General features: G+C 47.6%; 52 protein-coding genes (1 of these 52 running past the window's edge). 14 read left to right on the top strand and 38 right to left on the bottom strand.

All coding sequences use genetic code 11. The features are described from left to right. The 7 genes from PMI05_RS12905 to PMI05_RS12875 form a co-directional block, all read right to left on the bottom strand. Positions 1-431, bottom strand: partial view of a ZIP family metal transporter gene (locus PMI05_RS12905; RefSeq protein ID WP_007722004.1) — the 5' portion only. Its footprint begins 301 nt before the window's first position; only the first 431 of its 732 coding nucleotides appear in the window; it begins with the start codon at positions 429-431; its stop codon lies off the left edge, out of view. A 123-nt stretch (positions 432-554) separates the two neighbouring features. Then, positions 555-1,070, bottom strand: coding sequence for a peptide deformylase (def, locus tag PMI05_RS12900; protein WP_007722002.1), 516 nt, complete (start codon positions 1,068-1,070; stop codon positions 555-557). 4 nt (positions 1,071-1,074) lie between these two features. Next, entirely contained in the window at positions 1,075-1,317 is a 243-nt protein-coding gene (locus PMI05_RS12895; protein ID WP_007722000.1) for a helix-turn-helix transcriptional regulator, read from the bottom strand. Positions 1,318-1,430: 113 nt separating this feature from the next. Then, the gene (locus PMI05_RS12890) at positions 1,431-2,033 is read right to left on the bottom strand and encodes a flavin reductase family protein (protein ID WP_007721998.1); all 603 of its coding nucleotides are present in this window, start codon (positions 2,031-2,033) and stop codon (positions 1,431-1,433) included. A gap of 103 nt (positions 2,034-2,136) precedes the next feature. Continuing rightward, positions 2,137-2,922: an ankyrin repeat domain-containing protein gene (locus PMI05_RS12885; protein ID WP_007721995.1), complete on the bottom strand. Its 786-nt coding sequence runs from the start codon at positions 2,920-2,922 to the stop codon at positions 2,137-2,139. Positions 2,923-3,015: 93 nt separating this feature from the next. Beyond that, positions 3,016-5,034 (bottom strand): hypothetical protein, encoded by a 2,019-nt coding sequence (locus tag PMI05_RS12880; RefSeq protein WP_007721993.1) that lies wholly within the window; start codon positions 5,032-5,034, stop codon positions 3,016-3,018. 198 nt (positions 5,035-5,232) lie between these two features. Further along, positions 5,233-6,960, bottom strand: a complete 1,728-nt coding sequence (locus tag PMI05_RS12875) for a methyl-accepting chemotaxis protein (RefSeq protein ID WP_007721991.1) — start codon at positions 6,958-6,960, stop codon at positions 5,233-5,235. Positions 6,961-7,137: 177 nt separating this feature from the next. Here PMI05_RS12875 and solA point away from each other — a divergent pair, with 177 nt between their 5' ends. Beyond that, entirely contained in the window at positions 7,138-8,280 is a 1,143-nt protein-coding gene (gene solA, locus PMI05_RS12870; protein ID WP_007721990.1) for an N-methyl-L-tryptophan oxidase, read from the top strand. A 48-nt stretch (positions 8,281-8,328) separates the two neighbouring features. On the opposite strand, the gene PMI05_RS12865 is transcribed toward solA, so the two are convergent. Next, positions 8,329-9,159, bottom strand: coding sequence for a protein-glutamine gamma-glutamyltransferase (locus PMI05_RS12865; protein ID WP_007721988.1), 831 nt, complete (start codon positions 9,157-9,159; stop codon positions 8,329-8,331). Positions 9,160-9,554: 395 nt separating this feature from the next. On the opposite strand from PMI05_RS12865, the gene PMI05_RS12860 reads away from it, so the two are divergent. Beyond that, the gene (locus PMI05_RS12860) at positions 9,555-9,944 is read left to right on the top strand and encodes a hypothetical protein (RefSeq protein ID WP_039960700.1); all 390 of its coding nucleotides are present in this window, start codon (positions 9,555-9,557) and stop codon (positions 9,942-9,944) included. A gap of 169 nt (positions 9,945-10,113) precedes the next feature. Here PMI05_RS12860 and PMI05_RS12855 read toward each other — a convergent pair whose 3' ends face one another. From PMI05_RS12855 to PMI05_RS12815, 9 genes are all read right to left on the bottom strand, one after another. Next, entirely contained in the window at positions 10,114-11,025 is a 912-nt protein-coding gene (locus PMI05_RS12855; protein ID WP_007721984.1) for a DMT family transporter, read from the bottom strand. 130 nt (positions 11,026-11,155) lie between these two features. Continuing rightward, positions 11,156-11,854 carry an LrgB family protein gene (locus PMI05_RS12850; protein WP_007721981.1) on the bottom strand — a complete coding sequence of 233 codons (699 nt, stop codon included), beginning with the start codon at positions 11,852-11,854 and terminating at the stop codon, positions 11,156-11,158. Then, positions 11,832-12,221 (bottom strand): CidA/LrgA family protein, encoded by a 390-nt coding sequence (locus PMI05_RS12845; RefSeq protein ID WP_007721979.1) that lies wholly within the window; start codon positions 12,219-12,221, stop codon positions 11,832-11,834. Before PMI05_RS12845 ends, PMI05_RS12850 begins: the two co-directional genes overlap by 23 nt. Positions 12,222-12,335: 114 nt before the next feature. Further along, positions 12,336-13,232: a LysR family transcriptional regulator gene (locus tag PMI05_RS12840; RefSeq protein WP_007721976.1), complete on the bottom strand. Its 897-nt coding sequence runs from the start codon at positions 13,230-13,232 to the stop codon at positions 12,336-12,338. A 111-nt stretch (positions 13,233-13,343) separates the two neighbouring features. After that, positions 13,344-14,456: an Ig-like domain-containing protein gene (locus PMI05_RS12835; protein WP_007721964.1), complete on the bottom strand. Its 1,113-nt coding sequence runs from the start codon at positions 14,454-14,456 to the stop codon at positions 13,344-13,346. Positions 14,457-14,543: 87 nt separating this feature from the next. Continuing rightward, positions 14,544-15,734 (bottom strand): ROK family transcriptional regulator, encoded by a 1,191-nt coding sequence (locus tag PMI05_RS12830; RefSeq protein ID WP_007721962.1) that lies wholly within the window; start codon positions 15,732-15,734, stop codon positions 14,544-14,546. 135 nt (positions 15,735-15,869) lie between these two features. Beyond that, entirely contained in the window at positions 15,870-16,787 is a 918-nt protein-coding gene (gene metA / locus PMI05_RS12825) for a homoserine O-succinyltransferase (RefSeq protein ID WP_007721953.1), read from the bottom strand. Between the two features lie 142 nt (positions 16,788-16,929). Continuing rightward, entirely contained in the window at positions 16,930-18,189 is a 1,260-nt protein-coding gene (locus PMI05_RS12820) for a Glu/Leu/Phe/Val dehydrogenase (RefSeq protein WP_007721951.1), read from the bottom strand. A gap of 198 nt (positions 18,190-18,387) precedes the next feature. Beyond that, positions 18,388-19,836: a nicotinate phosphoribosyltransferase gene (locus PMI05_RS12815; protein WP_007721949.1), complete on the bottom strand. Its 1,449-nt coding sequence runs from the start codon at positions 19,834-19,836 to the stop codon at positions 18,388-18,390. A 145-nt stretch (positions 19,837-19,981) separates the two neighbouring features. On the opposite strand from PMI05_RS12815, the gene PMI05_RS12810 reads away from it, so the two are divergent. From PMI05_RS12810 to PMI05_RS12795, 4 genes are all read left to right on the top strand, one after another. Further along, positions 19,982-20,623: an MOSC domain-containing protein gene (locus PMI05_RS12810; RefSeq protein ID WP_039960704.1), complete on the top strand. Its 642-nt coding sequence runs from the start codon at positions 19,982-19,984 to the stop codon at positions 20,621-20,623. A gap of 15 nt (positions 20,624-20,638) precedes the next feature. After that, positions 20,639-21,325, top strand: coding sequence for a 23S rRNA pseudouridine(2604) synthase RluF (rluF, locus tag PMI05_RS12805; protein WP_007721945.1), 687 nt, complete (start codon positions 20,639-20,641; stop codon positions 21,323-21,325). A gap of 188 nt (positions 21,326-21,513) precedes the next feature. Further along, entirely contained in the window at positions 21,514-22,782 is a 1,269-nt protein-coding gene (gene thrC / locus PMI05_RS12800) for a threonine synthase (RefSeq protein ID WP_039960695.1), read from the top strand. Between the two features lie 187 nt (positions 22,783-22,969). Continuing rightward, positions 22,970-23,170: a cold-shock protein gene (locus PMI05_RS12795; protein WP_007721941.1), complete on the top strand. Its 201-nt coding sequence runs from the start codon at positions 22,970-22,972 to the stop codon at positions 23,168-23,170. Between the two features lie 179 nt (positions 23,171-23,349). On the opposite strand, the gene PMI05_RS12790 is transcribed toward PMI05_RS12795, so the two are convergent. Then, complete coding sequence (locus PMI05_RS12790; protein ID WP_007721939.1) at positions 23,350-24,009, bottom strand: Crp/Fnr family transcriptional regulator; 660 nt, start codon at positions 24,007-24,009, stop codon at positions 23,350-23,352. 176 nt (positions 24,010-24,185) lie between these two features. On the opposite strand from PMI05_RS12790, the gene PMI05_RS12785 reads away from it, so the two are divergent. Next, complete coding sequence (locus PMI05_RS12785; protein ID WP_007721937.1) at positions 24,186-24,899, top strand: alpha/beta fold hydrolase; 714 nt, start codon at positions 24,186-24,188, stop codon at positions 24,897-24,899. A gap of 52 nt (positions 24,900-24,951) precedes the next feature. Here the strand turns inward: PMI05_RS12785 and PMI05_RS12780 are convergent, their stop codons facing one another. Further along, positions 24,952-26,379: a PLP-dependent aminotransferase family protein gene (locus tag PMI05_RS12780; protein WP_007721934.1), complete on the bottom strand. Its 1,428-nt coding sequence runs from the start codon at positions 26,377-26,379 to the stop codon at positions 24,952-24,954. Between the two features lie 111 nt (positions 26,380-26,490). Here PMI05_RS12780 and PMI05_RS12775 point away from each other — a divergent pair, with 111 nt between their 5' ends. Further along, positions 26,491-27,417, top strand: a complete 927-nt coding sequence (locus tag PMI05_RS12775; protein ID WP_007721932.1) for a DMT family transporter — start codon at positions 26,491-26,493, stop codon at positions 27,415-27,417. 64 nt (positions 27,418-27,481) lie between these two features. Here the strand turns inward: PMI05_RS12775 and PMI05_RS31365 are convergent, their stop codons facing one another. The 4 genes from PMI05_RS31365 to PMI05_RS12755 form a co-directional block, all read right to left on the bottom strand. Further along, positions 27,482-28,159, bottom strand: a complete 678-nt coding sequence (locus PMI05_RS31365; protein ID WP_007721930.1) for a sigma-70 family RNA polymerase sigma factor — start codon at positions 28,157-28,159, stop codon at positions 27,482-27,484. A gap of 248 nt (positions 28,160-28,407) precedes the next feature. After that, positions 28,408-28,734 carry a DUF1904 family protein gene (locus tag PMI05_RS12765; protein ID WP_007721928.1) on the bottom strand — a complete coding sequence of 109 codons (327 nt, stop codon included), beginning with the start codon at positions 28,732-28,734 and terminating at the stop codon, positions 28,408-28,410. Positions 28,735-28,800: 66 nt separating this feature from the next. Next, positions 28,801-30,858 carry an ABC transporter ATP-binding protein gene (locus PMI05_RS12760; RefSeq protein WP_039960693.1) on the bottom strand — a complete coding sequence of 686 codons (2,058 nt, stop codon included), beginning with the start codon at positions 30,856-30,858 and terminating at the stop codon, positions 28,801-28,803. A 4-nt stretch (positions 30,859-30,862) separates the two neighbouring features. Continuing rightward, positions 30,863-32,614 (bottom strand): ABC transporter ATP-binding protein, encoded by a 1,752-nt coding sequence (locus PMI05_RS12755; RefSeq protein WP_007721924.1) that lies wholly within the window; start codon positions 32,612-32,614, stop codon positions 30,863-30,865. Between the two features lie 399 nt (positions 32,615-33,013). Between PMI05_RS12755 and PMI05_RS12750 the strand changes: the two genes are divergently transcribed. Beyond that, on the top strand, positions 33,014-34,372 hold the full coding sequence (locus PMI05_RS12750) for a TrkH family potassium uptake protein (protein WP_007721922.1): 1,359 nt from the start codon (positions 33,014-33,016) through the stop codon (positions 34,370-34,372). 178 nt (positions 34,373-34,550) lie between these two features. Here the strand turns inward: PMI05_RS12750 and PMI05_RS12745 are convergent, their stop codons facing one another. Beyond that, the gene (locus PMI05_RS12745; RefSeq protein ID WP_007721917.1) at positions 34,551-35,963 is read right to left on the bottom strand and encodes a YfcC family protein; all 1,413 of its coding nucleotides are present in this window, start codon (positions 35,961-35,963) and stop codon (positions 34,551-34,553) included. 30 nt (positions 35,964-35,993) lie between these two features. Beyond that, positions 35,994-37,127, bottom strand: a complete 1,134-nt coding sequence (locus PMI05_RS12740; RefSeq protein ID WP_007721915.1) for a M20 peptidase aminoacylase family protein — start codon at positions 37,125-37,127, stop codon at positions 35,994-35,996. Positions 37,128-37,345: 218 nt separating this feature from the next. Here PMI05_RS12740 and PMI05_RS12735 point away from each other — a divergent pair, with 218 nt between their 5' ends. Next, entirely contained in the window at positions 37,346-39,442 is a 2,097-nt protein-coding gene (locus PMI05_RS12735; protein ID WP_007721913.1) for a sigma-54-dependent Fis family transcriptional regulator, read from the top strand. A 499-nt stretch (positions 39,443-39,941) separates the two neighbouring features. Here PMI05_RS12735 and PMI05_RS12730 read toward each other — a convergent pair whose 3' ends face one another. The 3 genes from PMI05_RS12730 to PMI05_RS12720 all read right to left on the bottom strand — a co-directional run bounded on the left by PMI05_RS12730 (position 39,942) and on the right by PMI05_RS12720 (position 42,490). Next, a complete protein-coding gene (locus tag PMI05_RS12730) occupies positions 39,942-40,436 on the bottom strand; it encodes an N-acetyltransferase (RefSeq protein ID WP_007721911.1) in 495 nt (164 codons plus the stop codon). Between the two features lie 117 nt (positions 40,437-40,553). After that, positions 40,554-41,423 (bottom strand): effector binding domain-containing protein, encoded by an 870-nt coding sequence (locus PMI05_RS12725; RefSeq protein WP_039960702.1) that lies wholly within the window; start codon positions 41,421-41,423, stop codon positions 40,554-40,556. A gap of 83 nt (positions 41,424-41,506) precedes the next feature. Next, complete coding sequence (locus PMI05_RS12720; protein ID WP_007721907.1) at positions 41,507-42,490, bottom strand: LacI family DNA-binding transcriptional regulator; 984 nt, start codon at positions 42,488-42,490, stop codon at positions 41,507-41,509. Between the two features lie 121 nt (positions 42,491-42,611). Here PMI05_RS12720 and PMI05_RS12715 point away from each other — a divergent pair, with 121 nt between their 5' ends. The 3 genes from PMI05_RS12715 (at position 42,612) to PMI05_RS12705 (ending at position 44,800) form a co-directional block, all read left to right on the top strand. Continuing rightward, positions 42,612-43,241 (top strand): YitT family protein, encoded by a 630-nt coding sequence (locus PMI05_RS12715; protein ID WP_007721904.1) that lies wholly within the window; start codon positions 42,612-42,614, stop codon positions 43,239-43,241. A gap of 13 nt (positions 43,242-43,254) precedes the next feature. Next, the gene (locus PMI05_RS12710; RefSeq protein WP_007721902.1) at positions 43,255-43,980 is read left to right on the top strand and encodes a hypothetical protein; all 726 of its coding nucleotides are present in this window, start codon (positions 43,255-43,257) and stop codon (positions 43,978-43,980) included. Between the two features lie 130 nt (positions 43,981-44,110). Further along, complete coding sequence (locus PMI05_RS12705; protein ID WP_007721900.1) at positions 44,111-44,800, top strand: class I SAM-dependent methyltransferase; 690 nt, start codon at positions 44,111-44,113, stop codon at positions 44,798-44,800. On the opposite strand, the gene PMI05_RS12700 is transcribed toward PMI05_RS12705, so the two are convergent. The 8 genes from PMI05_RS12700 to PMI05_RS12665 form a co-directional block, all read right to left on the bottom strand. After that, positions 44,797-45,678 (bottom strand): pirin family protein, encoded by an 882-nt coding sequence (locus tag PMI05_RS12700; RefSeq protein ID WP_007721898.1) that lies wholly within the window; start codon positions 45,676-45,678, stop codon positions 44,797-44,799. The two genes, PMI05_RS12705 and PMI05_RS12700, sit on opposite strands and share 4 nt — an antisense overlap. A gap of 14 nt (positions 45,679-45,692) precedes the next feature. After that, complete coding sequence (locus tag PMI05_RS12695) at positions 45,693-46,262, bottom strand: NAD(P)/FAD-dependent oxidoreductase (RefSeq protein WP_007721896.1); 570 nt, start codon at positions 46,260-46,262, stop codon at positions 45,693-45,695. 316 nt (positions 46,263-46,578) lie between these two features. Then, on the bottom strand, positions 46,579-47,982 hold the full coding sequence (locus PMI05_RS12690; RefSeq protein ID WP_007721894.1) for a M20 family metallopeptidase: 1,404 nt from the start codon (positions 47,980-47,982) through the stop codon (positions 46,579-46,581). Positions 47,983-48,043: 61 nt separating this feature from the next. Beyond that, a complete protein-coding gene (locus tag PMI05_RS12685; RefSeq protein ID WP_007721891.1) occupies positions 48,044-49,303 on the bottom strand; it encodes an amidohydrolase in 1,260 nt (419 codons plus the stop codon). Between the two features lie 745 nt (positions 49,304-50,048). After that, complete coding sequence (locus PMI05_RS12680; protein WP_007721889.1) at positions 50,049-51,353, bottom strand: hypothetical protein; 1,305 nt, start codon at positions 51,351-51,353, stop codon at positions 50,049-50,051. A gap of 95 nt (positions 51,354-51,448) precedes the next feature. After that, on the bottom strand, positions 51,449-52,264 hold the full coding sequence (locus PMI05_RS12675; protein WP_007721887.1) for an SDR family oxidoreductase: 816 nt from the start codon (positions 52,262-52,264) through the stop codon (positions 51,449-51,451). A gap of 33 nt (positions 52,265-52,297) precedes the next feature. After that, positions 52,298-52,753, bottom strand: a complete 456-nt coding sequence (locus PMI05_RS12670) for a MarR family winged helix-turn-helix transcriptional regulator (RefSeq protein WP_007721884.1) — start codon at positions 52,751-52,753, stop codon at positions 52,298-52,300. A 188-nt stretch (positions 52,754-52,941) separates the two neighbouring features. After that, positions 52,942-53,508, bottom strand: coding sequence for a hypothetical protein (locus PMI05_RS12665; protein WP_007721882.1), 567 nt, complete (start codon positions 53,506-53,508; stop codon positions 52,942-52,944). A gap of 223 nt (positions 53,509-53,731) precedes the next feature. On the opposite strand from PMI05_RS12665, the gene PMI05_RS12660 reads away from it, so the two are divergent. After that, positions 53,732-55,363: a peptide ABC transporter substrate-binding protein gene (locus PMI05_RS12660; protein WP_007721881.1), complete on the top strand. Its 1,632-nt coding sequence runs from the start codon at positions 53,732-53,734 to the stop codon at positions 55,361-55,363. Between the two features lie 352 nt (positions 55,364-55,715). On the opposite strand, the gene PMI05_RS12655 is transcribed toward PMI05_RS12660, so the two are convergent. Further along, positions 55,716-57,101 carry an L-cystine transporter gene (locus PMI05_RS12655; RefSeq protein ID WP_007721876.1) on the bottom strand — a complete coding sequence of 462 codons (1,386 nt, stop codon included), beginning with the start codon at positions 57,099-57,101 and terminating at the stop codon, positions 55,716-55,718. Between the two features lie 384 nt (positions 57,102-57,485). Next, a partial coding sequence (locus PMI05_RS31360) for a hypothetical protein (protein ID WP_238543296.1) occupies positions 57,486-57,671 on the bottom strand: 186 nt, incomplete at its 5' end.

Here is a 57,671-nt window from a genome sequence, read left to right as displayed (position 1 = left end):
GGTGCATTTTGCAGACCGATTGCAAAAGAAATCAGGCCACCCAAGCCGGACTGTTCACTCGAATAGCTCACGCCAACGGACAAGCCCTCTGGAATATTGTGCAAGGTAATCGCGGACAAAATCAGCAGCGATTGCGAGTCCATCGAAATATTGATTCTCGTATGCTCCAGATCGATATGCGGGACGATGCTTTCCAACACCGTAAGCATCAATGTCCCGGTAAGCACTCCCAAACAAACGATAATAAATGGCGCGCTATGAAGTGCCTGTGGGATCAGACTGAATGTCGATGCAGCCACCATAATTCCAGCCGTAAACGCCAGCAATATATCCCGCCATCGATGTGATACCGACTTGAAAAAAAGGATAGGCAAGGCGCCCACTCCAGTAGCCATGGCAGAAAGAAAGCTACCTATCAGTAGTTGTTCCATGTGTGTTCCTCCACGTAATAATGCCGCTCTTCAGATGATACCATTTAGGTTCACAGTAAAGATATCCGGAACAAACGGCCTTCTACTATCATATTTCCCGAATGGATACGGTACGCCTTTTTGTTAGGCCTTTTTTGTTAAGCGGATCACACCTAGTAAATCGATTTTTTGTCTTGTTTTTTCATGATACAGCCACTTTTCCTGAACATGATCCACAAATAAAATTCCGTCTAAATGGTCGATTTCATGCTGCATACAAACAGCAAGGAATCCGTCTGCCGTAAGGATCATTTCCTCACCTTGTCTGTTCAACGTCTTTACCATTACATGCTCGGCCCTCTTTACATTGCCATAGTAACCCGGAAAAGATAAGCAAGCTTCCATTCCGATTTGTTCGCCACTCTTTTCTATGATTTCCGGATTAATGAGCTCAATTAATCCATCTCCGCAATCCATGACAATCACTCTGCGAAGAATGCCTACTTGTGGTGCGGCAAGGCCAGCACGGCCGTCCGCGGCATATAAGGTTTCAGCCATCTCATCCAGTAGCTTGAACGTTTTCGCATTCAGCTCATCCACTGGCTTGGCTACTTTGCGCAAGATCGGGTCTCCAAAAGGCAAAATCTGTTTCACTGCCATCTTTTTATGCTCCCTTCACTCTATTAGGCGGTGTATATGCCCACAGATCATTTGGTGTACACTCCAGAGCTGTACAGAGTGCATCAAGTGTCTCGGCTTTCATTTGCTTGGGTTGACTGGTTAGTAAAGCACTGATGGAGGCTGGAGACAGACTGTAATTTGCTTTCTCTTTCAACAGCCTTGCTAAAGCGGCTCCCGTCCAAACTCCTCTTTCTGCCATTACTTTTCGCAACATCCAGACAAGCATCTTTTCACCCCTCAAAAATTTCGGTATTAACTAATTTTATTAGGCAACACCTAATATACCATATTTTTCATACAGAAATACAAAAACGCCAAAAACTTGGCGTTTTTGACGTTCTACGTTTCCGATCGATATGTTTTTCCCAACTGATCACTCAGACCAAAATAATGGCGGAAGTTGTAAATCAGCGGATTCCATGCTTGAGGATTCACGTGATGAGCACTTTGGACAATCTGTTTGTCTGCATGGACGTGACGCACCTCTGTCTCCACAATCGCAAACATGTCAGCATATTCCGGAAAACGGATTGTGCGGACGACTGCTTCGAGTTGAAGCGGGCATTCTCCCACTCGCTTTGGACGAACGCTATCAGAGTCAACAGGAGTCAACCTGGCTGCCTGAAACTTATCCGCTTCAAAACGGAAGCCCAGTTCTTTTTTATAGGCGGGTACGGGATTGCGGCCTGTTAGCGGAGCCAATGATTCTACTTGCTGCCACATGGAAGCATCCGGCAAATTGATGACACACTCCGGCCGCTGACGCAAATTTTCCAATCCATGCGAGCCAAACCCGAGTCCCAGAATGACATAATTCCCTAACGCCCATGACGATGAAATGGGACTGATATTCGTTGTTCCATCTTCATTTTCAGTCGTCAACAGGACGACGGGAGTTCCGTAATACAAAATCTTCGGTTGGATGATTGTATGGCTAGTCATGAACATAGCCTCCTTTGACTAGAATCACTCTTGCTATGACTCATTCTAGTCGAGGATTATTTCCATCGCGCTCGAAGTATGAATGTATGCTTACCTCCGCATATTAGCGTGCACCTGCTTTTTGTAGGATTTGTACTATCTCGTGATAACCTCGTTCTTTTGCACGATACAGAGGTGTTTTTCCTTCGCTATCCGGGATGTTCACATCAGCGCCGTGGTCGATTAACAGTTGGACCATCTCTTGTTGTTTTTTTCCACCATCGTTCAATACGATCGCTTCCATCAATGCTGTCCAGCCTGGATTGTTCACATGGTTGACGTCTACATCGGTCCGGGTAAGAAGTTCCTTTGCTACTTCCACATACCCATGTTCTCCCGCTGGAATCAAAGGTGTTCCTCCAAAGCGGTTGTAAATCTTCGTATCTGGACCTGCATCGATAACCAGCTTCAAGATTTCTAGGTATCCTTCTGCTCCCGCATACAAGAACGGATTATCTTGCCGGTCGTCCTGAATATTGATGTCAGCTCCTGCTTCAATAAGGACCTTTACGGTTTCCACATGGTTACCGTGTGTAGCCGCCATCGCCGCTGTTCTACCACGATCATCCTGTGTGTTTATCTCAGCCCCTTCTGCCAGGCTCGCCTTGACTTCATCGGTTTTGCCCTCAGCTGCTGCGGAGAGCAGTTTTTTGTTCAGTTCTTTTACTTCTTCTTGAGATAGAGTTGGTTTTTTCCCTGGTTGGGACTGTTGCTGCGGTGGCTGTGGTGTTGCTGGTTGTTGCTGCTGCTGCTGTGCGGTCGTTACAGCCGGAGCTGTTGTGGACGGTTCATCCATGCAGCCAGTCAACAGCACTCCGAATGGGATTGCAGTGAGAATGAGTTTGTACATTTGGCACGTTCCTCCTTCATATGTCATTGAGATATAGGCCTAAGCCCGGTTGCGTACCGAGCTTAGATTGCCTGTTAAGGGTTTCGTTCGTGATTATTTTGTCGTGAAGGTAAGTCCTGCCCATTGCCCTACAGGAGTAACGGAATACAGGGTGTTTGGTTCTAATTTGCCGCCGTTCATAATCTCAAAGATTCCCGTAGCGCCTTTGCGTGTTGTTACCTTGTATTGGGCAACAAGCTCTGTCCCATCTGGTGCTGTAAGTGTGATTTGGCGGAAAGCAAACAGTTCATCACGCGGGTCTGTGCTGAGTCTTACCTCCAGCGTAGTTTCGTTTACTTCTTTTACAGAGCGAATCGTAAGCGGATTGATCGCTTTTGCAGTGAACTTGGCATCTTTAATATCGGCCCAATCAGATGTAACGGTGTATTCTACGCCTGGAATCAGTGTCTCCCCTGCTGGCAAACGGAATTTTGGCTCCTGTCGACCATCTGTGGCTTGTGTAAATGGAACGTACGTTGCTACGATTGGCTCGCCACCCTCTGGCGTGATGTACACTTGTGCCATTCTCAGAGATGAAATGATCTCATAGCTCTTTCCACGGTAGCGATTGTTTTCATCCAATACAAAATCCAGACCATTTCGTTTCCCGACATTAGACGCAATCACATTTTCATAGTCCGTTACGCCAGCGCGCAGGCTTGATTCGATCTCAATCGTATCGTACGCTACCTGACGGGCTTCGACCATGTCCAGCCTATCGCTGTTTGTTTCAAAAGTGCCTGCCTCATCTTCTTTGTATGTCAACGTGTAAGTCATGTCGGAAGCCTGAGGAGTCGTTGGAACCAAGTAGGTCGCGGTTGTCCCTGTTTTTAACTGCGGGATATTGCGAATCGTCAAACCGTTATCAAATTGGAAATTTTCCTGTGCTTGCGCAAGCGCCAGATCTTCTGTTACGAGTGGAGCAGAGAAGGTAACTTCCAATGTGATCGGATTGAGCGACTTGATGCTACGTACTTCTGCATTTTCATCTGGTTGGGCATCCGTTGTAACAGACACGTTTCGCGCCGTAGCCCATTCTCCTACTGGTCTCACCTGATAGGTTACATTTGAATCCAGCTCTTCGCCGTTCATGATTTCAAACGTTCCCGTTGCTCCTTTGCGCGTCGTAAATTTGTATTGGGCAACCAGCTCTGTTCCATCTGGAGCTGTCAACGTGATGCGGCGGAGTGGAAAAATCTCTTCACGTGGATCGCGTCGCAGTGTGACATCGAGTGTTGTTTCACTTGTAGCTTCTACAGCCTGGATGGTAAGTGGATCAATTTCTTTCGCCGTAAAGGTAGCGTCTCGGAAGTCAGCCCAGTCAGCGGAAACCGTATAAGTGACACCCGGGTCAAGCTGCTCTCCCTCTGGCAGACGGAATTTCGGTTCTTGACGACCATCCGTATTCTGGGTGAACGGAACATAAGTAGCGATGATCGGCTCACCGTTTCTTGGTGTCAGAGTTACTTGTGTACCGCGCAAGGAAGAGATGATTTGGTACTCCTTTCCTTTGTAACGGTTGTCCTCATCCAGCTCAAAGTCTAGACCGCCTCGATTGCCTGCGTACGCTTCGATTATATTCCCGTAGTCTGTTACGCGGTCACTCAGGCGCGACTCTAGCTCAATCGTATCATTGTCTACTTGACGTGCCTCTCTCATATTGATTTGTTCTGTGTTGGCTGTGAAAGTGCCTACTTCCTCGCCTTTGTAGCTAAAGGTATACGTCGTTCCTTCCTCTTGCGGGGTAGTAGGTACGATGTAGGTAGATTTGAATCCCGTTTTTAGCTGTGGAACATTTCGAATGGCTAGGTCGTTATCAAATTCGAAGTTTTTCTGTGCGTTGTTGAGTGCCACTTCTTCTGAGCTGAGCGGCTCTGCAAAGGTGATCTCTAGTGTAATGGAATTCAGAGACTTGATGCTCGTCACCTCAACAGCTTCGCTTTCGTCCTGCTTCTCATGAGAGGCTGCTCTCGCTACTGTATCCATGTTCAGAACGTTGAAAGGAACCGCTACCCCTGTTCCAAGCATCGACGCGAGTATAAGTAGTGAGAGGTGCTTTTTCGTTTTCTTCATACGATCATCTCCTTGTCTACGATGGGGGATCAACCCTCTGAAACTATCGTAGTCGGTAGAGATAAACTCCTACTAAACTTGTTCTTAATGAACTATTTCGTAAAGATTAACTTTTTCTAAAAAAATGACAGTGGACAGAAGAAAAAACAAAAACGCCAATCACTTTGGCGTTTTTGCGTTCGTTTGTACAGTATATGCCTACACCTTAAATCGGCGAATCATGTGCTGTAGTTCTTCTGCCATATCGGAAAGAGCTGTCGCTGACGAAGCGATTTCCTCCATAGAAGCGAGCTGCTGCTGTGTAGCAGCGGAAACGTTTTGCGTGCCATCAGCAGTCAAGTCGGAAACTTCGCTGACCAGCTCCATCGCTTGTACGACTTGTTCGGAATGGGCTGATACTTCCTGGGCAGATGCAGACACGTCGTGAATCTTATCGGCTACTGTGCTAATCGAGTTCTGAATTTGACCGAAAGTTTCGCCTGCACGATGAACAACGCGAATTCCTTCCTGCACTTCCCGTGTGCCTGTTTCCATCGATTCGACCGCGACTTTTGTATCTGTCTGGATCGTACTGATCAACTGCGCAATTTTTTGGGCGGACTGTGCCGATTGCTCTGCCAGCTTCCGTACTTCATCTGCAACAACCGCGAATCCACGGCCGTGCTCTCCTGCGCGTGCTGCTTCAATCGCTGCATTGAGGGCGAGCAGATTGGTCTGATCTGCAATGCCTGTAATGACCTCGATGATCTCTCCGATTGCTTGAGAATGATTGCCCAGACCGTCTACCACTGCTGCGAGCTCACGCATGGAGGTGTGAATCGTATTCATTTGTTGAACGGCTGCCTGGATCGACTGGTTCCCTTCTCCTGCCATGTTGGCGACTTCGCTCACCATATTGGATGTTTGCTGTGCGTTATTTGCGATTTGACGAATTCCTCGTGACATATCATCAATGGATTTCACGCCATTGTCTACACTCGCTACCTGGCGATCAACGCCTGCTGCCACTTCTTGAACAGTAACAGCAATCTGTTCAGTGGCCCTGCTCGTCTGATCTGCACTGGCCGTCAATTGCTCAGCCGATGCGGCTACCTGCTCGGAAGTTCCGCCTACCTGACGAATGACCGTAGTTAAACTGCTAGTCATCTCATTGAACGAATTCGCCAGATCCAAAATCTCGTCACGACTTTTGACAACCAATGGTTCCACACGTAAATCACCATCAGCCACTTTCTTCATCTCTTCCATCAAACGCACGATCGGTCGACGGATACTTGACGTCAGTACGACAGCTAGCGTCACACACGCAATGATAGAGATAACCAAGATAATATTCAGGTCCCGCTTGACTGACTCATACAGTTCCGCACTTTCCGTGCCAGCGCGCTGTGCTCCCTCACTGTTATACGTCATCATGGCATCCAAATATTTCTTGCGTTCTAAAAACAATTCACTGCTTTTTTTCTTGATGCGATCCAGCTCGGCCATATCTGCATCGGTAGCTGGCCTTCTGATGTCGACCTTTTTGGCGATTTCCACGTATTGCGGACTGAATTCCTCAAATTTTTTCAGCGCCTGCTTCAATCCTTCAAAATTGTTACGGTCCTCTTCACCGAAAATCGTTTTTTCATAGCTGGTCAATAAACCGTCCATATAGGCAAATTGGTCATCGACTTGCTTTGCATACTTGTTCTTGTCATCCAGGTTCTCTGACGTAAGCATGGTTTGCGTAACTCCGTAAACGGTTTCCAGTGTCATATTGATCTTCAAAATATCTTCCAGACCTGGGCGCCAATTCGTATTCATTTCCACCATCTTCTGATTCATCTGGTCCATCTTGACAATGGTCGTGATCCCCATAAACAGCATGATGACTAGGATCAGCGCGTACGCACTACCCAATTTTTTTCCGATCGTCCATTTCATTTCGTAAACACCACTTTTCTTGACGTATGATGATAGCGTAATCTCCTTTTCCCTCCCAACTGATGGAATAAACCTTATTGCGCACAAAAAAATGGATCTTTACACAAAAAATTAAAATCCACAATTCAGAAAACTCCTGTAAGATAGATGAAAATAAAGCGGAATGGAGGACTGATGATGAAAAACTACGACGTCATTATTATTGGAGCAGGATCGATGGGAATGGCAGCAGGCTACTATCTGGCGAAGCAGGGTGTGCGTACACTCATGATCGATGCCTTTGATCCCCCACACACGATGGGCAGCCATCATGGGGATACCCGTATCATTCGCCATGCGTATGGAGAAGGAAAACAGTACGTCCCGCTTGCGTTGCGAGCGCAACAGTTGTGGTCAGAATTAGAACAAGCATCCGGCATGCCGATCTTCGCCAAAACAGGTGTTTTGAACGCTGGACCCTTGAATTGTACTTTCCTGAATGAAATTCGGGAGAGCGCCGAGCAGTACTCCCTGCCGTTGGAAGTACTCAGTGCCGATGAGGTCATGCACCGCTGGCCAGGAATCAATCTGCCTGCTGATTACTACGGTTGCCTGGAGCCTACCTCAGGTGTGCTTTATTCTGAAAATGGCATTCGCGCCTATCGAGAGCTCGCCCTTGCCTCAGGAGCTACGTTGTTGACGAACACGCCAGTCACGCAGTTGGAGCCAGCAGGAAATGGTTTCATCGTGCATACGGAATCTGCCAGCTACCACGGCGATAAAGTCCTACTATCCGCCGGTGCTTGGAATGGCTCTCTCCTTGACTCATTGGGCTTGTCCATCCCGCTCACCCCTACACGCAAAACGGTCGCCTGGTTCGGTGCTGATGAGAGCCAGTACAGTGCGGATGGCTTTCCCGCTTTCATCTTTCGCCTTCATGACTCCATGTTCTACGGATTTCCCAGCTTTGATGGCACTGGTATAAAAATTGGACGCCATGACGGAGGATTAGCCATAGATCCCGACAAACTGGAACGTACCTTTGGCACCTATTTATCAGACGAAGGCGATGTTCGCTCTTTTTTGGAAGCGTATATGCCTGGGGCAGCCGGAGCATTGCGACAAGGCAAGGTATGCATCTACACCATGACACCGGATGAGCATTTCGTCATTGACCGTCATCCTGAACATCCACAGCTTGTATTTGCAGCAGGCTTTTCCGGGCACGGTTTTAAATTCGCCAGTGCGATCGGGGAAGCGACCAGCCAACTGCTGGTAGAGGGAGCATCCTCCCTTGACCTGTCTATGTTTTCTTGGAAGCGATTCCCCTGTCCATCATGATTGAAAAAAGCCTCTCGCCGTATTTATGGCAGGAGGCTTTTGTTCGTTTTACCACTCCCAAGACAAAGAACCGATCTGCGCTGTAATACGACTGCTGGCTTGTATGGGATGGCCGGAAACTCGCATGACAGAACGACCGTTGTCATAGGGAAACAGGTAGGCGAAACCAGGCCGAGTCGCCTGATTGACCCGATAGGCAGACCTCATTGCTCCCTCTCTTCGTTGTTCATTCAAAAAAGCTACCATCTCATTCGCTCGTTTGATCCCCGCACCATGCCCGTAATACAAGCCATTGCCGAGAACTACTGCATTTTCCCCTTGCCACTGCGGTGTCGCGCGATCGTAATCAGGATTGGCAAAATAAATCACATCACCAGGCAAGAAGGTATTTGTCCTTATTGTTTGCAAGTCCAGATCCTGATCGTACCGCCAGTCATATAGCAAGATGTCCGAAAACATTCTCTCAAAATCGGGTAAACGAATGGACTGTAGGACTGCATGATAAATAATAATGACCATCGCCGTAGCGCACTCCGTGGCGTATTTTTGGCCCTCACGAAAAATATTGATAATCCCGCTGGATGGCAGCACTCCCGGCCGCAAGCGGAATCCGCCCTGGTCTGTTCGAATCCAGTATGCTGGATTGGCACGAGATTCTTCAAAAGTAGAAAAGGCTAGGCCGCTTTCGTTCAGTGCCAAGGCAGACCTCACCAGATGATCGCGCATTTTCAGTTCAAATTGCAGGAGCTCAGGAGTCGGATATTCAAATGTTTCATCACTACGTGCCATAATCGCTACTGTTTCACGCTGTACCGGATTTAATCCCCATTCCGCTGCCAACGAGGCGGGATTAGCTGGTCTCCCCGCTATGACGATCATATACAACCTCCCCTTCACACACTGTCCTTCTTATTTGTATGCGAATGCCCATGTCCACGTGATCGACTAAGAAAAAGCATCAGATAAGCACGGAACATAGTGGAGGAGAAGAAAAAGCACAGTTCTCTTCGACTCTGACACGCCAGCAGGGGGGAATCACTGGTCGTCTCCACTACAAAAAGGGGACCGTCGAGCCAAAGCCACCCTACGGGTGGAAGATTCTCAGGGGAGAAGTGTTCGACAAGCGTGGTCTCCTTTTTGTAGTTCCGACTGGGTAGGCGTTGTCAAGGTCTACGAGCCCTGTGCTTTTTCTTCTTACTAGCCTTGTCTCTATTACTATCAATTTTTTCTGATACAATGACTTCATCCTATAAGAAAGGTTGGTATGGGTAGTAATGAAGAATGAAAGTCAACCTTACACGGATTTTGGAGAAATGTACCGAGATATTGATTTCGCAGCAGAAGCTTACTACAACGAGTTTTTTCATGCCTACAAGACGGATGGGCGATTCCCCGAAGTATATACGCTCGAGCAAACGAAAAGAGCTTCTAGTGCCATCCAACTTCTTCAACTCTTGGAATGGGAATGGAATCCCGTTCGTTTACTGGCATTACTATCGACAGTAGGTGCTGCCCTAGGAATCGGACGCCCTATACCTGTTTTGGATTTTTGTACAATGATTGAAGGTGCAGCGCTAATAGGTTCTCCATATTTAGACTACTATACTAAAAAGAAAGACATTCTTATAGCTACGTTGGAGATGTTTGCAAATGAGGAACCATAGAAGTTAAAAAGCACGTTATACCGTTAAACCCCGCCTCGACTCTGATAGAGCTTGTGGCGGGGTTTGGCAATTGCAGAGTGCCTAATTTGCACTCTGGTAAATTTATTTTTTATAAATGCCTATTTACTAAAAAATCCCTCGCCTGTTTGAGCAGACGAGGGATCCCTTTTTAGCCTTGTGCTTGTTTGACTGTATGTGGTGTCAGGGTCGAGACGTGCTTTAAGCGTGAGAACATATAGCAGCCCACAATGACGATTACACTGCCGAGCAATTGGATGAGGGTCATACGCTCCCCGAGTAAAAGAAAGGCGAGAATGGCCGTAAAAATAGGATTGAAATTGAGGAACATACCTGCTGAGGTTGCGCCAACCTTTTGTACACCGATATTCCACAACACCATGCTGACGACAGTTGCCATTACACCAACGTAGAACAGCGACAGCCAGAACGTCCAGTCTGTGTTGCTAATCGTAAATGTGGTGACATTAAAGGGCAGCATCAGCGCAACACCGAAAATTCCCGAGTACAGTGTGGACATCATCGGCGAGACTGTCTTCATCGCCCAACGCGCACATACGGAGTAAATCCCCCACATGGCGACAGCGGCGAGCATCCACAAATCCCCTGTGTTGAAGTGCAACTGGGACAAGTGTGCGAAGTCTCCTTTGGTCATCACCACAAGCACGCCTGTAAACGAGACAAGCATCGCGACAATCTGCAACGGTCGAATTTTATCGCCCATCAGCAAAAAGGAAAAAATCGCGATCGAAACCGGATTCAGCGTGGACAATAGACCGACATTGGTCGCGTCTGTCCGCTCAAGTGCCCAGAACATGAATAAATTAAAAAGTGCTACGCCGGTCACTCCCATTACGATCAAAGGAAGAAGTGCCTCTCGCGTTGGAAAAATCCGCTTTTCGCGTATCCAAACAACCGGCAACAAGCAAACAACAGCAATGAGCCAGCGCAAATTGGTCAGCGTCAAGGAAGACGCGTGCCCGACAAGAAATTTACCGACAACAAAATTTCCTCCCCAAAGGAAGCTGGTACAGAGTAATAGGACGATATACAGCGGTCTCATGATGCCTCCTGCCATGTTGAAAGAGTGTGGAGCTTTTATTTGCCCTCTATCATACACCTTTCGCCAGCATTTGGGCGGTCATGTTGCACTTTCGTGAAATAAAAAAAGGGCTATCTAACAGCCCCTTCCTTCACACAGCCAGCCACGACATGATCACCGGCAACAAGGTAAACGCCCATACCACCGTAATCATCGCTCCGGCGATCACAGCCAAAGTCGCACTGCTTCCTTCTGTTTCCCCACGCTCAAACGCTTTTACCATCCCCAACGCATGTGCGCCCATTCCGTACATCAAGCCGATGGAAACAGGATGACGGAGCCTCATTCTCTTGATGATTTTGGGAGCCAAAAAAACGCCTGCGAAGCTGGTCAGCATGCCGAATACTGCCGTCATCGTAGGCATTCCGCCAATCGCCTCGGTTACGCTCACCGCAATCGGCAGGGTAATCGAGCGAGGAATGACGCTAATCGCCGCTTCTTTTCCCAATCCGACGAGCATCGTCGTGGAGACACCTGCAATGATGGCAATGAGGGAACCCGTAGCAAGACTCGTCAAAATCATCCGGCGATGCGCCATTAACACCGACCAATTTCGGTACAGCGGAATCGCAAACGCCACTGTGACTACGCTCATCAACTCACTAATGAGCGAGGTCGCTTCACTGTATACCTGATAAGGAATGCCTGTGATAAGTAAAAACACAATCAATCCGATCGGCGCCAATAAGGCCGGAGAAAACAGCAGAGACGGTCTTTTCTTGTTAAATCGTTTTGCTGCATAGAAGAAAATGAGTGTCAGGAGCACGCTAGACGTTTTCCACAGGATCATGCTGTTTCACCTCTCCACGATTGAACATGCGCTCAGCAACAACACCTGTCGAAATCATCACTAGTGCACAACCGCTTACGACGACCACAAGCACCAGCAATCCTTTTATACCTAATAACCATGGATACTGCATCATCCCGACCAACGATGGTACGAAAAACAGGATCATTTGCGAGAATAACAGAGTCGCTCCTGCTTCCACCCACTGTAGACGAATCAAGCCAGTATATAGACAAATGAACAAAAGCGCGAGTCCGATCAGACTGCCGGGAACAGGAAGGTGAAAAAACGAGCTCACCCATTTCCCAAGCCAGGTGAAGCCGAACAATAGCAAAACTTGTGCGATGATGGAAAACCATCTTTTCATCGAGACCACCCCAGTTGCTTTACAAAGGTTGTTCAAAAAGTCACCTTTTGAACGAGTTACCTTTATTCTAAGCCGTCTCGATTCCATTCGTACAATACATAAAAATCATCATTTCTATTCCATTTGGTTATGACTGTACATTTTCTCTACAAACGATATGAAAGCCTTTGTCGCATGCGATAAGTACCCTTCTTTTCGATAAATCAAGGCATACTGCCAGTCAATCACCGGGTAGGAAATGTTGACGGTGTGCAATTGTCCGTTATTCAAGCGTCTCACAATGGAGCGTGGAATGAGTGATATTCCCAGTTGGGTAGCCACCATCTCTCCGACAAAATCCCATAAAGAGCTCATGTAAGCGACTTTCGGTTCAAAGCCGGACAGCTTGCACGCTTGGCGCACCACATCATGCATCGCGTACTCTTCCGTAAACAAAATGAAAGCCTCGTCCTTGAGCTGTTCCAAGCTCACCTCATCGACTCCTGCGAGCCAATGCTCCCGATGAACGATTGCGACCAGATCCTCTGCGAGCAAGGGAACCGCCACAAATTTTTCCTGATCCGCTGGAAGAACGGTTAATGCCACATCGATGCTTCCTTGCTCCATTTGAATTTCAAGCAGCTTAGCGCTGAATTCCTTCATCTCGATATCGATGCCTGGATACTGCTTTTTAAACAAGGCGATCACATTCGGCAAGAGAAAAGAACCCACCGTTGGCATCATGCCCAGTTTGACCCGCCCCCGCTCGACATTTCGCAATTCTGCAATCGACGACGACATGCCTTCCATCAGCTGCAACACTTTGGTCGCATAGCTGTAGACCATTTCCCCTGCGTCTGTCAGATCCATTTTCCGCTCCGTCCGATCCAGCAGAACTACCTCTAGCTCTTCTTCCAATGCCTTGATCATTTTGCTGATAGAAGGCTGGGAGACGTGGAGGGATTGTGCGGCCTTCGTAAAGTTTTTATGTTTGACTACTTCCACAAAGTAATGCAGCTGTCGAATATCCATGATGCCCTCCGTCTTCGTCCAATCAAAAGCGTTAGCTACAGATTACCACAGGCGAGAGTATGCGAAAAAGCCAGGTACGCAGTCGCGCCCTGGCTTTTCCTCCAGCGTGAGTTATTTCACCGTTACTTGTATTTTTACGACTTTTCCATTGTACGTAGCCGCAATCGTTGCACGCCCTGCTTTCACAGCCGTGATCTTGCCATCCGCTACAGTCACAACGGAACTGTTCGTGGAGATCCAGTCTGCATCGACTGTGACATCGACCTTTGTTTTGTCGGTATAGATAGCAGATACCTTCAAGTCTTTTGATTCGCCGACTTTGAGAGCGACCTTTTTCGTGTCAAATTCCAGCTTGGAGATGACAGCAGACTCTACAGGGATCGAGATCGTCTTTCCACCGTAAGTTGCTTTGATTCTCGTTTTGCCAGAGCCTACAGTTGTCACGACTCCGTTTTCAACTGTGGCGACTTTTGCATCGTCGGATGTCCACTTGGCTTTGCTTGTTACATCGACTTTTTCTTTGGTAGACAAGGTAGCCAGCAGCGTAACCGACTGGGTAGTGTCTGGACGCAGATACAGCTTTTTCTTATCACTGTCCAGCTTGGAGACGACATCCACCTCTACTGGAATGGATACGCTTTTTCCACCGTACTTCACTTTGAGCTTCGCTGTGCCCGAGCCTACTGCCGTCACCAAACCATTCGTTACCGTTACGATTTCCTTATCATCGCTTTCCCACTCTGCATTGGCAGTTACATCAGTGGTTGACTTGTCAGAGAAGGTTGCTTTTGCGTTTACCTGCTTCGTGCCTCCCACGCTGAGAGCCAGTTTCTTCTGGTCAGCAGTGAGCTTGGAAATCACATCGATCTCAACAGGGACATTCACACTTTTGCCCCCGAAGCTTGCTTTCACTCTTGTTTTACCGGAACTAACAGCGGTTACCAAGCCTTTTTCAACACTTGCGATGTCACTGTCAGAGGAAGTCCACTCTGCTTGCTGTGTGACGTCTTCCGTTGTTTTATCCGTGTATTGCACGCGGACGTTCAATTGCTGCGTCCCCGCTTTTTTCAATTTTACTGTCTTTGTATCAACCACAAGCTTGGAAATCTTCTTCTGCGTACTTGTCGTCGCAGAATTTGCCAATGCCGGTACTTGGCCGACACTGGAAAAGATCAGCCCAACGGTAACAGCCGTAGCGAGCATACCTTTTTGCCAGTTTCTCATGCTCACATCCCTCTCCTCTCTAATTTTCCACCATTTTCTATATCGGCTAAACAACTATACTTGTTGAATACAAAATGGCAAAGAAAGTCATGATTCTTCTGCCCATGTCCCTGCCAAAGGAGCAAAGTGCTGCATCGCCAAAGCTCCTGCTCCCATCACGATTGCCTCCCCCTTCAATTCGGAAGGAATTACCCGAAATTTCCCCTTGAATGGCTCCCAGATCACTTGATCGCTATGCTCCTCGACCAAGTCAATGATTTCGCGATAATTCTCCACCAAATCACCGCTTACAATCACGGTATCTGGATTGTACATGCATACAATATTGTTAATCGTGATTCCGAGGTACAACGCAGTACGAGAGACGATTTCCTTCGCCCAGCGCTCTTCGTTTCTCGCTGCCGTGAACACCTGACGTACATCACTGACATCCTTCACCCGACGCGCTTCTATGATCAAAGAGTTTTCGTCTATGTATGTTTGCAGGCATCCGCGCTTTCCACATTCGCACAGATTCCCATTCGGATCGAGCGTCGTATGCCCCAGCTCTCCTGCGCTATTGGAGCCCCCGCGAAACACTTCGCCATTGATAATCAACGCAGAACCGATCCCCGTGCCAATGCCAATCAAGGCTGTCTTGTTCGAGCCCTTGGCAGATCCGTACAAGTACTCCGAGAGGATTTTCACCTTCAAATCGTTGTCGATAACGGTTTTGATTTTCAACCTTTTTTCAATCAGGCTGGCGAACGCTACGTCCTTCCAGTCCAACGTAGTGGAAAGCTGGACAATCCCTCGCTCATAATTGATCACCCCTGGCATCCCAATGCCGATCCCGACCACTTTTTCTAGCGGAATGCCTGTCTGATTGAGTATCCCTTCGATCTCATTACAAATCAGTTCAGCCGTCTCTTCCGGTGTAGAATCCTGTGTTTTATGATCCATACGGTGCTGTGCAATAATCGCTTCGCTAAAGTCCATGATCCCAAAGCTGATGCGCTTTTTTGCCATATCCACGCCGATTGTATAAATGGCCCCCGGCTCAATGTCGAGCATGATTGCCTTCCTGCCCACACCTGATGAGGTTAGCTCTGTCTCTCGAATCAGTCCTTCTTCACACAGCTCACTGACAAATCTGCCAATCGAGGTGGCGCTCATCCGTGTAATTTTGGCGATTTCTGCACGCGATATCGGTCTCTGCTTTTTGATAATGTCGAGGATCATTTGCTTGTTATGTTGCTTAGTCACGTCCTGATCTTGCTTCATGATTTTTTTCATCATACAAAACTCCCATCTTGCTTGAATTCCCGGTAGTATTCCTGCGCGATTATTCTCACACTACCTGTCGCCATTTATTACGTCAACTGGGCCAAACAAAAACCATCCGAATCACCTCGGATGGTTTCTACGTTGCTATTACTTGTTGTTGTTCAAATCATACGGTGTCTCTTGGTAAACGTAATAGTTTAACCAGTTGGAAAACATCAAATTCGCATGTGCGCGCCAGGTGACGATGGGCTCGCGGCTTGGATCGTCCTTTGGATAGTAATTACGCGGAACAGCAATGTCCAAGCCTTTGTTCACATCTCGCTGATACTCATCTTGCAGGGTGGTCGGATCATACTCGGAATGTCCTGTCACGAAAATTTGTCTGCCATCCCTCGTCGCTACGATGTAAACCCCTGCTTCATCAGACTCGGACAAAATCTCCAGCTCTGACACTTGCTCGATGTCTTCCCTGCGATTTTCGGTATGCCTGGAATGCGGAATGTGGAAGTAGTTATCAAATCCGCGGAACAACTTCACCTTTTGCTTATTGAGTGTATGAGGGAAGATTCCGAACACTTTTTCTGGCAAAGGATGCTTCGGAACGCCGAAGTGATGGTAAAGACCCGCTTGTGCTCCCCAACAAATATGCAAGGTCGAAGTGACGTTCTCCATTTTCCAATCGAGGATTTTAGTCAGCTCCTGCCAATACGTGACGTCTGTGAACTCGAGCTGTTCCACTGGCGCTCCGGTGATGATCATGCCATCAAATCGCTGGTCACAGATCTCCTCAAACGTTTTATAAAACATCGACAAATGTTCTTCCGACGTATTTTTGGAAGTATGACTGGACATGTGCAAAAGCACGATTTCCACCTGTAGCGGCGTATTCCCCAGGAGGCGGAGCAACTGTGTTTCCGTTGTTTCCTTCACTGGCATGAGGTTGAGAATGACGATCCTGAGCGGTCGTATGTCCTGTGTGAAGGCACGGCTATCCTTCATCACAAAAATATTTTCTTTGGCGAGTATTTCCGTTGCAGGCAATTCGTCGGGCAATTTGATTGGCATAAAGATCCCCCTTTCCATCCTTTGAACACAGGTAGAAAAACATTAATCCGACAAATTCGACAAAAATACTAGCCTTCCTGCTAATCACACAGGGAAAAACGAAAAAATCCCCTTGCAAGCAAGTTGCAAGAGGTCTCTTCCCTTAAATCCAGCCGCGCGCTTCCATCGCCTCCGTAATTCGCAAAAGTGAGATCATATAGGCTCCCGTGCGCAAGTCTACCTTGTATTGATCAGAGAGTTCTTTCACGGCGCGATAGGCGTTAATCATTGTCGTTTGCAGCTTTTCGTTTACCTCCTGCTCAGACCAGTAGTAATTCATCAGGTTTTGCACCCACTCGAAATAAGAAACCGTTACTCCACCTGCATTGGCGAGAATATCAGGAATAACGATAATTCCTTTTTCTCGCAAAATAGCGTCAGCATCCGGTGTAGTAGGTCCATTTGCTGCTTCTGCAATCCACTTGGCCTGAATGCTGTGGGCATTCGCTGCTGTGATGACATTTTCCAACGCGGCCGGGATTAGAATATCCACTTCCAGCTCCAACAGCTGTTCATTGGAGATAACCGTACCACCTACATACTCCAAAATGGTGGCATTGTCTTTTAACTGTCCTACCTTTTCGATGTCCAAGCCAGCAGCATCATAAATACCTCCGCGTGAGTCACTGACCGCCACAATTTTGAAGCCCAACTCCGTCAAAAGTCTCGCTGCTATTCTTCCCGCATTACCAAAGCCTTGAATCGCGACGGTTGTTTGTTCCGGCTTGCGTCCAGAATCTTTTAATGCTTCGAGTATGGTAAAGACACATCCGCGGGCAGTCGCTTCATTTCTTCCTTTGGAGCCGCCGACACTCAGCGGTTTTCCCGTGATGACTCCCGGAGAATATGTGCCTTTTAATCGACTATACGTATCCATCATCCAGCCCATGATTTGTGGGGTCGTATACACATCGGGTGCAGGTATATCTGTCTCCGGTCCGACAATATCAGCGATGGCTTCCATGAAGCCGCGACTGACTCGTTCCAGCTCATTTTTGCTGAATTCGTGGGGATCACATATGACGCCACCTTTTCCGCCGCCATAAGGAAGACCAACCACGCCACATTTGAATGACATCCACATGGAGAGCGCCTTGACTTCATCCATTGTCACATCTGGATGAAAGCGAATCCCTCCCTTGGTCGGTCCTACCGCATCATTATGCTGAGATCGGTAGCCTTCAAAGACACGTACGCTGCCATCATCCATCTTGACAGGAAAACTAACTGCCAATACTCGTTTGGGTCGCTTTAAAATTTCTACAGCATCGCTCCGCAATCCCAACAATGCCGCTGCAGCATCAATCTGCTTCTGCACAATTTCGTATGGATTCAGGTTTTCTTTCTCTACAGTATTTAGCATCTCTCTTCCTCCCCAATACTTTTCACATGCGTTTTCTACATCACCTTGGCGCAGAGCTAAAGGATGAATGGGGTAATTATATACGATGCAAGTAAATTCAGACAATTTATTTTCTTTGTTTTCACATTATTGCATTATTTTTGGTAAGCAAATAAAAAACGCCCGATGTATCCTCGCGACACATCAGACGTTTTTCTCCTATTTTTTCAAGTACGCCTTCATCAGCTTTGTTTTCGTCTCCCACATCTCTTCGCTGATGTGCAGACGGTAATGCTCTGGATTCAGCATGCGCAAGTATTCAGGCCAGAACAGCTTGAGTTGCTCACGATGGTAGTTGCGAATCTCTTGGAGGGTCGGCAGTTCATAGACCAGTTCCCCATCCACAAATACTGGAATTAGCAGCGACTCTGCCTGGTAGTTCTCCAAATGCTTGCTCAAATACGTATGGCTCGGATGGAACAAATGGAGAGGTGCTCCCTCTCCGACTGTTGTTTCATGTGGGAAGCACATGTAGTCAGCAATCGCTTTGCCTGTTTCCGTATCAATCAATCGGTACATATCTTTGATGCCCGGCGTTGTGACTTTTTCCGGATTCCCGGAGATTTTGATGGTCGGCTGATATTCTCCGTCCGCGCCTTCACGCGCCACCAGCTTGTATACGCCTCCGAGTGTCGGCTGATCCGCTGCCGTGATGAGCTGCGTTCCTACTCCCCAGCTATTTACGCGTGCTCCTTGTACTTTCAGGTTCATAATCGTGTGCTCATCAAGATCGTTAGAAGCGACAATTTGCACATCGGTCATGCCTGCCTTATCAAGCATTTCGCGCGTCTTGCAGGACAAATACGTCAAGTCGCCACTGTCCAAGCGCACCGCCATTAGCTTTTTGCCTTGTTTCTCCAGACGTTTTCCGACCTTAATTGCATTAGGCACGCCACTTTTGAGCGTATCGTAAGTGTCCACCAGCAAGGTTACCTGTCCTGGTAGAGCTGCTGCGAAGCGCTCAAATGCTTCTTCCTCACTCTCAAAGCTCTGTACCCATGAGTGAGCGTGCGTCCCTTTTGTCGGAATGCCAAACATTTTCCCTGCCAGCATATTCGAGGTCGCGTCGAAGCCAGCCAAATACGCTGCCCGCGTCCCCCACAGCGCAGCATCTGCCTCCTGCGCCCTTCTTGTTCCGAACTCCATAAGAACATCATTGCCCGCCACGTTTTTAATCCGTGAAGCTTTGGTCGCAATCAGCGTCTGATAGTTCATGTAATTCAACAGGGCCGTCTCAACTAGCTGTGCCTCCATGACACGCCCCTCTACACGAATCAGCGGCTCGTTCGGGAAAACCACGGTTCCTTCCTTCACGGAGTAGAGCGAGCCCTTAAAACGAAGCTGGCGCAGCTCTTCCAAAAACTTCGGATCGTAGTTCTCCTCCTGCTCACTCAAATACTTGAGATCGCTTTCTTCAAAACGCAAATTTTTTATATAGGAAACAATTCGTTCCAATCCGGCAGATACGGCGTATCCGTTTCCAAAAGGCAGCTTGCGGAAAAATGCTTCGAAAACGACCTTCTGATTGTGTGTTCCGTTCACCCAATGGGCGTACATCATGTTGATTTGATATTTATCTGTGTGTAGTGCCACACCAAATGATTGCATGTCACTGAGGCCTCCTGTGAATTCCTTTCTATCATCATACCAGAAGCGTTCGCTGGTGCCCATCCGCTGTGGAGGATATTAGGGAATGTGGTATAGTATGGGGATAAAAAGAGAAGCAATCGTACAGGCTGGGAGTGAGCATAAGTTGAACAGAAAAATCGTTACAATTAGTAAAGGTTTGCCTAAAAATAATATGTACAACGGCAAGGAATATCTCTCCGGCATTTGGAAGGAGGAAGCGGACGAGCTCGTTGTCCGTTCCGAGAAAATTGATGATGACGATATCGCAAATCCAGAGTACCACGGCGGCCCAGATCGCGTCGTCTGTGCGTATCCTTTTGAACATTATGCCCATTGGGAGAAGTTATTCGGCCAACCTCTGACCAATGCTGCATTTGGAGAAAATCTCACGCTCGCTGGCATGACCGAAGAACAGGTCTGCATCGGGGATGTGTATCAATTCGGTGATTCCATCCTGCAAGTGACCCAAGGCAGATTTCCTTGTGCGACGATCAACAAGCGCAACAACAATAACCAGTTGCTCAAAGCGGTGGTGGAAATGGGCTATACCGGCTACTTTTTCCGCGTCTTGCAGGAAGGAACGATCAAGCCAGACTCCAAGATTACCCTCATCACTGCACATCCAAAACAAGTAACGGTAGCGTCGATTCACCACTTATACTTCCATGACAAGTCACCATCCCAAGAGACGATACAGCGTATGCTTGAGGTGGAGGAATTGGCGCAACCTTGGCGAAAAAAACTACTGGAGAAACAGCAGCAATAGCGAAAGGAACGTCTCATGCGAATTAATAAGTTCATCAGTGAAACCGGCATTTGCTCACGAAGAGAAGCCGATAAATTAATCGAGGCCAAGCGCGTGAAGATCAATGGCCAACTCGCGGAACTGGGAAGTACGGTTGCGTCAGGAGATGACGTGCGCATCGATGGGCAGCCGCTCGGTGTCAAAAAGAAAGATGTCTACATCGCCTTGAACAAGCCTGTCGGAATTACGTGTACCACTGAACTACACGTCAAAGGCAACATCATCGATTTCGTCAATCACCAGGAGCGGATTTTCCCTATCGGGCGACTGGATAAGGATTCGCAAGGACTCATCCTGTTAACCAATGACGGAGATATCGTAAATAAAATTTTGCGTGCGGAGAACAATCATGACAAGGAGTACATCGTCACTGTAGATAAGCCCATCACAGCGAATTTCTTGCACGGAATGTCAAACGGCGTACGCATTCTCGGAACGACCACAAAGCCTTGCGAAGTAACTAAAGTCAGTGACCGGGTCTTCAATATCGTGCTGACGCAAGGGCTCAATCGACAAATCAGGCGGATGTGCCAAGCTTTTGGTTATCAGGTGCGAAAGCTTGAACGGGTACGCATCATGAACATTGCCCTGGGGAATTTGAAATTGGGGCAATGGCGCAATCTGACGGCCAAAGAATTGACCGATCTGAATAAAAGCTTGTGAAATAGGGACGGGTTGGAGTCTGTATAGTGGCTCCTTCCCGTCTTTCTTATCTGTATGTGAATATTTTATCTTTACTGAAAACTATCATTTACAGGCTCCCCTTCTCCGTTTACCATGTAGAAAATCATACGAGAGAAAAGAGGTGGAGAGATTCTCCCCGCACACTTTTTGGGGTGAATCTTGCGAGGATGAAACTGGTTTGTGTCGATTGCAGCAAGGAAGTGCCTGCCCATTTATTTGACTATCAATGCACGTGCGGTGGCTTGTTTGACATTATTCACGATACGTCAGCCATCGATGCCGAACAGCTGAAGCGCGTCTTTCACGAGCGGCTGTCTGAGCGCATGACACCTTATGCGAGCGGGGTATGGCGCTACAAAGAGCTGATTTTCCCCGAGCTTCCTGAAGAGTACATCACGACCAAGTACGAAGGAAATACAGGACTGTACGCATCTGCACTCATCCAATCGTATGTAGGAAGCAACAGCAAGGTATGGCTAAAGGCACAAAGCGAGAATCCAAGTGGTTCATTCAAAGACAACGGGATGACTGTCGCCGTATCACACGGGCGTTCACTAGGCTATCAACGCTTCACCTGCACATCGACTGGCAATACCTCATCCTCTCTCGCCATGTATGCTGCACTCGCCCATGGCGAATCGTACGTGTTTGTCCCGAACAAAAACATTTCTTTGAATAAAGTCATGCAAACACTCGCCTACGGAGCAAAGGTCATCAGCTTTGATGGCACTTACGATGATGGCATCCGCTTTTACGAGCAATACAGCAAAGAGCTCGGCCTCTACATCTGTAATTCGATCAATCCATTCCGCATTGAAGGGCAGAAGAGTATCGTGTACGAAATTGCCCAGTACCTCAATTGGAACCTCCCCGATTGGGTGGTCATCCCTGGAGGAGCGCTAAGCAATGTGACGGCTCTCGGAAAAGGCTTGCAGGATTTGAAAAATCTCGGCTTTATCGAGAAAGTTCCTCGAGTGGCGCTCGTACAGGCGGAAGGTGCTAGTCCATTCCATCGCATGGTCGCAGACGGACACACCGAGTTGACACCTGAACCCAATCCATATACACGTGCCTCCGCGCTGAACATCGGCAATCCGCCCAGCTGGAAAAAAGCGCTTCGTACATTAGAAGAAACGAACGGCGTTACCTGCTCCGTGACTGATCAAGAGATTCTCGACGCCAAAGCATGGGTGGATAAGAGCGGGATCGGCTGCGAGCCTGCCTCTGCTGCTACGGTTGCCGGATTGCGCAAGCTCATCGCAGGACAAGTGATCGACAAGGACGAAACAGCCGTGTGCATTTTGACAGGAAACATGCTGAAGGACACTGATGCACTGCAAGAGTATCATTTGGGGGAATCGGTGTCAGCGAGCTATCCGAATAAAATTGTCTCGGCACAGCTTACGTTGAAAGAGATTGGCGCCATGCTTTCGTAACAGCTCATCTGTATTTTTTTTTAGTTAATATGCGCGAATAATTTGCTATCCTTTCAATATCCTGTTATGCTAGTAAAGAATTATTTTTGTTCGAACAAACGGATAGCGTAGATAGCAAATTTTCGTCTAGAGATCCTGAGAGCAAGGATAGTAATATATGTGTGTTACACACTAGGAGGCAATAACAATGGAACAAGGTACAGTAAAATGGTTTAACGCAGAAAAAGGTTTTGGTTTTATTGAGCGCGAAGGTAAAGAAGACGTATTCGTACACTTCTCTGCTATCCAAGGCGACGGTTTCAAATCCCTTGACGAAGGTCAAAAAGTTACTTTTGACGTAGAACAAGGCCAACGCGGACCACAAGCTACTAACGTTCAAAAAGTTTAATTAAGCCATACACAAAAAACAGACTCCTGTAAGGGGGTCTTTTTTTGTGTTGTCTGAAACACAAATAAAAAACCCTACTCACGTAAATGGAGTAGGGAATGCTACAGAACAGTAAATGGTAGACTCAGTATAACACAGTACATAGCGCTTCTTAAAATTTTTGTATTTTCAAATACGGATTATTCAACCACAGGTAGTTTGGAACGTTGAATATCCGTAATTTGCCCCCGCGCTACACGCAGCAGCCCTTCTTTTTCCATTTTCTTTAGTGTCCGGCTAATCACTTCACGAGCAGTCCCCAGCTCAATTGCCAACTGATCATGTGTAATGGCGAGCGAATTATTCTCCGCACCTGTATGCTCGATCAAGTATTCGGAAATTCGAACCCGAATGGATTTAAAGTTAATGTCGTCAATCAAGTTCGACATGATAATCAATCGACGCGCAAATGATTGAAAAATATACTGGCGAAAGCCTTGATGCTTCTCGATCCATTTCTTATAAATCTTCGTCGGGACGTTCAAGACCATACTCGGCTTCTCCACGCAAGCCGAAGCTTCATACACCGTTTCTCCCAATATACTAGACGCGATGAGTGGACAGCACTCGCCAGCCGATAGCCTGTACAACGTAACCTCTCTCCCATCGCTGCTCAGTTTGAAAATGCGAACCAGCCCATCCAAGATTAATGGCGCATTCTCCAAAAACTCGCCTTCATCAATGGTAAAGTTGGCTGGAACCATAGTGATGGAGATTCCCTCCTCTTGCCACTCTTCTGGAGTAAGTGCCGCTAGACTTGGAAAACGTGTAAGGACCTCCGCAATCTGCTCCTTTTGCATATGGATGAAGAACCTCCTTGTGAAAAAAATAACTTGGTGACAAAGTCACAGATTACCGATACAGATTTTTATTATTATTGCACTCAAGAAGAACGAACACAAGAACACCTGTTTAATCAGAAATCGCTTCGTTAACACTAACGAACGATCATCATGAAACGAAGGAGATGTTGTAAATGAGTACGTATGTATTGGTTCATGGGGCATGCCAAGGTGAATGGGTATGGGAAAAAGTAAAACCTGAGCTGGAAGCATTGGGACACAAAGTCGCGACATTGGACTTGCCTGGAAGTGGACAAGACATGACACCTCCAGAGCAAGTGACACTGGATCTCTACGTAGAGAAAGTATCTGACCTGATCAAGCAACAAAACGAAAAAGTAATCCTTGTCGGACACAGCATGGGTGGCCTCGTCATTACGCAAACGGCTGAAAAAGTACATGATAAAATTGATAAGCTCGTCTACCTTTGCGCATTCTTGCCGAAAAACGGGGAAAGTCTCATAAGCAAGTCTGAAGGAGAAAAAGGCCCGGAATTCGAATTGAATGAAGCCGACATGACGCTGGCTCCGAAGCTTGAGACTGTGGAAGAAACATTTTTCAATGCAGTTGAGGATGAGGCACTGAGACTGGCGTCGATGAAACGTTGCCGTCCGCAAGCGCTGGCTCCGTTTACACAACCCGTGCAAATTACTGAAGAGAAATTCGGAAGTGTCGATCGCGTCTATATTGAAACAACTTTAGACAACGCAATTCCAATCGACTTCCAACGCAGAATGAACACAGAAACACCTTGCAGCAAAGTCATTACAATGGAAGCCGATCATGCGCCTTTCTTGTCCAAACCAGAAGAACTGGTGAATCACCTCGATCAAGTAAGCAAATCATAAAATAACCAAAAACAAGGCTGTCGACCATCATGTCGGCAGCCTTGCTTCATTCCTATTCCTCTATGTTCAACTGGCGAACCGTACGAACGAGTCTTTGCAATCCATCCCGCAGCTGTTGTTCATTCAAATAAGAATAACTGATGCGTATCCAAGAGCTTAACTCTCGCTGTGGGTCACAGATCGCGCCGGGCACAAACGTAATCGATTGCTCTATGCATTTGCCCAAAAGGCTTTCCATCGGGACGGAATCAGGCAGCTTCACCCATAAATTAAAGCCTCCTGGTGGGCTGGACCACTCCCAGTCGGTCACAGACAGCTCTTCCTCCATGATATCCCGGCGAATGGCCAATGCAATCCGCAGCTTTGCCAAATGCTGCTGCATCCGTTCGGAGAAGAAGTAATGCAAAAAAATCTTTTGATTCAACAGGGGTGCTCCACTGTCGGACAATGATTTCGCTTGAATCAAATACTTCATAATAGATGGACGGCATGCTACAGTCGCAATACTCAACCCCGGCGCGATGTACTTGCTAAAGCTGCGTAGATAGATGACATAGCCCTCCGTGTCGTAAGAAAAAAACGGCAGTGGGGGCTCATCGCCGAAGTAAATATCGCGGCACGGATCATCCTCTACGATCAGGCACTGATACTTCGCAGCCAGCTCCACCAGTCTCTTCCGTTGTTCAGCCGGAACCGCATAGCCAGTCGGATTGTGAAAGGTCGGATTGAGATAAAACAGGCGCGGTTTTTCTTTTTGCATCAGCAGTTCAACCTGCTCCAAATCATATCCATGCGGCGCAATCTCGATGGGAATTATTTTGGCGCCCTGTCTTCTAAATACATCGATGGCAGGACTGTAAGTAGGTCTCTCCAGCAACACGACATCACGCGGCTTTACAAGGACTCTGGCAACCAAATCAATCGCTTCCTGCGAACCAGATGTAATCATCAGCTCATCGGGTGACAGGTGAAAATGATAACGGCTGATATAATAGCTGCACAGTGCTTCCCTCAGCTCCTGATCTCCTTGTGTAGTTGAGTAGGTGCCCAGCACTTTTGGATACAGGTCAAACACTTTTTTCACGTACTCGGAAAAATAAAGATTCGGTAATAAATTTGGTTCGATCAATGCTTTGGAAAATTGATAGGTCGCCTGCACCTGATGAATTTCAGAAAGGTGACTCTTGTGCACATAGGCAGAAACGATTGGATCATCCATCGACTCTACTGGCAGCAAGTTGCTCGGTTGTACATAATACCCCGACTTATCCTTCACATACACGTGGCTGTTTTGTTTCAGCAATTGATACGCCTTAAAAACCGTCAGGCGATGCACATTTAATTCCAACGCCAATGTGCGAACAGAAGGAAGCTTTTCATGTGCCCTCCACTCTTCGCGTCTGATCCGGTCCAGAAGATATTCATACACTTGTTCGAACAGCTTATCAGAATGGCTGTTTGAAAGAGCCTCCCTTTTCATGCAAGCTCCCCCCTTTCCCCCATGATAATGGATTGATTTTAGCATCTGTTCTATTCTATTTCATCTGTTCTATTCCCTTCCCTTTATGATGAGGAAAAGGGAGGAATCATAATGGTACTACTCAACTATGTGGTCATGTGCTTGATATTCGGAACGACTTTTTTGGCAATCAAAGTCGGGATCGATGCGGGAGCACCGCCGTTTTTCTCTGCTGGTATTCGCTTCTTTTTGGCAGGTGTGATTTTGTTTTCATTCATGCTCTGGAAAAAACAGGCGCGTCTCTCGCTGCTACTTCATAAAGAGATGTTTTTTACCGGAATCGGTTTAACGTTTGGAACATTTGCCACCTTGTATTGGGCAGAGCAGCATATAAGTTCAGGAATCGCTGCGATTTTATCAGCAACAGCACCGCTCATGGTCATGCTGCTTCAGACGGGCATTTCACGGCAAAAGCTCTCTGCCATATCGTGGGCTGGTTGTCTTGTTGGATTTGCCGGTGTCGTCTTGCTGATTTTACCCGGTGCGACAACCATCTCATTCAGCTTCCTTTGGCTCGCTGGGTGCATAGCAGTTTTATTCGGGCAAATTTTTTATTCAGCTGGTGCAGTTTACTCCCGAAGCGTCATCCAACGGTTTCAAGACACCTCCCCCATTGCTTTGAATGCGGCACAGATGATGTATGGAGGAGCGATGCTGCTTGTATTATCTCTGTTCACCGAGCAAGTGCATATCGAATCGATGCTAACGGCTAATGCGATCATCTCACTCCTGTACTTAATCGTCGTTGGTTCCATGATGGGGCACACCATTTTCTATTGGCTCGTGGCCAAAACCAACCCTGTGTTTCCATCCACGTGGCTCTATATCTCTCCGTTGATTGCCTTAAGCTTGGGCGTCATCCTGTACAATGAGCCGCTTTATCTCCTGTCGTTAGCAGGGGGAATCACGATTATTGTCGGCATTATCCTGATTAATATGGATGGCTTGAAGAAGTTGATGGGTAAAAAGGTAAATAAACTACGAGACGTAAGCCATTGATGAAAAAGAAGGAGTACCACAAGAAAGCCTGGTGCTCTGTGGTACTCCTCTATTTGGAAAATGGTTATTTCGTATCGTTGATTTGCTCCGCCATTTTCAGCAACTCTTCTTTCGTGCTTACACTTATCTTGGCTCTCAGGCTATAGTTTACCTTTGTCCCATTTTTCACCCATTCCAAAGAGTGAACGGTGTCCCCATTTTCAGGTGCGAAAGTGGAGTACACAGCTTCATTGTCGCCAATCATGACTTTCTCCAAATTCTCCGCAAGTGTACCTCCACTTTTATTCTTGTCACCCAGGATGGAAACTTCTACGAAAGCACTGCCTTTTTGGCTCTTGTACTCAATCTCTGCATTACGAAGCTTGTCTGATAATGGAATGGGTTGTACCACGTATTCTTTTTTCGTACTTTCTTGTTCCTCTTTCATCGCTTTCTCATCATACTTGTCACAAAAGGGCAACACGCGGCTTAATTTCCTGCGCTTTAGCACATTCGCACAATGGTTGTAAGCGATCCGGTACAGCCATGCGGAAAATGACAGCGAGTACGTATACTGGTCAAGATGCTCGTAGCCACGAAACAGGACTTCCTGGACAGCGTCTTCTGTATCTTGACGGTGACCGAGCATGTGATAGCAGTATGTAAAGATCGGTTGTTGGTAATGATCGATAATGATTTCGTATTGTTCAAGAGAACCTGCTTTTATTTCGCTCAGCAGGCGCTCTAATTCTGTTTTTTCCACTGTTTGCCCTCCTCTCACTATGAATAACAACTGGCATCTTTTGTTTGTGACACCTATTTTAGAATTTTTTGGTTTTACGAATAAAATTTCGTTCTAAATAAAAAAGGTGCTCCACCCGTCTCGTACGAAAAACCTCGTACTTACGAAAGGAACACCTTTATTCCATGCTTGATTCATTTAGTTGTCCGTACTCTTGTCGAATGTCTTGATTCTTTCCCGGGAAATCGACAGCACCTGTCGGCTGCTCTTTAGAAATGCTCTCCGTTGGCATAATAGCTTTCTTTTTGATAAGCGACAAATGCCATTTCCACTTCTGGGATGCCAAGAGATAAGACGTGCTTGGTCACGATCTGGGCAAACTGGTCACGAACTTCTTGCCCCCGCTCGAACCATGCTACTTCGATAAAAGGAAACGACTCTACGATCTTCCCGCCAAAAACACCTGTCGTCTGCAAGCATTCGATCGTAAAATTGTCCGTGCCGCATTGGCATAGTGCAGCAAGCTCCACTGCAAGTGGTTCGCTAATCGTGGCTATTTGTTCAGCTTGAATGCCTCGAACGATAAGATGTGGCATGATGATCCCTCCTGATTGTCCATATGCTCTATCTTACCGTTCAGCAGGCAAAAAGAGTAGAAAAAACTAGGTCAAAGCCGCGGCGCTTCCGTGCTTTCCAACTGCTTCTTGCACCCGCGCTTCTTTGTTCCCTTGCTGCATTTGATACATCTGATAGTACCTACCTTGCTTCTCCATTAAGTCTTCATGCTTTCCTCGCTCTACAATTCTACCTCGATCCAGTACGAGAATTTGATCTGCGTTTTTGATCGTAGACAGGCGATGAGCAATGATGAAGGTCGTTCTTCCTTTTTTCAACACCTCAAGTGCATTTTGAATAATGCCCTCTGTTTCCGTGTCGATGCTGGCAGTCGCTTCATCCAGAATGAGGATAGCCGGGTCAAACGCGAGTGCACGCGCAAACGAAATCAATTGACGCTGCCCGAGTGAAAGCGTGCTGCCCTTCTCGATCACAGGTTCATCGAATCCTTTCGAGAGACTGCGGAACAGTTGGTCTGCCCCTACATCGCACAAGGCTTTCTCCACTTTTTCCGGCGAAATCGACGGATCATCCAGACTCACATTGGAACGAATCGTTCCTGTAAACAAAAACGGGTCCTGTAAAACAATAGCCATATGCTGACGAAGCTGCTGTTTGGAAAACGACTGCACATTGCGCCCATCAATCATAATCGCTCCACTGTTTACATCATAGAAGCGGAGTAACAGATTGATAATCGAGCTTTTTCCCGAACCCGTGTGACCAACTAGTGCCACTGTCTCTCCAGGCCATGCTTCGAATGAAATGTTTTTCAGCACGTATTGGTCGTCTTTGTAGGCAAAAGAAACATCGTCAAAGCGAACATTCCCTTGATAGCAAGGCACTTTTGCAGGATCAACGTCAATGCCCTCTTCATCCAGCAGTTCAAACACTCGCGACGCCGCGACGAGAGATTGCTCCAGGTTCGCCAATTGGTTGACGATCTGTGTCATCGGCTGGAACAAGCGATTGAGATAATCGACGAATGCGTAGAGGACACCAAGCGAGAGCAGTGTACCTATCCCGAGGGAAGCACCACCGAAATACCAGATGAACAAAACAAACGCGATATTGCGGATGAACTGAACCAGGTTAAACGAAGCGGTCGCATTGAGCCGTAGCATTTTATTTTGGTAGGTGAACAGCTCTTCGTTCAGTTCGCCAAATTCCCGCATCGTCTCCTTTTCTCTGCGAAACGCCTGAATGATCGGCATCCCTTGGATCGACTCGTTAATCATCCCGTTGATGTCACTGATGCGTGCCCGAATGACATGGTTGAATCCAGAGGCGTACTTGCGGTACAAGTAAATCCACACGACCATGATTGGCAAAATGACCAGACAAACGAGCGCGAGTCGTACATCAAGCAAGAACAGCGCTGCGAAAATACCGATTAAATAAATCCCGCTCGTAATGAAGTTGCCGAGTACATTCGTAAACAGCTCACGGATTGCCTCCGTATCGTTTGTGACACGAGCAACCACCTTCCCGGCAGGGAGATGATCGAAATATTGAATGGGTAATCGTTGAGTATGCGCGAACACATCATTACGCAGTCTCTCGATCACCTGATTCGCTGATTTTTGCCATAAGAACTTTTGTCCATAATGGAAAAGCGAGGCAACTACCAATAATCCGAAATAGAGAGCAGCCAGTGTGAATAAGCCCCTTGTCTCTGGCCGGAAAAATTCGAATATCTCCTGATTGCTTAAGAGAGTGGCCTGGTACTCCTTTCGATCCGTACCTTTGACAATGACGAGCTTCCCATCCTCAATGGAGCGCTGCCCATCATACGAAATCGCCTGATTTAAGAAATAATAGTCGCGCCCCACCTGCAGAACACGAACTTCCCCACCTGTGCTCTCACCTGCTGCCAAGTGATCCTGTCTGGTGTAATACTTCCCTTTGTATAGCACGGAATCCTCACGCTGTGCCGTCTCATACCAAGGGAATTCAATGCCCATGATGTGCGTATCGATCATTTTTTTCGCCAAAAACGGTCCTGTCAGTTCTGCCCCAACCGAGATGGACAGCATCAATACCGCCAAGAGGATCGTCTTTTTAAAAATCGCTGCATAGTGGACTAGCCTTTTCCCCGTCGTCATTCATTCACCCGCTTTCTGTCAGCGTCGCTTCAATCTGCTGTTTCTCGAATTGTTCTTTATACCAACCGCCCAGCTCCAATAGCTGTGCATGTGTACCTTCCTCGACGATTCGTCCTTCGTCTATGACGAGAATCCAATCTGCATGCTGGACGGCCGTTAAGCGATGTGTGGTGATCAGTGTTGTTTTGCCTGCACGCTCCCGGCGAATATTCGTGATCATCTCCGCTTCGGTTTTGCCATCCACCGCTGACATGGCATCATCGAGAATCAAGATTTCCGGATTGACCAAAAGAGCCCGAGCAATCGAGACCCGCTGTTTTTGCCCGCCTGAAAGGGCTACGCCTTTTTCACCAACGAGCGTTTGCAAGCCTTCGGGCAATAGCTGCACATCCCGAGCGAATGCGGCCTGCTTCAACACTTCCTGTAATTCTTCTTCCGTCGCCTCGTTGTTCCCGAACAAGATGTTTTCGCGGACTGTCTTCGAGAACAGAATCTGCTCTTGTGGTACATAGCCGATCCAGCTCTTGATGTTATCCAGACTGATCTGTTCTAGCGCCTCTCCCGAAACACTGATGGCTCCCCGTCCTACCGGAAATTCGCGAAGCAGCTGTCGCACCAGTGTGGATTTCCCGCTTCCCGTACGTCCGACGATTCCTAGCGTCTGACCCCGACCAAGAGCAAAGGAGACATCCACTAGCTGGTCAACCTGTGCAGATGGATAGCGGAATGTCACGGAATCAAAGCGAATGACTTCTGGTACCGCCACATGCACCGGACTGTCGTGATCCTTCACATCGGCTTCGTAAGCCAAGGTTTCATTGACCCGATCCAGCGAGGCACTTCCTCTTTGCATCACATTAATCAATTCGCCAATCGCAAACATCGGCCAAATCAGCATCCCGAGATAGACGTTGAACGAGACTAGTTCTCCTAGGGTCAATTCTCTTTGGAACACGAGGTAGCCACCGTAGATCAAGCCGATCATATAACTGATTCCAACCAATATTTTGACGGTTGGCTCAATCAACGAATCGATTCTCGCCACATCGATATTTTTTTGATACACTTCATGCGTTTTTTGGCGAAAGCGCTCCTGATCCGCCATCTCCTGTACGTAAGCTCGAATCACGCGAACGCCAGAGACGGATTCCAGCACGCGGTCGTTCAGCTCGCCGAACGATGTTTGTGAAGTAGAAAAACGCTCGTGAATTTTTTTCCCATATTGCTTGATGATGTAGGCCATGAACGGTAATGGAAGGATCGCCGCTAAGGTTAGCTTCCAACTGATCAAAAAGCCCATCGTCAGCACAATCGCCCCTGTAAAGGATAGCGAGTCCACCATCGTCAAAATTCCGAAGCCTGTCGTCATCGAGACAGCCTTGAGGTCATTTGTCGCTCGGGCCATCAGATCACCGGTACGATTGCGCTGATAAAACGTTGGCGTCATCTGCAAAAAATGCGTCATGAGCTTCGACCGTAAAGTCCGCTCCGCCAGAAACGCTCCCCCAAACAGCTTCCGAATCCAGATAAAATTGACCCAATAAATCGCGACAGACAATACACCGAAAAACAGCAAAATGGATACCAGCCGCTCGCCAGTCAGCGTCCCTAGGTGAATCTCATCAATAGCCACCCCAATGATTTTTGGAGGGATAATCTCCAGTAAGCCGCCCAGAATCAATAGCAGAATAGCGACCGTATAACGTTTCCAATGCTCCTTGAAAAACCAATCAAGCTTTGCCAAAACCGAGAACATCCGTGTTTCTCCCCTCTCTTTAGCTGGCTGGGTGACCTTTTTTAGGGACAAAAAAGACATATCGCCCGTGAGCAACATGCCTTTTCATCAACAAAAATAGAAAAGGCGCAAGTTACGAAAAATGTAACCTACGCCATGTTAACGAGATCAAAAAAACGATACTACGCTCGTATCAATGGTGGGGTTACGTCATGTATGCCCTTGTTTGGATGACCCATACGTGCAATTCTTTTCATGACTAGCCCACCTTTCCATTAATATTTTGAATTTCCAATAAATACATTCTGAACTTTACCATTCTTGCGGATACATTGTCAACTGATCTTTTCCGCGCTTTTGCTTCCCTTCATTTATTTGGTATGATTATCCTCATGAAGCTTATTCAGGAGGCCATTTATTTTGTTATCATCCAATCAAAAGCGTCGATTGACATCTGTTCAAATCATCGTGTTCGCCTACGTTGGGCTCATCCTGATCTCAGCGTTTCTTCTGTCATTGCCGTTTTTTCACTTGCCGGGAGTCTCCCTTTCTTTTATTGACTCTTTGTTTACCGCGGCGAGTGCCATCAGCGTTACCGGGCTAACTGTCATTACGATTCATGAGGTTTTCAACCAGTGGGGGATTCTCTTTCTTACGTTGCTCTTCCAGGTTGGCGGGGTCGGAATCATGACACTCGGAACGTTCATCTGGATCCTCATGGGTCAAAAAATCGGTCTGGAACAGCGCATCTGGATCGCGACAGACCACAACCGCTCCACGTTGTCCGGTCTGGTCGACCTGATGCGCAATATTCTCGTGATCGCGCTCTTGATCGAGCTGGTGGGAACCATCCTGTTAGGCAGTCATTTTATTTACGCCGGCTACTACGACGATTGGTACACCGCGTTCTACCACGGCTACTTTGCATCTGTCAGTGCTTTTACGAATGCCGGGTTTGACCTGCACGGAAACTCCATGCTCGACTTTACCCACGATTACGTGTTTCAGACTATCGTGATGATCTTGATTATTTGTGGAGCGATCGGGTTTCCCGTACTCGTGGAGCTGAGAACGTACTTGTCCTATCGGCGTGCAAAAGTGCGTTTCACCTTTTCGCTCTTCACCAAGATTACGACACTGACTTTCTTTTCCTTGATCGCCATTGGCGCCCTGCTCATTTTCGTTTTTGAACGAAATCAGTTTTTGGCCGATAAGACCTGGCATGAAATGCTGTTTTATTCGTTGTTCCACTCCGTCTCTTCACGAAGCGGCGGTCTCGCTACGATGGATATCAGCCTCTTGTCGACCGCGACACTCATCATGCTCTCCGGGATGATGTTCATTGGCGCTTCTCCGAGTAGCGTGGGCGGGGGGATACGGACCACGACATTCTTCGTCCTGATTGCCTCTGTTTTTGCCAACATGCGTGGCTACAAGGAAGTAAAGGTGTTCGGAAGAGAGCTGGTTGATGAGGACATTCAGCGCTCCTTCATCGTCTTTTTCATCGCGATCATCCTGGTGTTCACAGCGGTCATGCTGCTCGTCTGGCTGGAGGATTTACCTTTCCAGTACGTCTTGTTCGAGGTTTGCTCTGCTTTCGGTACGACCGGATTGTCTAGCGGAATTACAGCCCAGATGGGCATAGGCGGCAAGCTCATCCTGATTATTACGATGATGATCGGACGTATCGGGATTATCAATTTGCTCCTCTTCTTGAAGCGCAATGACCGAATCGTACGCTACCATTATCCGAAAGAACGCATCATCATTGGTCAATAGAGGAAAGGAAATCCCCCAGAGCTATGTAGCCGTTGGGGGATTTTTTCGTGTAGAGAATGACATGTTTTTTAGCGCAAGAGGATGTGTCGTTGCACAGTTTATGCACGTGAACGATTGTAATGAAAAAAAGCTCCGCCAAGTCATGTTGGCGAAGCCTTCCTTGTCATCGAATGTCGGATTAATACGGGCCCCAGTTAATCAGGACCCCGATAACGATAAACACGATGGAGAGAACTGTCCATACCGCTGTGAGCGGAAGCATGAACTTCAGCCACTTGCCGTAGGAAATGCCACTCATCGCCAAAATGCTCATCAGAACACCTGAGGTCGGGTTAATGCAGTTGACCACACCTTCTCCGAGCATCAGAGCCTCTACTGCTACCTGGCGCGTAATGCCCATCAGGTCAGCCAATGGAGCCAACAACGGCATCAGCATAACAGCTTCACCTGAACCGGACGAAATCAAGAAGTGCAGCCCGGCGCTTCCGAGGAACATCCCAATCGCCCCTGCCATCGGTGAGAGCGGCTCCAGAATGGTAGCAAGCCCGTACACGATGGTATCAAGGAACTTCCCATCTTCCAAAATGACTGTGACCGCACGTGCCATACCGACAATCAAAGCACCATAAATCAGTCCCTGACAGCCTTTTAAGAACGTTTTGGCGATATCGTTGCCGCTCATCTTGTTGAGCAAGCCTACTCCGATCGCAATGAAAATAAAGATTCCGGACATCTCGTTTACGTCCCATTTGAACAAGATCGTGCAGACGATAAAACCAATCAGAACGATCCCCGTAAACGCCAAGATCAATTTGTGACGGGTTGTAAAATCAACATTTTTCGTGTCTACTTCCATCGTGTTTGAACCACTATCTGAAGGAAAGAGCTCGTCCCCCAAGATACTCTTATTTTGACGAACCTTCCGCGCGTAACTCCCGATGTACAGAATGGTTACGATCACAAACGTAACATAAATGATGGTGCGGTAGCCGATACCTGAAAACAGCGGCAGCTCCGCAATTTCTTGGGACAAGCCCAGCGTTCCTGGAAAAGCAATTGTCGTATTGAATCCGGCATACACACCCAGATAAATTAGAGCCACACCGAAGATCGCATCCATTTTCATCGCTCTCGCAATCATGATGCCAAGCGGAACGAAAGCAATGACGGAGTTGACGATGACACCCAACGTACCCAATACGGAAAAGACGGAAGTGATCAAAATAACCAGTAGCCACTCTCTATTTCCTAATTTTCGGACCATGGTCAGAATCGCTGCATTGAGTGCACCTGTCTTATCCAATACAGCTAAAGCACCGCCTGTGAACAAAACGAGGAAGATGATCGGCGCGCCTTTGACCATCCCTGTCTGGATCGCGGTAAAAAACTCGATAAAGCCCGTAGGATTTGACTCTACCGCATGATAGCTGCCCGGGACAACCGTCGTCACATTGCCGTTTTTTACACGGTCAAATTCTCCTGTCGGGACCACATAGGTAGCCAAAGCACATAGAAGTAAGATGCAAAACAAAAGGACGTAGGCGTCTAGCCGAAATAAGCTTTTCTTTTTTAGTTGCTTGCTCTCTGTCATAAGGTACCCCCCTGCGTGTGTAGCGCTTCTCTAAGAATGTTGGGCTGCTTCATAAATCGCAGCTGTCATGATTTTTGCCCCATAAATCAAGGCATCCGTCTGAAAGGTCATCTGTGGATGATGCAGAACAGGTGTGAGCCCACATCCCAGACCAATCATCGTGGTAGCCAGCTCAGGGCGGTGAATCGCGTAAAAATGGAAGTCCTCTCCGCCTGGCGTCACGCATATATCGGCAATTTTGTCCTCGCCCAATATTTTCCCAATTGCCTTTTTGACTACTTGGATCATGCTCGCATTGGCGACCGCAGCCGGTGTGACTCCCGACCATTCCCACTCTACATCCATGCCCATCAAAGCCCCAGTCTGGCTCATGGCATGCTCGGTCTTTCTCCGTAATTCTGCCATGCCTTCATTGGACTGGGCACGTACATCGAGGCTAAAGGTTGCTCGATCAGGGATGACATTCACTGTTTCTCCCCCTGCTTGCAATTGGGTCATCTTCACGGAAAAAGAGCATCCGTCTTGCAGACGAATGTTTTGCAACGCACTAACCAAAAACGAAGCAGCTTCGATGACATTTTTACCGAGCGCCGGACGTGCTCCGTGTGCTTGCAGACCTGTAATCGTCCCTTTGATGGAGCTAGACGATCCATGCAAAATCGCCGGAGCAGCGCTACCATACGGCACTTCCATTTCCGGTCGCAGATGAACGCCGATCAGCTTTGTCACGCCTTCCAGGGCGCCATCCTTCATCATCTGCAAGGCTCCGCCCATCTTCTCCTCAGCAGGCTGGAAAAGAAAGCGCATCGTTTTCGGCGGCACCACTCCGCTTGCTTGAATAGCAAGGGCGCTGTAGAGAGCCAGCGTCGAGTGAGCATCGTGTCCGCATGAATGATTCGGTCTCACGACGCCGTCTACTTCCTGCACGAGTGCATCCATATCCGCGCGCAAAGCCACGATTTCAGCACTCTCTCCGGGAATCTCTGCATAAAAGCCGTGATGCCCCTCGAAGCGTGTGACGGCAATACCGGCTGCCTCCAAGCGCTCCCGCAAATATCTCGCCGTTTTCTCCTCGTGCCAGCTCGGCTCCGCCAATTGATGCAAATCTTTGTATGTTCGCACTATTTCGTCGCGATACTCGTCCATGTATAAGAACGGATTCATCCGATACATCATCCTCCTTGATGTCTTCTCTAGTATCTCTTTTGGCTCTACCGGATGTATAGCAAGATTTGTGCCAAAACTATATTGTTATAAAAGTTAAGCATTTCTGAACAATTTCAGATTTTTAGGTTATAATATAGGTTGTTTTTTACAGATATCCGATCCAATATTTCCACCCAAATCTAAAAGCTATTCGGCAGATATAAAGGAGTCGCATCATGATAAAACAGAAACCATGCATCTTGTTGATGACCCGGCTGGAGACGATCAGCCAGCTATTTGCAAACACGCTCACGTCTTTTTTCGGCAACCGCTTGAACATCATTCGAAACCATATGCAAGAACGGCTTCACCCGAGTGTGTATGATGAAGTTGATCTCATCCTCGTTTCGGATATGAGTCTCTTGCACGATCAGCCAGTTCCTCCGTCAGACATCCCCGTGCTGCTAGCAAGGCGCACGATTGACATTAACAAATTGGATCAACTCATGGATTTGCCGCCAGGAACGCGCTGTCTATTTGTTTCCAACTCCATCGAAATGGTAGAAGGCGCGATTGAGCTATTGTTTCATCTCGGATTCTCTCATCTGACATTTGTGCCGTACGTACCCGGTACCGAGACTCCGCTTCCTGAAAAAGATCAAATAGATGTCGCTGTCTGTCATGGGCTCAGGGAGCTGATTCCTGTTCATTTTGAAAACGTCATTGAGTTGGGGCACCGCCCTTTGGATTTGACGACGATCTTTGATATTTCGCGTCTGCTTGATCTGTCTCCGGATAAAGCAAACCTGTACACAGCTGACTTCATCAGTGATTTCGTCCATATCGGGCGCAAGCTGACCAACTCGGTACACAATGAACGGAAGCTGAATGAAAAGCTGAGCTCCATTTTAAATGCCGTCCACGAAGGCATCATTGGCACGGATGCCACAGGGAATATCACTGTACTGAACAAAGAAGCCGAGAAAATTTTACATATGACTGAAACCACTTGCATCGGGCGAAATGTAGCGGAGGTCATTCCCGAATTTCTTATTTTGGAGGTAGTAGAGTCACACACGGAAGTAACGAAGCAGGTATTGGAGTTCCGCGATTTGTACCTCTTGGTGACCAAGATTCCCACGTTCTTGGATGATCTGTTTCTAGGCGCGGTCATTACCTTTCAGGACGTGACGAAGGTACAGCAAATCGAACAGGAAATACGGACGAAGAGTGCCAATCTCGGACTGATGACCAAGTATTCGTTTGACAATATCATCGGCAAAAGCCCGTCTATTCAGGCCAACAAGCGAGTGGCGACCAAGCTGGCCGAAAGTGACTTTACGATTCTCATCACAGGGGAAAACGGAACCGGGAAGGAAGTTTTTGCCCAAGCCATCCATCAACACTCGACGCGCCGTGACGGTCCGTTCGTCCCCGTCAATTTTGCAGGGCTGACCGAGAGCTTGGTAGAGAGCGAATTATTCGGGTACGAGGAAGGTTCTTTTACCGGAGCACGAAAAGGCGGAAAGATGGGGCTATTCGAGTTGGCTCACAACGGGACCATTTTTCTGGACGAGATTGGGGATGCCCCGCTTAGCATTCAGGCGTCACTGCTTCGTGTTCTCCAGGAAAAGCAGGTCATGCGCGTAGGGGGCTATCGCGTCATTCCAGTCAATGTCCGCGTCATCGCCGCTACCAATTGCAACCTGATGGAAATGGTCAAAAATGGGACATTTCGCGAGGATTTGTACTACAGGCTGAACGTCCTGCCGTTGCACATCCAGCCCCTGCGTGATCGTCCAGATGATATCTTGGTGCTGATTGATTATTTCTTGCAGAAAAAAAAGCAGCGTCTGTCCTTCTCACGAGAAGTGACGGAACAGCTACTCCGTTACGATTGGCCAGGCAATATTCGCGAACTGGAAAATTTCATTCACTATGCAGTCGTCATCGCAGAGGGGAATCAGGTGGAGCTGGCTCATTTGCCGGAGCGTTTTTTTGCGGGGCATGTCTCTACTCCGCCACTTCTCTCTCACCAGGATGATACGTTGGAAGATACAATCCCGTATTTGTCCAGGCAAGGCTCCTTGGGAGATTACGCAGCAATCCTGCAAGTACTGTCTGATTGCTACAAGCGTCAGGAGCGTATTGGACGCAGTGCCCTGCTCACGAGAATGGAGAATCCCTCCATGACTGAAGCCCAAATCAGACACAAGCTGACCGTGCTGGACCGCGCTGGATGTGTCTCGATTGGGGTCAAGAAACAAGGGACGCAGATTACTGCGTTTGGGCAGCAGGTGTTGGAGGCTTTGCTGAGTAAGGACAAGGGATAATTGTAGTTGTTTTCCAACAGATGTGGAGCCCGAAGTAATGCCACATGTTTTCCAGTCGCCTATATCCTCTCTTCGTTCGGGCGGTCTCCTTCCAAACATATGGCATTACTTCTTTACAGCTATGTTATTATTCATTCTTTAAGTCGTTTTGAAAGTCAGTGCAAGGTAGCTTACTTACTACAACTTCTTGAATCACTTTCAAGGTCTTGACCAAAGCCACGTAGGAAGAAGTGCATTTCCAGTCCAAGCGCCTCTGGAGCCCTACCCAGCGTAGAAATGAATAGCGGGGAATTTCAGCTTCACTTATGAGATACTTCCTCGAAACTTCAACGTTTGAAGCGCTCCCGATATTCATTTAGGAGCGACCAGTCAATCCCCTTGCAGGGCGTAGGCCGAAGCGTAGACTGGAAATGCACTTCTTCCTTCCACTACAGCATCGGTACCAGTCTATGAAAAAAAGCGGCAGGTTCTAGCTCCTCCGCTTTTTTCGTTATTCCACCTAAGTTGTCACGATGGACGACTCTATTTTTTCTGGTTGAATGATAGGCAAAATAGGCAGCTCCATCAAATTTCGATGTTTGCCCGGCCCGTAGTAATCCTGCTCTGCATGAGCCAGACGGAAGCCATAGGCAGACAGCGCGCGAATAGAGGATGCGTTCGTTTCACTCACCGTAACCTGCACGGTGCGAAGTGTCGGGAACTGGCGCAGGGCTTGCAGTCTGGCTTCAATTAGCCGCTTGCCGATGCCTTGGCCTTGAAACTCCTTGCTCACATTGCTGAACAGAAGCCAACCAATCGTCTGGTACATATCAATTCCGGCGCAGCTAAAACCGATGAGCTGGCCGTTATAGGTCGCCTTGAAAATCAGCTCAGGAAACAGCTCCATATACTTTTTCAGCTCATGCAAGTTCATTCGATCGGGTAATGTCATATCCGCCAACGTGATCATTTCCGCAAAATCATCTCTTACGACGCGCTCAATCTGCACTTCCACCCTACCCGCCTCCTGTACATTCGCTCTTACATTTACACTGTAGCAAACGGGTATAAAGCTGGAATGGATGGCGTGTGAAAGTACTGTAAAATTCATTGCGTCCAGCTGAACAATCGTCTATAGAAGCGGGATGTATATAGATATTTTCATCGCCACAGGAAAGCTCGATCCCCTCACGTCTGTCACTTCAAAATCCGGTCCCTCGCCTCTCTCATAATTCGATTGAGGCAACCATGTTCCGTAAATGTAGCGACGTGTGTTTTGCACAAGGTCGGCGTCACCCGTCACTTTGAATTCCGCATATTTTCCGCCAGGCAAGACGAGCGAGATAAAGCCTTCGGGTAGTTCATCAGGAACAAGATTCACAGCCTCCCCGATCACAAAAGAAAAGCTTCCGTCATCTTCAAATTCGCAGGCGATTCCGTACGACATATCTTCCGCCGCTTTATTCGGAATCCGCAAATAGTCTTGATTACGTCCAAATTCATAATAGAAGCCCGGAATGTCTTTAAAATGCTGCTCATCCTGTAAGTTCGTCCGGAACCTGCGCCCAATGATACAAATGTCATCCAGTGTCGTGATGGTTGGTTTGTTCATCGTGATCTCTCCTTTGATCGTTTGGCGAAAGGCCAAGAAGTCCATCTTGGCTAGATAAGGCAGCGAATGATTTTCTTTGCGATACCTTCCAGGTGTAATCCCGAACTGCTTCTCGAAAGCACGAGTCAATGCTTCCTGCGACTGGTATTGATAGGCCAAAGCAATTTCGAGCACATTGTCACTTGTCTGTTTTAGTGCAAGAGCGGCTTCCGACAGCCTGCGCTTGCGAATGTACTCCTGTACGCTGAAGCCTGAGATTGCCTGAAACAGCCGTTGAAAATGAAACGCAGAGAAATGCGCTTGAGAAGCAATTTCTGTGATGTTCATTTCTTCCTGAAGATGCTCTTCCACAAAATCAATCGCGTCCTGAATCCGCTTGTACGTGTCCATCATTGACTTCCTTCACCTATTTTTTCTTTAGTATGCGGGAGATCACTGGCGTTTTTTTGATCAACTGTGCTATCTTTGAAGCTTTACGTCGTCAGTCGCTCTACCAATACGGGCGACAGTTCCTTCTCTTCCTTTTTCCCATCCAGCTGCTGTGTCCAAATCCGCTCATGCAGCATCTCAAATGCGTATTTTCCCATTAACGTACTGGAGCTGGATACGGTGGTGATCTCTAGCAGTTCTCCGATCGGCTGATCATCGCAACCGACTACGGCCAAGTCTTCCGGTACGCGAATGCCCAATCTGCTCGCTTCTTTGATGATCCCTGCCGCGATATGATTGCACGATACGATCATTGCTGTCGGCCGCTCTTCTGTTTGCAGCAATTTCCCCACGACATCCTTGCCGTCTTGGATCGTTAAACACTCTTCAAATGACCATTCTGGAGAGGGTGTCACGTCAATCGTACGCAGCTTTTCGTAATAGGCACGTTTGCGATGCTGACTGTTAAAGCTGTTTTTCCTGCCGATGCAATACCCGATCCGGCGATGCCCCTTCTTCATCAGATACTCCATCCCGATCAGAAACGTTTGATAGTGGTCGATATGAACACTCGAAACAGAGTTGGTATCATTTGCTTCACACGTAATGATAGGTCCGTATGCTGCGTATTCATTGAGCGTTTCGCAAGAGCTGGACCTGGAGCACATGATTAGCCCGTCGATTTTTTTATTTTTGAGCAAGTGTAAAACGCTACGTTCTTGCTCGGGGTTATTATTCGTTTGGCACACCATCAGCTTGTAATGATGCTGAACTGCTTCTGCTGCAATGCCTTCGATAATGGAGCTGTAGTATTGGTTGTTGACGAGAGGCAATGTCACACCGATGACCATCGTTTTTCCCGTAGAGAGGTGGACCGCATTACTGTTTTGAACATAGTTTTGTTCTTCAATAATCTTGAGAATCTCCGCGCGTTTTTTCTCGTTCACGTACGGATGGTTGTTAAGCACACGGGAAACGGTTGAAACGGATACACCAGCCAATTTCGCGATTTCTCTTATGTTAGCCACTCAGATTACTCCTCTAAGTCGGATCAGTTATTATTACATACATCAAAGCACATATCGCTTGCTCTGAAAAGCGTTCCACACATTATGCTCTCCTTATGTAGAATGAAAGGAGTCGTGTTTTGTGGTTCGCTTAAAATTTGAATATCTCTTGTTTATCGTAGGCTTATTGATTTTGGCGCTTGGGATCAACATGATGACGACTATTACATCCTTTGGTCTTAGCCCGTATGATTCTCTGTTTATTGCCCTGTATCAAAACTTCGGGATATCGATTGGCTTCTGGATGTTTGCCATTAACCTGACCTTTGTCATCATCGTCCTTTTCATGGATCGCAGTTATATTACTGTCGGTGCCATTTTGGTCATGATGCTGATCTCCATCTTTGTCGATTTGATCGGGTCCATTGATGCGCTTATGGCTGCTATCCGTTCATTGCCGCCGCTTCTGACCATGGCACTCGGAAACATTTGCATCGGCAGCGGTATCGGGTTGTATGTGTGTACCCAAGTGTGCACAGCTCCCCAAGAGGCATTTGTACTGGTTATGTCGAAAAGATTAAAGTGGACATTCAGACGGACAGAAATTTTGCTGGCGTGCATGTTTCTTAGCGCAAGTTTCCTATTAGATGGCCCGATTTATTACGGAACAGTCGTGCTATCTTTTACGACTGGCTACATTATTCAAGCAGCTATTAACGTCGGGAATAAGATGCTTCGTCTCGTCAATCAAACGAAGGGGGCGGAGGCATAAGAGGAGGAAAGCCTTGAGAAATTTTCGACCAAAAGTTGTGTGTTCCCTTGCAGTAAGTCTGTTTCTATTGCTTATCGGTTGCTCCTCTTCCACTGGTCTCGTAAAAGCTAGCGGAGATGTTTTTGCCCAGAGCGAAATTCACAGACTGACCCAAGATCCTGAAAACGTGAGGCATTACCGACCGATGAGTATTCAGGAAATGACACCGCTATTGCCTTCGTCTCTCCAAAGCAGAATCAAGCCAGTGGATAAAACGAAGCTACCTTTTCCTGTCGAAAAAGAGATGGCCTATCTCGTCTCATTCTCCTCAGGCTTGGAAAAAGTAACACGACACCAGCTACAACTGACATACGCGCAGGGTAACGAAGTCCCTATTACGGAAAACTTCTTCATCATACGTATGACAGAGACAGATGAAAACCCTTTGGCCCACGCGAAGCCATCTGCTTCTGGACTGGATTCGTTTGGGAACGTCATGCGCGTTGAGCCACTGGCCGACGATATCACTTTCTATCATCATATCATCACGACAAACAGCTCTTATGTGTATAACTTTTACAAGTACGATGATAAAAATCAGGCAGTAAATCTGATCGTCACAAGCGCCCATGAGATGGAGTTCTATGATCAAGGAATCTTGTATCATCTCGCGTACCACACTGGAAACAATCAACTGGACCCTACCCTTCATGATCAGATGGTAGCGCTGGCGAAGGATTTAATTTCTGTCCGTTCCTAAATGAAAAAGAAGGATTCCCCTGTAGCTCATAAGACTGCGAGGCGGAATCCTTTTTTCTATCTCTTGACCTTCACGCGGCGTGAAGCTTTACGATATTTTCCAGTACGATCAAGTAACTGGAGGATGAACGATGCCAAACCACGAACAAATTTATAAAAATCAAGCGGAACAGTACGATCTGATGATTTCCAGACAACCAAGTCTGCTCGCTGTTATCGAAGAAATCACCCCTATCAAAGGACAGGACGTGATCGATCTGGGAGCTGGCTCAGGAAGACTCACGTCTGTGCTCGCCCCTCATGCCAAGTCCATTCTGGCTCTCGATGCTTCCGCTGCCATGCTAGAAGTGAATGCACAACAACTGACGCAAGCTGGTCTTTCCAATTGGAAAACCAACGTAGCGGATCATAGAGAACTTCCCGCAGACGCTAATAGCGCGGATGTCATCGTAGCAGGGTGGACGGTTTGTTACCTTACCAGTTCAGAAGTTCCCAACAACGAGTTCAATCTTGAAAAGATCATCCAAGAGATGAAACGCGTGCTTCGTCCTGGTGGCACAATCGTCATCATGGAGACGATGGGGACCGGATATGAAACACCTCACCCACCCGAATTTCTTACACAGTACTATTCTTTGTTAGAAAACAAATACGGCTTCTCTCACAAATGGATTCGCTTGGACTATCAGTTTAAAGACATAGCGGAAGCAGAACAGCTTTCACGTTTTTTCTTTGGAGATGAGCTTGCAGACAGAGTCGCTCGGGAAAAACTGGTGACATTGCCGGAATGTGCGGGAGTATGGTGGCTGAAACCCCACTAAAAATTTGGATTTCCCATCTTGCCCATCTGATAGTCGTTAAAGGCCTCAGCGATTTCCTCGGGGCTATTCATAACAAATGGACCATGCATGACAATCGGCTCGTCGATCGGTTCCCCGCTGAGCACAAGAATGATTGTATGGTCTTCTTGTCCCTCTATCTGAATCTCACCGGGAACATTTTCAAACAAGACAAAATCCCCTTCATGGACGACCTGGCTTTCGTTGATTCGGGCTGATCCTCGCAATACCAGAGCAGCGGTATTAAAGGACGTTGGCAGGCTACATTGTGCTTTTCCACCTGCTTTGAGCTCAATATCGAACAAATGGATCGGCGTAAATGTTTGCGCTGGCCCCTTTATGCCGTTGAATTCTCCAGCAATGACGCGAACGCTCCCACCACCATCGGGTAAATCGCTTCTTCCCATTTGGGAAGACAGCAGCTCCTGATATCTCGGGGAATGCATCTTGTTTGCACGGGGAAGATTCACCCAGAGCTGAATCATTTGAAACAGTCCGCCGCGCTTGGCAAACTCTCGTTCATGATATTCCTTGTGTAAAAGTCCCGAGCCTGCCGTCATCCACTGTACGTCTCCTGGGCCAATGATGCCATGGTTCCCTTGATTGTCATGATGCTCAATGGACCCCTCATAAGCAATGGTGACGGTCTCAAATCCGCGATGGGGATGCGCTCCTACGCCTCTGACCTGCTCACTGGGAGGAAATACAAAGGGCGCGTTGTAATCCATCAAGATAAAGGGGCTAAGTCGTTGCCCGAACCGATTTCCCGATGGAAAGTAGTTGGAGACACGAAAACCGTCACCGACCATATGGAAGGGGGCTCCCTTGTAACCCCCCTCGATTTTACGAAAGACTGTCATTGTTCAGGACCCCTTTACTTTGCTGGCAGTACATCATGGTCGATATATCTTTCACCATTCAGCTCACTAATGACATTGACCGCTACTTTGGCACCGTCTCCGGCAGTAATAATGGCATGGAAGCCGGCTCCAGCACAAACACCTGCGGCCCATACGCCTTCCATGCTCGTCTTACCGCTGTTATCTACCGAAATAACCGTTTTGACACGAGGTTCGGTCCCTGGCTTTGTTTCAATTCCCAATTGTCCCGCCAAGTCTACCAGCATCCCCGTCGTCAGGATGATCTGATTGGCTTCAAACTGCCCTTTGTCCTCTGTCTCAATGACAAAGCCATTTTCCTTTTTCACAATGTTCGTTACTTTGTCTTGCACCAATTCTGCTCCGTACTTGATCGCCTGCTGTTTCCCCGTTTCTACAAGCTCAGGTCCTGTCATTTCCATTACGCCAAGGTAATTCCAAAATAATGCCCGCTTTGTTACGCTCTTGTCGTTGTCCACAAGCAACGTTTTCTTGCCTGATTTTGCTGCAAAAAGTGCCGCGCTTGATCCAGCAGGTCCTGCTCCAATAATGACGATATCGTACATAATGATATACCCCTTTCCTCTTCGAAAAAATGACGATTCCTTCTGCCAGCCAGACACTGGCTACTCTCGTATTATTACCCCATCATTACCAATAAACCGTAGAAAGCGCCCTCTCTTATATCTCAAATTAGAGATATCAGAACCGATTGAATACGTTCCGTTCATTACAAGGTGGGCTAAAAAACTGTGGTTGTGTTATATCTTGAATTAAAGATATAACGAGCACGATTATTCGTCAAGGAAATTTTCACGCTACACCAAAAAAGACGACCCCTGATCGTTCAGAAGTCGTCCGCTTGTTATTTCCGAGTGTCTCTTATTTTTTCACAGAAGGCATGACACCCTCTGGAATCGGACACACATACGTTTGACCGCCCAGACGCTGTTTCAGCTCGGCTTTTGCCTGTTCGATCAGCTCTGGTTTTTTCAGCATGTCAACAGCTGTAGAAGCCATGACTTTCCCCGCATGTAGCATCCCTTTATGTGCCATGGATGTCGCCCCTAGAGACACCCATTGCCAGGAGTGCAGCGTGGAGCCGTTAATATAGCACGCAGTCGTGCATTGCGCGGTCGGCGTAATCCAGCTCACATCCCCTACATCTGTGGAGCCGTTCAGCGGGATTTTTGATCCGTCGAATGGGTTGAGCCATGTCACCATGTCTGGGGCAGGCATGTCCGGTGACTGTTTTTCCGAAGTAGCGAGTTCCTGCTTGGACAGCGTCGAACACATTTCTTTTGCCAATTGCAGTTCCGCTTCATCATGCACAGGGACGCCCAACTCCTGGAAGTTTTTGTACATGACCTCTTCGAGTAGCTTGTTTTGTACGAGGTTTGAGCACGCTTTGTCGAATACGATCTCTACCTCAGTTTCGGTCATGAGCGCAGCGCCTTGCGCAATTTTGCATACGCGCTCGTAAATCTCCTGTACCTGATCAATCTTTGGCGCACGTACGAGGTACAATACCTCTGCTTTTGGTTGAACTACATTTGGCGACAAACCGCCGGAGTTCGTGATGGCATAGTGCACACGTGCTTCCGGGATGATGTGCTCACGCAAGTAGTTCACGCCGACGTTCATCAATTCCACCGCATCCAGTGCGCTTCGACCGAGATGTGGACTTGCTGCCGCATGGGCGCTCTTACCTTTGAACTTGAAGTAGATTTGATAGTTCGCGAGCGAATCGATGGACATGATGCTGTTGTAGCCCATTGGGTGCCAGCAAAGTGCGAAGTCCACGTCATCAAACAATCCTGCTCGCGCCATGAATGCTTTCCCGGACCCACCTTCTTCTCCTGGGCAGCCGTAGTAACGAACAGTCCCCGTCATGTTGTTCTCTTCCATGTACGCTTTCACTGCAACGGCTGCCGCTAGCGAAGCGGTACCAAGCAAGTTGTGTCCGCAGCCATGGCCGTTTGCGCCTGCTACGAGAGGCTCTTCTGTAGTTTGGCCTTTTTGCTGGCTCATGCCCGACAGAGCATCGAACTCACCCAAAATCGCTACGACAGGATTGCCGCTGCCAAAGCTTCCGATGAAGGCCGTTTGGATTCCGCCTACTCCGCGCTCAACCTTGAAGCCCTCTCCTTCTAGTGTTTGAGCCAGCAATTCAGCAGATTGATACTCTTCAAAACGCGTCTCCGCGAAATCCCAAATCTGGTCGCTCACCTTGATGAAGGCATCTCGTTTTTTCTCAATCATTTCTGCAATTCGCTTGGTATGCATTCGCAAACATCCTTTCTGCCCTCGTTGTCCACGTACTTTTTCGCTCAGTTAGGAACGTTTTTTACGTCAGCAATCGCCTTGCAATTCGGTTCAAAAGCGCTACGCTGCGTGGCAAAATCTCTTCTTGTATATCAAATTTCGGATGGTGGTGAGGCGCTGGGATATCCGTACCAATTGCCATGTACGTTCCTTTTCCGCCACGATCCTGAACGCGTTTAATCATAAAGCTGGCATCTTCACTGCCCATTGAGTTGTAATCGCCGTGCTTAAAGGAATCGAAGCCTTCTACTTGCTTCGCTTCTTCCAGTGCCAACTCTGCCATCTCCACATCGTAGTTGATCGGGATGGCTCCCCCGACGACCTCGATCTTGTAGTCAAGCTCATGCATAGCGGCACTGTGCGCGATGATGTTGCGTACGCGGTTTTCTACTTCTGCATTTACTTCTTCGGTAATGGAGCGAGTCTCCACAACCATCTTGGCATAGGCCGGTATGATGTTCGCTGCTGTTCCGCCTTCTAGCACACCCACATTGATCCTCGTATCACCCGTACTGAAGCGCGGAATCGCATGAATGTTCAACAGGGCGGTAGCCGCTCCGAGCAATGCATTTTTCCCTTGCTCTGGCGACGCACCAGCATGAGAAGAAACACCGTAGAAATGCGCCATCATTTTCGTGGTAGCCAAAAAACCATAGGAACCGCCGTGTACCTCACCTAGCGGTACATTGACACCCAAATGGTTGCAGAAAATATAGTCAACATCGTCCAAATGGCCTTTTTCCACGATCGCGTATGCACCACGAACGCCTTCTTCGGCTGGTTGGAAAATCAGTTTGAGCGTACCGGAAAAATCTCCTGCTGCAAGCGCTTCTGCCAATCCCAAGCCAATCGTGGTATGACCGTCGTGAGCGCAGGCATGCATGTTGCCTTCATAATGGGAGCGGAAGCCATTCGCTTGTGGAAAATGGTCTTGCTCCGTACTTTCCAATACAGGCAGTGCGTCCATATCAAAACGGAAAGCAACCGTTGGTCCAGGTGCCTTCCCTTTCTTCACACCGATCACTGCTGTATAGCCACCGCGCATTTTTTCAACAATCGCCGGGTTTGCACCGTCACGTAAAGCTCTTTCATACGCTGCCTCGAGAACCGCCTCGGAAGGCAAGCCCCGACGGGAATCTCCATCGATTGCTTCTTGTCCGTATATGACCTCATAGCCGAGGGACGTCAAAATCTCTACTACCTTGGAAGCGGTACGGAACTCCGTAAAACCTACCTCTGGGTGTCTATGAAAATCTCTTCGCAACGAAACCAGATCCAACATCGTTCAATTCCTCCTGTTAACTCTGGAGCATGTCTTTTTCCATGTCCAGGTCCGATAGGCAAGCTCTAGAAATATGAGAAGACTGGCAAATGTAAACCCTTACAATATACGAATAATAAAAGACATTTTCGCTTAATTGAATTATATAGTTGCCTCTTCGTTTTTTCAATAGAAGTTGTTAGACTTCTTAAAAGATAACAAAACTTCTTCTCGCTATTGTGGTGGGGAGGAAACAGGAGAAAACGCTCAGATTCTAGGGCCACCCCCTGCGGGATTGACTGCACGACTCCATGCAAAAAACGAAACCGCGTCCAAAGTAGTCTCTTCAGGATGTGTCTCAGAGGTGGACGCTTAAGAACGTGTTTCGCTTTTTGCATTCCGTCTCGGTCGGTGTCCCTAAGATCTTCGCTTTTTTCTCCTGTTTCCTCTACGAACTTTCAACGTTTTCCGATTTTTTTAAGCCTTAAAATAAATGAAGAACGTTATCAGTTACGACAGAGAAGAATATTTCCAGACGTAGCGACTTGTGGAGTCCTACCGAGCGGAGAAGGGATTGGCGGGCAAAAGAAACGCAACCGTGCCCATACGACGTAGCGGCTACCACTTTTGCGTTTCCCCGCGAATCCCTTCGGAGCGGGCAGTCTTGACCCCCAGCAGGACGGAGCCTGGAGCCTAGTCTGGAAATATTCTTCTCTTCACCGCAGCCCCATAATAAAAAAACACCCGAACATTACATCGGGTGCCTTCATTTCTTTAACTGATAAAGCTTCTTCGGACGTCCACGTACAGCTTGCTGCTCTTCCCCGCTAAACTCGGCCAAATCCACTTCGCACAAGCTGCCCATGATCCGCTGTGCATTCCGTACCGTCATCGACAAGTGCGAAGCGATATCCGTCGTCGAAAACGTCTTCCAGCCCATGCGCTGAACCAGCGCACGCAGCTTGTGATACGATTTGACACTTACATTAGCCCGGTTCAGCTTTTCCAGCAGCTCGCGATCACTGGAGCGGAACGAATAGGCGAGCTCCTCTGTTTCTCCAACCGATTCCATCATGACGCCATTATCCTGTACGACAACAATGCCCGCCCCAGGTCGTTCTTTTGCGTGCTGGATTGCTTTTCGCGCATTGTTTTCCGCAGAAAAAGCTGTGTCCCCAAAGCCTACACCTACTGCAACCGGAACCTCTGCCTCCAAAGAGAGCTGTTCCACCGTATGTCGTAACATTTCAATCTCTCGTTGAATCGCACCACGCGAGCTGAAAATCTGGTAGCGTCCGTTGCCATTTGCCAGCAGAGAGCCGTCCAGCCGATCGCAGAGCGCAAGCAAAATTTGTCTGATCTTCAGCTCCAAATGCTGCAAGTAAAAGCGTGTGCTCGCCCGCTCGGGAATCTTGTCAAACTGCTCCAGCTCAATGATCTCTACCCCGATTTGTGTGTCCTTGAAATAGGAGCTTTTCACCTTTTCAATGACGATTTTCATCGCTTGCCGAATCTCCATTTTCGTCATCAGGACACGATAGACAGGAATGCCTTCCTCGCGCAACGCATGTTCAACCACAGAAAATGTGGTGAACGCTCCTTGTGTCTTGCCTTCACGCCACAGCGATATATGAAACTGCGTGATCGCATCGAGGTCAAAATTTTCGTTGTACATACTGACGTAAATCCCCTCTTCGGGTATGTCCAGCTCCGACATCGCCTCGCTCAAATGCGTTCCTTCCGAATCAATCATGTCAATGGATACACGGTTCACGGCTGTCTTTTGATCAATCGACATCTGAATGAAGCAGCGGTACAGATTCGAACCGTTCGGTGGGCAATACACGATATTGGCATCCGGGCTGAGTACGTTTTTCGCGATCGTGAACGGAATCGGTCCAGAGAAAAACCATCCGTTTAATTCTGGATGATGCTCCAGAACGATTTTGCTCACGTCACGAACGTCCTCATAACGAAAAGGAACAAATTCGATCTCATGCTCAAACTCATTGGCAACCGCCAGTATCCGCTCCACCGAAGGCCGTGGTCCTACAACACCGATTCTATACATAAGGGCGTTATCTCCTACCTAGTCATGATCGACACCTTTTCCTCATTCATATCATGTGCCGTTCTCTTTGTCTACTGGATGCCAAGCATGCTGTACTACGCTTGCTCCATGATTTGCATAACCATTTGTTCGAGTGAAGCAGTGGGCTTGCCGATGATTCTCTCCAAATCCGTCGTCGTGCTGCTCGCATCAATTTGCATCAAGAAGCGATACAGCCAGCTTTCTGCAACAGGGTCCTCTCGATGTCTGATGGATTTGCCTGTCTGTGCCGCCAACACTTCAGCCAGCTTTGCGAAATTCCAAGCTCGGGAAGCCGTAAGCTCGTAAGTCTGATTTTCGTGCCCCTCTGTGCTGATGACAGTGGCAGCAGCCAATGAAAGATCCTCGCGTGTCACTGTGTGAAAGCTCCACTTGCCAGGGTATGTAATGAGCTCTCCTGTTTCGATTGCCTGCTGAATACCAAATGCCGCAATCACATCACTGTAAAGTCCATTTCGCAGAAACGTATACGGTATCCCTGTCGTGCGAATGGCGTGTTCCGTTGCCAAATGGAGATGCGTGAGGGAGATATTTGCCTTTTCCAAAAAGGCAAAGCTGGTATACACCATGTGAGTGATATTAACTTTTTTCGCCGCTTCTATGACATGACTATGCTGTCGTACACGAACGGTATCATCAGTGTGCGGGCTGGAAATAAACAAAAGCTTCGTGCCACCCGCAAAAGAGCGTTCCAGAGACAGAGGGTCATCATAATCCGCCTGTCTTACCTCGATTCCCAACTCTCTTAACCGTGTCGCTTTGTCCAGTCTGCGTACACAGGCAATGAGGCGTTCTCTTTCCACCCTTTTCAAAAGCTGTTCGATAATCAAGCTCCCTAGTTTGCCCGTTGCTCCTGTGATGAGAATGGACATGCTTTTGCCCCCTTTTCCCCTCCAGCTCAAAGTTCATCTCACACTTTGCCTTATTTTCTCTAATAAAAATATCAGTTGATGCAGCTCCTGCTCCTCCAGACCTTTTAGCCCCTCTGCAATTACCTGGCGATTCCCGGGAAGGTGCACGGAAAGAAGCTGTTTTCCTGCTTCTGTCAGTGAGATTACGGATTTTCTACCGTCTTTGGGATGGGGAGCCCGGTGTATCAGACCGTCTGTTTCCAGTGGTGCAAGCAAAAGACTAATGTTGGCCTTCGTCACTCCAATGCACTCTGCCAAGCGTGAAGGCAGGATACTGTCACCATGCTTCGCAATCTCTACCAATAGTCGAATTCTTGCACCGTTCATGCCATTTGCATGCCAATATTTTTCTGAGAGCCCCACCAAATCTGCGGTGGCGTCTACCAAGGAAAAGAATGCTTTTGTCCGTAAAGGGGGCTGGTTTACATACGTTTCGAGATCATCTGCCATGCTCTTCCCCCCTTATTTAGTTAAGTGCTTAACAACTTGAAATGTAATCCATTTGTATTTTTTTGTCAATGCGCTTTTTATCGTAATTAAAAAGAACTGATGGGTTATATACACCTTATCCATCAGTTCTTTCTCTATGAAAACTTCTCCATTATTAAGTTGAGTTCGAAGATTTATGTTTTAGACGACTAATAGCGATTCAAGTTTTTAATGTACTTGCCAGCAGCCACTTGTCCCTCGTAAACCCATCCTGGTGGAACAGGTGAATATTTGCTTACTAATAATACCGTGCCATAAGGAGCTCCAACGACATTCATGATCGTTTTGCTATCATAATTTTCTCGAGCTACAACCCATCCAGTTGGAATGGGGGAGAACTTGGTCACATTGAACTCCGTACGATAAGATGCTCCTATTACATATTTTATCACCCGACCAGCTACTTCATCTCTTAAAACTACCCATCCTGCTGGAACAGGAGAATATTTGCTTACTCGTAATTCCGCACCATAAGGAGCACCTGCTGTATTTTTAATGAGCTTGGAACCTAGATCTTCACGAATGACGACCCAACCTGCTGGGACAGCAGCAGATTTTCGAATCCATTCCTCATCTGAACTCCATCTGGCAGAAGCTAATGAATGTTCTTTCTGCCCACCAACACTCGATGGTGTGTTTGCAGCTTGAATCGGAGACGTTAGCACTGCAGAAAATACGGCTACACTTAATGCTGAAAAAACCATTTTCTTGAACATAGTGATTCCCACCTCTCCTATCATTAAAATTTACCAAAATATACCATATATTTAAAAACGAGTAAATTTTTAAGAAAAATCAATTAACTTTATACCACTATTCCTATCTTTCAATGACCTAAGTAAATATTTTTTATCGAGAAACTAAAAAAATTCCTTTGCTATCGAAAACGCAAGCAAATATTCTGAATATACGTTTCTATCATTTTTAAGGGGGGTATTTATGAAAAAGGGACTGGCAATTGCAACCTGTCTTACCTTGCTTTTCGGGGTATTAGCGGGGTGCTCGAACTCTTCCGCACCTGCTCAACCCACTGGCTCCACTACACCTACAGAAGCGACAAAAACAGAGCCGATGGTGTTAAAATGGAGCATCAACAGCGAACCGCCTTCGATGGACCCTGGGATCGCCGTCGACGCGGATTCGTTTGACATGATTTATGCTGCCTTTGAAGGTTTGACCAGCTATGACCTGAATGGTCAACTCGTCAATGCTACGGCTGAGAGCTTCACCAACTCGCCGGATTACATGAACTACACCTTCAAAATTCGCAAGGACGCCAAATGGAGTAACGGAGACCCTGTCACCGCCCATGATTTCGTCTATGCAATCAAGCGCAACCTCGATCCGAAAACAGCGTCCGAGTATGCCTATCAGCTTTACTACATTAAAGGAGGAGAGGAGTACAATACAGGGAAAGGCAAAGCAGAAGACGTAGGGGTCAAGGCTGTAGACGACTACACCGTCGAATTCAATCTGAAGTCACCGACTCCATTTTTCCGTGAGCTAACCTTCTTCCCTACCCTCTTCCCGTTGCATCAAAAAACGCTGGAAGGAAACCCGAAATGGGCGGATGAAGCGAAAACAATCGTAGGAAATGGTCCATTCATCATGGACACGTGGGAGCACAAAAGCAGAATCGTCTTTACGAAAAACCCGAACTACTGGGATAAAGACAACGTCAAGCTCGAGCGGATTGAAATTGCTATGATCGAGGACAACAATACAGCGTTCTCGATGTTTGAAAATGGCGACATCGACTGGGGCGGCTATCCTGCCTCAACACTTCCGACTGACGCAATCCCTACACTCAAAGATGCGGGCAAGCTGATGGTCGCGGATAATCCGGGCACACAATCCGTTGTTTTTAATACAAACAAACCACCGTTCAACAACAAAAAAATTCGCCAAGCCTTCGCTTATGCCATCAACCGTCAGGAAATCATCGATAATATTTTGCAGACGGGTGTTCCAGCCGCCTACGGTTGGGTACCGACTTCCATGGGATTAAAACCAGACGGCTACTTTAAAGAAGACCAGGCAAAAGCCAAAGCATTGCTGGAAGAAGGTATGAAAGAGCTCGGACTCTCGACCTTCCCGACTATTACCTACACCTTTGACTCGAATGATACCAACAAAAAGCTGGCAGAGGCCCTGCAAGATCAGTGGAAAAAAGCACTGGGTGTTGACGTGAAGCTGTACACGGCGGAGCTGAAGGTGTACCGCGACATGAGATCGCAAGCGAACTTTGACATGATCCGTTTCCAATGGGGCGCAGACTTCAACGACCCGATCAACTTCCTGGAGATGTTCCGCGACAAAACGGGCGGAAACAACCACCCTGATTGGGAAAATGCCAAGTTCAAAGAGCTGATCGACAAGAGCTACAACGAGCCTGATCTCGACCAGCGCAAAAAAATCCTGCTAGAAGCGGAAACGATTTTGATGGAGGAAATGCCGCTGGCTCCGATCAACTTCCGTGGAAGCCCTTATGTGAAAAACGACAAGGTGAAAGATTTCATCATCTTTCCGCTGGGAGGCGCGTACTTCAAGTACACCTCGGTTAATCCATAAGAAATAAGATATTATTTGTGTTTATGCGAACATAGTGGTGGGGAAGAGAAAAACGGGCTCCCTCCGTTCGTGGCACGCCAACGAGGAAGCAGGGAAGTCCGTCTCCACTCCAAAAAGCGGTACGTCGACCAAAAGCCACCCGATGGGCGGAAGGTTCTCAGGGGAGAGGTTGGTCGACAAGCGTGTACCGCTTTTTTCCGTTTCGACTGGGGAGGCGCGCCAAGGCCTCCGGTCGCTCCGTTTTTCTCTTCCTCTCCGAAACCTTTGTATTCACGAGTTTCTTGAAAACACATAACCCAAATAAAACAGGCTGTACCTGTCTGAATAGACGGTACAGCCTGTTTTATTACATTTACACAGTCAGCGTTTTTTGGTCGTTTCCGTGGTAAGCATTGGTGTCCAGTTCTTTTGTCACTCTGCTCGTCAAGAGTCCGGACGTCATGCTTCCGCTTACGTTTAGCGCGGTGCGGCCCATGTCAATCAAGGGCTCAACGGAGATGAGCAGACCGACAATGGCAATCGGCAAATTCATCGTGGACAAGACGAGCAGTGCTGCAAAGGTCGCTCCGCCCCCTACGCCTGCAACCCCGAAGGAGCTGAGTGCCACTACTGCAATCAGTGTCAGGATGAACGATGGTGTCAGCGGATCAATTCCCGCGACTGGAGCCACCATGATGGCCAGCATGGCTGGATAAATACCAGCGCAGCCGTTTTGCCCGATGGAGAGTCCAAAGGATCCTGCGAAGTTGGCAATTCCCTCAGGAACACCCATGCTTTGCTGCGTTTTTACATTCAGCGGCAAAGCACCCGCGCTCGTACGAGAAGTGAAGGCGAACGTCAGGACAGGGAATGCTTTTTTCACATAGGTGATTGGATTCAATCCTGCAAACGTCAACAGCAACAAATGGATGATAAACATGATGATCATCGCCACATACGATGCGACAACGAACTTGCCCAGCTGCCAGATGGCATTGTAATCGCTGGTAGCTGCGACTCTGATCATGATTGCCAATACACCATATGGCGTCAGACGCAGGATCAAAGTCACGACACGCATAGTGATCGTATGGAATGCGTCCACAATTTTCGCAAACAATTCAGCTTGCTCCGGATTTTTGCGTTTTATCCCTAAATACGCAACACCGATAATCGCAGAGAAAATCACAACAGCAATCGTGGAAGTCGCACGATCTCCAGTCAGATCGAGGAAAGGATTCGCAGGAAGCAGTTCCAGAATTTTAGCTGGCATGCTCAAGTTCTCGATATCACCTAAGCGCTGCTCTACCTGTTCAATCCGAGCGGATTCCGCATCTCCCTGCTGGAATTGTGCCCCGTCGAGATTAAAAGCCAAGGTAGTGGAAATCCCGATCGCTGCCGCGACAGCAGTCGTCCCTACCAAAAGTCCGATAATCAGCGTACTGATTTTCCCAATGTTATTGGTTAGTTTCATTTTGGTGAAAGCCGATAAAATAGAGATGAATACCAGTGGCATTACGATCATTTGAAGCAGCTTCACATAGCCTTTACCTACAATGTTGTACCATTCGATGGTGGATTTGAGTACGTCCGATTTGGCTCCATATACGTATTGCAAAATGAGTCCAAATAAAATCCCGAGTCCGAGACCGACAAATACCCGCTTGGAAAAAGAAATATGCTTCTTTTGCATGGCGTATAATCCAGCAATGAATAAGAGCAACAAAACAATGTTTATGATGATCAATAACGTCGACATATATTCCCCTCCCTTTTTTTTATGTACCTCTCATTATTGTATTCGGTATAGATATAGTTATATTACCAACAATCCCTACTGGTCAAGTATGAATTGTTTTTGTATTATTCCAAACTGTCTTACAGAGGTAGATAATGTCCAGCTGTAGTGGTGGGGAGGAAACAGGAGAAAACGCTCAGCTTCTTGTCCCGCCCGCTGTGAGATTGACTGCCCGACTCCATGCAAAAAGCGAAACCGCGTCCAAAGTGGTCTCTTCCTCGAAGTTATTTCAGAGGTGGACGCTTAAGAGCGTGTTTCGCTTTTTGCATTGCGTCTCGGTCGGCGTCCCAAAGATCTTCGCTGTTTTCTCCTGTTTCCTCTGCGAGCTTTCAGTATTCACCGTGTTTAAAAATCCTTAAAAGATTGAAGAATGTGATCAGTTACGACAGAGAAGAATATTTCCAGACGTAGCGACTTGTGGAGTCCAACCGAGCGGAGAAGGGATTCGCGGGCAAAAGAAACGCAACGTGCTCGGGCGACGAAGCGGCTACCACTTTTGCGTTTCCCCGCGAATCCCTTCGGAGCGGACAG

The organism is Brevibacillus sp. BC25 (assembly GCF_000282075.1).
GTDB lineage: Bacteria > Bacillota > Bacilli > Brevibacillales > Brevibacillaceae > Brevibacillus.
This window is presented reverse-complemented; position numbering and strand designations above follow the sequence as displayed.

Coding starts and splice junctions, on each gene's coding strand:
- PMI05_RS12895 (WP_007722000.1), bottom strand. CDS start 1,317: ATGCTTGTCTGGATGTTGCGAAAAGTAATGGCAGAAAGAGGAGTTTGG.
- PMI05_RS12890 (WP_007721998.1), bottom strand. CDS start 2,033: ATGACTAGCCATACAATCATCCAACCGAAGATTTTGTATTACGGAACT.
- PMI05_RS12690 (WP_007721894.1), bottom strand. CDS start 47,982: ATGCATACCAAGCGAATTGCAGAAATGATTGAGAAAAAACGAGATGCC.
- PMI05_RS12780 (WP_007721934.1), bottom strand. CDS start 26,379: ATGAAAAGGGAGGCTCTTTCAAACAGCCATTCTGATAAGCTGTTCGAA.
- PMI05_RS12860 (WP_039960700.1), top strand. CDS start 9,555: ATGAAGAATGAAAGTCAACCTTACACGGATTTTGGAGAAATGTACCGA.
- PMI05_RS12735 (WP_007721913.1), top strand. CDS start 37,346: ATGATAAAACAGAAACCATGCATCTTGTTGATGACCCGGCTGGAGACG.
- PMI05_RS12785 (WP_007721937.1), top strand. CDS start 24,186: ATGAGTACGTATGTATTGGTTCATGGGGCATGCCAAGGTGAATGGGTA.
- PMI05_RS12855 (WP_007721984.1), bottom strand. CDS start 11,025: ATGAGACCGCTGTATATCGTCCTATTACTCTGTACCAGCTTCCTTTGG.
- PMI05_RS12795 (WP_007721941.1), top strand. CDS start 22,970: ATGGAACAAGGTACAGTAAAATGGTTTAACGCAGAAAAAGGTTTTGGT.
- PMI05_RS12655 (WP_007721876.1), bottom strand. CDS start 57,101: ATGTCGACGTTATTGATCATCATAAACATTGTTTTGTTGCTCTTATTC.
- PMI05_RS12865 (WP_007721988.1), bottom strand. CDS start 9,159: ATGATCGTCATAGCGGGGAGACCAGCTAATCCCGCCTCGTTGGCAGCG.
- PMI05_RS12880 (WP_007721993.1), bottom strand. CDS start 5,034: ATGAAGAAAACGAAAAAGCACCTCTCACTACTTATACTCGCGTCGATG.
- PMI05_RS12875 (WP_007721991.1), bottom strand. CDS start 6,960: ATGAAATGGACGATCGGAAAAAAATTGGGTAGTGCGTACGCGCTGATC.
- PMI05_RS12765 (WP_007721928.1), bottom strand. CDS start 28,734: ATGCCACATCTTATCGTTCGAGGCATTCAAGCTGAACAAATAGCCACG.
- PMI05_RS12660 (WP_007721881.1), top strand. CDS start 53,732: ATGAAAAAGGGACTGGCAATTGCAACCTGTCTTACCTTGCTTTTCGGG.
- rluF (WP_007721945.1), top strand. CDS start 20,639: ATGCGAATTAATAAGTTCATCAGTGAAACCGGCATTTGCTCACGAAGA.
- PMI05_RS12790 (WP_007721939.1), bottom strand. CDS start 24,009: ATGCAAAAGGAGCAGATTGCGGAGGTCCTTACACGTTTTCCAAGTCTA.
- PMI05_RS12695 (WP_007721896.1), bottom strand. CDS start 46,262: ATGTACGATATCGTCATTATTGGAGCAGGACCTGCTGGATCAAGCGCG.
- PMI05_RS12740 (WP_007721915.1), bottom strand. CDS start 37,127: ATGAATCCGTTCTTATACATGGACGAGTATCGCGACGAAATAGTGCGA.
- PMI05_RS12840 (WP_007721976.1), bottom strand. CDS start 13,232: ATGGATATTCGACAGCTGCATTACTTTGTGGAAGTAGTCAAACATAAA.
- PMI05_RS12700 (WP_007721898.1), bottom strand. CDS start 45,678: ATGACAGTCTTTCGTAAAATCGAGGGGGGTTACAAGGGAGCCCCCTTC.
- PMI05_RS12670 (WP_007721884.1), bottom strand. CDS start 52,753: ATGGCAGATGATCTCGAAACGTATGTAAACCAGCCCCCTTTACGGACA.
- PMI05_RS12685 (WP_007721891.1), bottom strand. CDS start 49,303: ATGTTGGATCTGGTTTCGTTGCGAAGAGATTTTCATAGACACCCAGAG.
- PMI05_RS12665 (WP_007721882.1), bottom strand. CDS start 53,508: ATGTTCAAGAAAATGGTTTTTTCAGCATTAAGTGTAGCCGTATTTTCT.
- PMI05_RS12745 (WP_007721917.1), bottom strand. CDS start 35,963: ATGACAGAGAGCAAGCAACTAAAAAAGAAAAGCTTATTTCGGCTAGAC.
- def (WP_007722002.1), bottom strand. CDS start 1,070: ATGGCAGTGAAACAGATTTTGCCTTTTGGAGACCCGATCTTGCGCAAA.
- PMI05_RS12725 (WP_039960702.1), bottom strand. CDS start 41,423: ATGGACACGTACAAGCGGATTCAGGACGCGATTGATTTTGTGGAAGAG.
- PMI05_RS12830 (WP_007721962.1), bottom strand. CDS start 15,734: ATGATGAAAAAAATCATGAAGCAAGATCAGGACGTGACTAAGCAACAT.
- PMI05_RS12885 (WP_007721995.1), bottom strand. CDS start 2,922: ATGTACAAACTCATTCTCACTGCAATCCCATTCGGAGTGCTGTTGACT.
- PMI05_RS12760 (WP_039960693.1), bottom strand. CDS start 30,858: ATGACGACGGGGAAAAGGCTAGTCCACTATGCAGCGATTTTTAAAAAG.
- PMI05_RS12680 (WP_007721889.1), bottom strand. CDS start 51,353: ATGTATAGAATCGGTGTTGTAGGACCACGGCCTTCGGTGGAGCGGATA.
- PMI05_RS12755 (WP_007721924.1), bottom strand. CDS start 32,614: ATGTTCTCGGTTTTGGCAAAGCTTGATTGGTTTTTCAAGGAGCATTGG.
- PMI05_RS12820 (WP_007721951.1), bottom strand. CDS start 18,189: ATGCTAAATACTGTAGAGAAAGAAAACCTGAATCCATACGAAATTGTG.
- PMI05_RS12705 (WP_007721900.1), top strand. CDS start 44,111: ATGCCAAACCACGAACAAATTTATAAAAATCAAGCGGAACAGTACGAT.
- PMI05_RS12675 (WP_007721887.1), bottom strand. CDS start 52,264: ATGTCCATTCTCATCACAGGAGCAACGGGCAAACTAGGGAGCTTGATT.
- PMI05_RS12775 (WP_007721932.1), top strand. CDS start 26,491: ATGGTACTACTCAACTATGTGGTCATGTGCTTGATATTCGGAACGACT.
- PMI05_RS12850 (WP_007721981.1), bottom strand. CDS start 11,854: ATGATCCTGTGGAAAACGTCTAGCGTGCTCCTGACACTCATTTTCTTC.
- solA (WP_007721990.1), top strand. CDS start 7,138: ATGAAAAACTACGACGTCATTATTATTGGAGCAGGATCGATGGGAATG.
- metA (WP_007721953.1), bottom strand. CDS start 16,787: ATGCCAATCAAATTGCCCGACGAATTGCCTGCAACGGAAATACTCGCC.
- thrC (WP_039960695.1), top strand. CDS start 21,514: ATGAAACTGGTTTGTGTCGATTGCAGCAAGGAAGTGCCTGCCCATTTA.
- PMI05_RS12815 (WP_007721949.1), bottom strand. CDS start 19,836: ATGCAATCATTTGGTGTGGCACTACACACAGATAAATATCAAATCAAC.
- PMI05_RS12835 (WP_007721964.1), bottom strand. CDS start 14,456: ATGAGAAACTGGCAAAAAGGTATGCTCGCTACGGCTGTTACCGTTGGG.
- PMI05_RS12845 (WP_007721979.1), bottom strand. CDS start 12,221: ATGAAAAGATGGTTTTCCATCATCGCACAAGTTTTGCTATTGTTCGGC.